Raw genomic sequence first — 55,825 nt, 5'->3', positions numbered from 1 at the left:
CCTGCGCGCCCAGTCAAAACGGAAGTCGGCGGAGTCGACCGCCAGCCCCCGCCCTACTCCACGGTCACGCTCTTGGCTAGGTTGCGCGGCTGGTCGACATCCGTGCCTTTCCGCACCGCGGCGTGATAGGCGATCATCTGCACGGGCACCGCATAGGTCACGGGAGCGATCAGGGGATCAATCCCGGGCATGACAAGCGTCTGTTCGGCGAGATCGCCGGCCTCGCGCGCACCCTGTTCGTCGGTGATCAGGATGATGCGACCTTCACGAGCGGCAGCTTCCTGGGTGTTCGACATGGTCTTCTCGAAAAGATCGTCAGTCGGTGCCACAACGATCACCGGTACCCGCTCGTCAATCAGCGCGATCGGCCCGTGCTTCATTTCACCTGACGCATAACCTTCTGCGTGTATGTAACTGATTTCCTTGAGCTTCAGAGCACCTTCCATCGCAACGACGTAAGAGGTGCCGCGGCCGAGATAAAGCACATCACGCGCCTCGGCGACATCGTGTGCGATGGCCTCGGCCTGCTCTTCCACACGCAGGGCGCGGGACATCTGGGTCGGCAGTGAGGCCAACGCAGCCGACGCGCTGGCGAGCGCCTCATCGCGCAGCGTGCCGCGTGCCAGGGCCGCCGAGATGGCAAAGCTCAGCAGGACAGACAGCTGGCAGGTGAAGGTCTTGGTTGCCACCACGCCGATCTCGGGCCCGGCGTGGGTCGGGAGCACCACATCGGACTCACGCGCCATTGTGCTGGTCTCGGTGTTGGTGATCGTCACGATCACCTGGCCCTGCTCGCGCGCATAGCGTAATGCGGCCAGTGTGTCGGCGGTTTCGCCGGACTGCGAGACGAACATCGCCACGCCGCCCTCGGGCATCGGTGCGTTGCGGTAACGGAATTCGGAGGCAACATCGACCTCGACCGGAAGCCGCGCGAGCTGTTCCAGCCAGTACTTGCCGATCAGCGCGGCGTAGAAGGCGGTTCCGCAGGCGATCAGCGTGACACGCGGCACTGTCGTCAGGTCGACATCGAGATCGGGCAGCGTCACATCGCCCGTGGCGGGATCGAGATAGCGACCCAGGGTCTCGCCGATCGCGGTCGGCTGCTCGTGAATCTCCTTCTCCATGAAATGACGATGGTTGCCCTTGCCGATCGTCGCGCCGGAGAGCTGCGTGATGACGGCCGGACGGCTCACCTTGCGCCCGCCGGCGTCGTAGATGTCGGCGCCGTCCTGGCGGACGATGACGAAGTCGTCCTCCTCCAGATAGGTCACCTTCCGGGTGTAGGGTGCCAGTGCGATGGCGTCCGAGGCGAGATACATCTCGCCGTCCCCCCAGCCGACGGCCAGCGGCGCACCGCGCCGGGCGCCGACGATGACGTCCTCGCCGCCGCCGATCAGGAAGCCCAGGGCAAACATGCCGTCCAGACGCTCCATCAGCGTGACCATAGCCTTCTCGACGCTGAGCCCCTGATCGAGCAGGCGGTCGAGAAGATGGGCGACAACCTCGGTGTCGGTCTCGCTGGCGAAGCGGGCACCCTGCGCGCCAAGTTCCTCGCGCAGAACCCGGAAGTTTTCGATGATGCCGTTGTGGACCACGGCGACACGTCCGGCGATATGCGGATGCGCATTGCCTTCGGTCGGCGCGCCGTGGGTGGCCCAGCGGGTGTGGCCGATGCCGATGTGGCCCGGAAGCGGTGCGTCATGCAGCCTAGCATCGAGATTGTGGAGCTTGCCTTCGGCCCGGCGGCTATCGATGGCACCGCTGACAAGCGCCGCAACACCGGCAGAGTCATAGCCACGGTACTCCAGCCGTCTGAGGCCGTCGACCAGGAGGCGTGCTGCGTCGGGATTGCCGACAACGCCGATGATGCCGCACATGGACTAACCTTTCTGTTGTTCTTGTTTGCGACGCGCCTTTTCGGCCGCCTTGCGTTCGTGAACCCGGGGCGCAGCGTCCTCCCGTGTGATCTGGTCCGAACGTTCCACGGACAGCGCATCGGCCGGAATGTCGCGCGTGACGGTGCTGCCGGCCCCCACGATCGCGCCGTCACCGACCTTGACCGGCGCGATGAGCGCCGTGTTGGAACCGATGAACGCACCCGCGCCGATATCGGTGTGGTGCTTCAGGTAGCCGTCGTAGTTGCAGGTGATCGTGCCCGCCCCGACGTTGGCGCCTGCGCCGATACGGGCATCGCCGATGTAGCTCAGATGATTGGCTTTCGCGCCGGGCTCGATGGCTGCGTTCTTGACCTCGACGAAGTTGCCGATGTGCGCACCGTCACCGACGTCCGCGCCGGGCCGCAACCGCGCATAGGGCCCGACACGCGTGTTCTTGCCGACAACGCAGTTCTCGAGATGGCTGAACGCTTTCACGATCGTCCCGTCGCCGATGCAGACGCCCGGCCCGATCACGACATGGGGTTCGATGGTCACGTCGCGGCCAATCCGTGTGTCCCAGGAGAGATAGACCGTGTCGGGTGCCATCATGCCGCAGCCTTCGGCCATGGCGCGCTCGCGCAGGCGGCGCTGCATCACGGCCTCGAAGCGGGCCAGGTCGGCGCGGTCGTCAGCCCCGATCGTGTCATCGGGATCGTCGATCTCCAGAACCGCGACGTGACCGCCTTTCCGGCACGCCAGTTCGACGATGTCCGTCAGATAGAACTCACCCTTGGCATTGTCATTGCCGATCGCGTCCACAAGATCGAACAGAACCGACACGTCAATGCTCATCATTCCTGAATTACAAAGGCTTATTGACTTTTCCTTATCTGATGCATCACAAAACTCAACAATCTTCCTGAGGCCACCCGTCGCGTCGACGACCAGGCGTCCGTACCGGTTCGCGGTCCGGACATTGATGCCGAGAACGACGACCGCGGCACCGCTCGACCGACGGGCCACAACGAGGTCATGGAGCGTCCGTGCTTCGATGGTTGCAGCATCGCCAGACACCACGATCACGTCACCGGCGTTGAAACCCTGCAGCGCATCGCGCGCTGCCTTTACCGCATCGGCCGTACCGCGGGGCGTCTTCTGGACCGCTGTGATCGCCGGCGCGACCGCCCGCGCCAGGTCGTCCATGCCGGGACCGATCACCACCACGGTTCGCTCGGGCGCAATCCCCGCAGCAGCATCAAGCACATGGTTGACCATCGGACGACCGCAGATCCGGTGCATGACCTTTGGCAGGTCCGATTTCATGCGGGAGCCGAGCCCTGCCCCCAACACCACCACGGCAACACCCGGAAGGGCGAGATCATCGGTCATGGAGACCTCATCTGGAGAAAGGAACATGTGTGCCCGGAAGGGGGCCGAAACGTGCCACAACGATCCGGAACCGGCCAAGACAAACAGTCTTTCAAAGGCTTACAGCACCCGTGTTGATGGGGAAGAAGTGCCAACGTAGGGTGTGCCCGCCCGCCGCAGGAGCCAGCCGTGCCGCGTCGTCACCGTTTCCAAGCCGTCGTGTTCGATCTCGACGGCACGTTGATCGACAGCGCGCCCGACATTGCCGATGCGCTCAACATGGTCATGGCGGAACTCGGACGGGTCGGCTTCACCGACCGGATGATCCGGGAGATGGTGGGCACCGGCTGGACCGGCCTGATCGACCGCGCCCTCGACCAGACCGGTGGCATGCCCGAGCAGGGTGTCGACTGGTTCAACGAGCGTTTCCGCCATCACTACGTTCCGCGCAGCACCCGGCTCTCCAGCGTCTACCCTACGGTCCGCGAGACCATCGAAACGCTGCATGGCGACGGTGTCGCCCTCGGCATCTGCACCAACAAGCGCCAGGTTGCGACCGACATCGTGGTCCGCGAATTCGGCCTGCTGCCGTTCATGGGCGCCGTCGTGGGCGGTGACACCGGTGTGATGAAGCCCGACCCCCGACACATCGGCGTGGTACTGGAACGCCTTGGCGTGGAGCCCGCCGACGCCATCATGATCGGTGACAGCCGCGCCGACCTCGATGCTGCGAAGGGTCTCGACATGCCCTGCGTGCTGGTTCGCTACGGTTACACGACCATCCCCGTGGAAGAACTCGGCGGCGACCGCCTGATCGACCGCATGGACGAACTGCACACCGTGCTGCCCGAACTCTAACGGCTCCTCTCCCCCTTGCCCTCATGCTCCGGCTCTCGTGCGCCAATACGACATCAATACGACATCGCGTCATCCGGGGACGGGAATCCCTCGTGCGCTGCCTGCCGGAGCACGTGTTCCGCCCGTTCCCCGTCTTTCTGACCTATCGGCCGAGCGCGCGGCGCACCCCAGGTCGTCGAAGGCCAGGAATCAGCGCTCCAGGTTCGGCCATCAGCTGGCATGAATGTTGGCGGCCTCGAACTGGAAGACGGGAATCACGGCGTTGCAGATGTGGGCGATCCGAAGTAAGCTCTCAGCATGACCGTGGGCGCGTTGGTGTTGCCCGTGACCAGAATCGGCTGACCAGGATCGGCATCAGCAGAATGTCACCTCGCCCCCTTCCCCGATCGTCGCGCGCATGCCCGTCGCGAACGCCGTGCGCTGCTCTTCGTCGGCCAGGAACATGGGACAGAACGTGCCGTAAAGTCTGTTCGCGACGACGATGCCGGTCATGACGTTGACGTCGGGATAGCCGATCACGATGCCCGCAGCCCCGCCGCAGGGTGTCGGCGAGGTTGCCGGGCGTGCCGCCGGAGCCACGGATGTTGGGCACGACCATGCATGCGCCGCCAACGAGAACGCCGAGCTGCGGGTGGCTCTTGTCGGTGATGCGGCCGGTTTCATGGTCGACGCCACCCCAGAAGCTGATCGGCGCATTGAGCACGAGCACGGGCGCGTCGACACTGCCCCCGATCAGCGGCTTGAGCGGCGTCATGCTGCGAGCTCCAGGTCGGGGTTGCGCCAGACTTCGCCGCGCACAGCCGACTCAACGCATTCATCAAGGCTGGCGATCGCCGTCTCGACCGGCAGTTCGCCGGGCGCGTAGTAGGCATATTTGCCGGAATTCGTCATGACGCGGCCGACCAGGCCATGGGCCACCGGCCGCCAGTAGAGGCAGGTATCGACCACCGGCGTCACGCCCGCGGCGACGATGGTGTCGATCCAGCCCTGCTCGCGGGCGCATTCGAGGACGAAGCGGTTCATCTGGATGTAGAACGGCATGTCGTTCTTCACCCGGCGGCCGTCGATCAGCCCGGCGAGACGTTCCACTTCGTTGAGGGGTACATGCGGCGTGCCGATCACCACGGCGTCGATGGGGCCTTTCGTGAATCCGGTCATCTCGTTCCTGGACGCAATGACGTCATCGACGGTGATCGCGCCCTGCTCCACCTCGCGCCCGCCGGTCGCAGCATCCAGTGTGGGCGCCTCTGGCGTCAGGCCCACCGCGTGATACATCGCCACCCCGCCCGCCGAGGCTCCGGTCGCACTGATGCCGCGAAGGTTCTCCGGCGTGGCAGCCGGGTTCACGCCCGTGAGCACAGGGATCTTCATGCCGACCTTGCGCCCCATGGCATGACCGATCAGGTGATAGGAGAGATCGTCGGCGGCCAGCGCCTCGGGCAACGTCGCAACCTCGAGATGCAGCGTCGCCAGGCGGCCCTCGTCGGTGTGAAGCCCGCACAGCGGCACGCGGCCGGTCAGCCCGGCGCAAAGGTCGATGTAGTCTCCGTACTTCAGCGTGCGCGCACCGACGACGCTGTTGAAGTAGCTCACCGCATTCGATTCCGAGACCGCGATCTGCGCCCCGAACCCCGGCGCGCCCGGAAGCTGATAAGGCGCACAGGTCATGGCAAGCTTGCAGCCGACTTTCGCGTGCAAGTCCCTGAGCGCGCGGCTGCGCGTCGAATCGCGCAACCCCTCCTCGTCGCGCCGGAGCAGCGGGTTGTCGGGGTCGTGGACCCCGACGTTCGTGCAGGTCGGCACCGCAACCTCGGTCCCCTCGTCCGCGACCCATTTCAGGAAATCGTGGTGCGGCTGGATCGCCGCGAAGGTCGTGTTCACATAGGCTGCCGCAATCGGTTGGAACCGTTCCGCGCCGTGCAGCGCCCCGGCCTTGGCCAGCAGACCGATGGCGAACTCGAGCACTGGGCCGCGGCGGCCATCCGCCATGGCTTGTTCGTCGGGCGTGAGCTTCATACCACCCTCGTGATACGGCTGGTCACCCAGCACCGTGATGCGGTGCATCCTGCTGTGGCTGGTGAAGTTGGGCGTGGCGATATGCATGATGCAGCGGTTGTCCCACGTGCCGAGGTCGTTGGGCTGCCAGATGGTGGCGCATCCGGTCGTTCGGATGTTCGGCGAACGCGCACAGCATGCGCAGCAGATGGTCGCGCTGAGTAACAGTGCCAGCTCGCTGAGCATGACGGCGGTCGTCTCCGACATCAACCTGCTCCACATCCCCAGGAAGACGGACATGGGCGAAAGCGACGTTCTTCCCGGGGCGCGGCGAATCGAATGCCGTCATGTCTCTGTCCCCGTGTTCGGCGCACCTTGTGGCACAACACCGTGATGCTGACACGCCGCATGGCCTGTGCCAGAGAAGCGGCATGTCGGATCGTGTCGCCACCGCCGCCCACTGGGGCATTTACGAAGGTCAGATCCGGACGGATGGCGGCCTGCCGGAGATGCGCCCGGCCGGCGATGATCCAGACCCTGCCCGCATCTCCGCCAATCTGGCCGATGTCGCCGATCCCCGCGCACGCATCCCCTGCCCGCTCGTGCGCGAAGGCTATCTGGCCAATGGTCCCGACAGCCGCGAAGGGCGAGGGCGGGAGCGTTACGTGCCGGTCGCCTGGGACAGCGCGCTCGACCTTGCCGCCGAAGCCCTGCAATCGACACGCGACCGGCTGGGGTCGGATGGCGTGTTCGGCGGGTCCTACGGCTGGGCCTCGGCTGGGCGCTTTCATCACGCCCAGAGCCAGCTCAAGCGTTTCCTGAACCTCACCGGCGGTTACGTCGCCGCGCTCAACACCTATTCCTCCGCCGCGGCCGAGGTGGTCGTGACGCGTTTCCTGGGTTCGTTCGGCATGATCAACGCTGGGCACGACTGGCCGACGATCCGAGAAAACACGGAGCTTCTGGTCTGTTTCGGCGGCCTGCCCTTCAAGAACGCGCAGATCGATGCCGGCAGCACCGGCCCCCATGTCGACAACGAGAGCCTCGATTCCTGCCTGAAGGCGGGCGTGGAGGTCGTCTCGGTCTCACCGATCCGGCACGAACACGACAACCTGGCGGATGTGCAATGGTTGGCACCGCGCCCCAATTCCGACGTTGCGCTGATGCTCGCCTGCGCCCACTGGCTGATCGAACACGGCAATGTCGACCACGCCTTCCTGGAACGCTGCTGCGTTGGCGGCGACCAGGTCATCGCCTATGTGATGGGCGAGTCCGACAGCACGCCCAAGACGCCCGCCTGGGCGGCGGCGCTGACGGAACTCGACGAAGCGACCATCGTCGATCTCGCGCGGCGCATGGCGGAGAAGAGAACGCTGATCGCCGTCGCCTGGGCGCTGCAGCGGGCCGATAACGGCGAGCAGCCGTTCTGGATGGCCTGCGCGCTGGCGGCCCTTCTGGGCGGCATCGGGCGGCCCGGCGAGGGGATGGCCTATGGGCTCGGCACCTTCAACAACTACGGCGTGGGCCGCCTGCCCTTCCGCAAGGCGGCGTTCCCGCAGATCAAACCCGGAGAGCAACGCTACATCCCGGTCAGCCGCGTGGCCGACATGCTGCTCCAGCCCGGCAGCACCATGCCCTACAACGGCGAAGACGTGACGATGCCCGAGATCGGGCTGGTCTGGTGGGCGGGTGGCAACCCGTTCCACCACCATCAGGACCTGCATCGGCTGGTCCAGGCCTTCCGCCGTCCCGACACCGTCATCGTGCACGACAGCTTCTTCCAGCCGACTTGCCGTGTGGCCGATATCGTGCTGCCGGCCACCACCTTCCTGGAGCGCAACGACTGGGCGGCGAGCGCCCACGGCGGTTTCTTTACACCCATGCACAAGCTGGCCGACCCCTTCGGCGAGGCGCGCAACGACCACGATATCTGCGCCGATCTCGCCGACCGTTTCGGCAAGCGCGATGACTTCACCGAAGGCCGCGACGAGATGGGCTGGATCCGCCATATGTGGGGCATCACCCGCAACAACGCCCACCGCGCCGGCTGCGACCTGCCTGACTTCGAGACCTTCTGGTCGGGCGGCATGCTCTCGATCCCGACCGGGAACGACACCACCGCGAAACTCGCGAAGCTACGCGAGGACCCGGACGCCCATCCGCTCCCCACGCCATCGGGCAAAATCGAACTCTTCAGCGAAACCATCGCCGGGTTCGGTTACAACGACTGCCCCGGCCATGCGGTCTGGCGCGAACCCCGGGAGTGGCTCGGCAGCGCCGACGCCGCGCATCATCCGCTGCACCTGATGTCGGATCAGCCGGCCGGGCGACTCCACAGCCAGCTCGATCCCGGCAGCGCCAGCCAGGCGACAAAGATACGCGGCCGCGAGCCCTGCCTGATCCACCCCGACGATGCGGCCGCGCGCGGCATCGTCGATGGCGACATCCTGCGCATCTTCAACGGACGCGGCGCCTGCCTCGCCGGTGCCGTCGTGACCGAACGCATCCGCCCGGGTGTCATCAATGTTGCCACGGGCTCCTGGTTCGACAGCGACGAGCCCGGCGAGCCGTCAGCCCTGGAACGCCACGGCAATCCGAACGTGCTGACCCGCGACCAGGGCTGTTCCAGCCTGAGTCAGGGTCCTTCGTGCAACTCCGCCCTTGTCCAATGCGAGCGATTCGGCGGCAATCTGCCTCCGGTCGAGGCTTACGACCTGCCCATCGCCGATTGACGCCTGCGTTGCGGTGCAACAAGCCGTACGGCGTCAGACGCCGGGGCACAGGCCCCGCAGAAGGTCTGCCACGTTCCCGACGCATCGGTCGCCTCCCATGGTGCCACCAACGACGGGATGGTTGCAGTCGAACAGGTCGGGAGCAAGTCCTTCGAGCTCGACAAGCCTCACATGCGTGGGTGTCGGCGGCGCCGACAAGCGCTTTGACGTTCATGACTGTCCACTTTGTTGTTGCAACCAGAAGTCATGTTTCCAAACAATCTACAATCGGCCAAGAAATGCCAGGAGGGCGAACAACAAAGGCTTTGCCTTTTTGCGCACGACACTGTTTCCTGAGAGAAGTCTGGCGGAGCCGGTCCGGGGACGGTGCAACTCCGCGCTGGAAAACACGGCTTCAAGCGGGGGTAGGCGTTACCGCCATGTGGATTGGAATCTTCGTACTCATCACCTTTGGTGGTGCCGCGCTCGCCTGTCTCTACATCTCGATCATGGCCGCCCGCGAAGGCAAGTGGCACGTGTTCGGCGCGTTGCTTCTGCCCGCGTTCGGTATCGGCGGGACCATCATCATGCTGATCTGGAAGCCAGTTCTGTTGGAGCTCTTCGGCGATCCCAATCTCGAGGATGTGCCGGCATCGGCGCAGCTGCTGACCGGCGATGCGCTCGCTGCGGCGCACAGCGACGTCGCGCGTTTCGGCCTGCGCTACAACGAGGATACCGGGACCTTCCACTGGTACGACGAAAACCACACGGCGGACGGCGGCTTCAAGGGCATGGACGACACGGGCTTCACCTGGTCCGGCGGCTGGGACATCGTGGACGATCAGCTCTGCCTGACGCTCGGCCAGGACATCAACTGCACCAACATCTATACGGACGGCGACAACTACTATCAGGTCAACCACCGCGACGAGATCGTCAATCGTGCGATCGAGATGCGTGCGGGTGTGGTTGAGATTAATGACGGGGCCGTTGCGCTCTCGGATGCGACCCTGCTCGCCATCATCCCCGGCCATACGCTGTCAGGCGAGAGCTTCATGCACTACGGCGACCCGTTTTACGGCGCGAGCTTCGCTGCGGACGGCGATGCCGTGACTGTGCGGCGCGGAACCTCAGCCGACAACCTCAGCGAGACCGAGAGCGGCACCTACCGGATCGAGGACGGTGAGCTCTGCCTGGCAGGCGTTCTGAACATCGCCGAGGAGTGCTTCGAAGTTGTGCCATCCGTTCGCGGCTTCGACATCGCGCGCGGCAACGGACGCGTGAAGGCGGCGGTCACGACCCTGGAGTAGATTCCAAGCGCTGAAGGCGGGATTGGGAGACAGGGCTCTGCATGGATTTCGCTTTCATCCTCGTCGGTCTGGCGCTTGTCGTCACGGCGGTCATGCGCGGCGGCTGCGAGATCGGGATGACCGCCGGCGCTTGACAGCCCGCGGGCCCACCTTTTAAGAACGTTACACTTCCCGACCGCGGTGGGCGCATAGCTCAGCGGGAGAGCACTGTCTTCACACGGCAGGGGTCGCTGGTTCAATCCCAGCTGCGCCCACCACCTGAATCAGGCACTTGGCCCTCTACCGGACAGTGCTCTTCGGTGTCATTGCACCGAAAACCGTTCAAACGCATCATAGGGCGTCAGCCTGGTCATCGGGCGAGACTCTTGCATAAACCCGCTCCGTAATTTGCGAATCGCTGTGCCCGAGGTACTGCGAAATCCTGAACGTCAAGGCTCCGGGCACAGGGTGCCCGATCATCTCACCCTCCTCGGGTTGGGGACCAGCCGGAGTCGGCTCCCTTGCCCCATCAGTCGGTCTTGAGGGGGTGAGTTCACCTACGACGCTTGATATACGCCTGCGTGGCCGTGATCTCGACATCGCTCTCCTTCTCGTTCACCTTGCGATGTCACGAACTTTCAATCCTTCTTTCTCGCCTAGAGCAGGGTGCTTTCCTCGATTGCTCTTAGGTGCACCTTCACCTTCGGGCACATGTGCTCCTTGAGCATGGTGATCTTGACCATCTCCCCCTTGATCTCGAAGTGGACTCTGGCCTTATCGAACTCGCGTTTGACTTGGCCACCCAAGCCATCAAGAAGCAGTGCTATCACGTAACAAGGAGTCTTCTTATAGAACTTGGCTTTGAACTGGATTAGTTTATCATTCGAGGCTCCGGGGACTGGGTGCCGATATGCAACATCTGTCTTGAGAGTGTTGATCGTCATTCCTGTTCTCCTTTCAGTCGTTGTTGCGTTCTTGGCTGCGGCCTTCTTGAGGGGCCTCCTGCTGTGCAATTGATGTCACGAGGTCAAGGTCCGGACCGTCGAGGGGCTCACTAAACATCTTTACGTGGTGATGATCCAGAGATTTTCAAGGGCTTGGGGCTGTCCATGGCATCGTTTGCAAGGCCCAAAGTTATGTTTTCTGATCCCCCAATCCCCTTCGCGACCACATGGCTTGGGTACCGGTCAGGTAGCTGTTCCAACGGCTTCGAGCCACGCATGACAGCCCTTGATCGGGGCCAGGTACGGGTTTCGTGGGTCTTGGCGTTGACCACCTCCACCGTGCTGGATGCTTGTCCGCCGTCAGATCATCGGGCCGCGCCGGCTGGGTCAACATGGTTCGCCCCCGGGACGCGTCACCGATCGCCCTCTCCCCCTCTCCCCCTCCCTGCCGGACGCTGCCAGCCAGCGGCAAGCCTCCGCCGGAACGGGCCGCGGGCCCATTGCCATTCGTTGAACGACCAGCCCTGGCCACTTTCCGAGCCGTGGGACTGAGGGATGGCCGGGGAAATCGACGAATCATAAATTAACACTTGTTTTCGACAGTTGCACTGCTATATACTATTCCATGATGCCGAACGATACCGAACGCTTTTCGCTCGACGAGCTTTGCAGCCTGGCGGATCTGCCGAGACGCACGGTCCGTTTTTACATCCAGGAGGGACTGGTCGATCGCCCGGAGGGAGCCAAGCGAGGTGCCTACTACACAAGAGGACATCTCGAGCAGCTGCTGACAATTCGCAAATGGCAGCGCGCGGGCCTCAATCTCGAACGGATACGGGAACTCGTGTCCGCACCGGAGGAAGGCGGGGTGGTCCCGCCGGAGCGCCCCCGACGACCCGGTGACGTATCTGTCCGGAGCCACATCATGCTCCGTCCGGGCGTGGAGCTCGTCATCGAGCCGCGGGAGGCGGGACTGGCGCCTGAAGAGGTGCGCTCGCTGGCACGGCAGGCAGCGGTACTTTTGAACAAGCTGAAGAAGGAGACATCGTAATGAGCGTGAGTGCAGCAGCGATCTTGAAGGGTGTGCGCGGTGAGGCCATCGTCCTCGAAGAGGTGAGCGCCGAAGCGTCGATCAACGACCTCATGGCGGAGGTCACAGTCACGCAACGCTATCGCAATCCCGAAGCGACGAACATCGAGGCGGTCTACACCTTCCCCCTTCCCCTGGATGGCGTGCTTCTCGGCTTCGAGGTCGAGATCGGCGACCGCAAGCTTGCCGGTGTGGTGGTCGAGAAAGCGGAGGGAGAGCGCCGCTATGAGGAGGCGATCACTGACGGTGATGCCGCTGTGTTGCTGGAGCAGGCCGAACCCGGACTGTACACAGCGAGCGTAGGCAATCTCTTGCCGGGCGAAGCGGCCACGATCCGCTTCCGCTACGGCCTTCTGCTGCGCTGGAACGGCGACCGCATCCGCTTCGCGATGCCCACGACGATTGCACCCCGTTACGGCAATCCCGCCTCGGCAGGCCTCTTACCGCACCAGGCACCTGAGTACGCCTTCGACGCGGAACGAGCGTTCAGTCTCAGGATGGCTGTGCGCGGGCTGCTCAAGGACGCGCGCTTCAATTCCCCTTCGCACAGCGTCAGCGTCGCGCCGGAAGCGGAGGCGACGATCATCGCGCTCACCGGCGCACCGGCCATGGATCGCGACTTCGTCCTTGAGGCCTGCCTCTCTCGATCGGAAGCCGCCAGCGCACTGGTCGCGCGGGACCTCGATGGCTGGGTGGCCTTGGCGAGCTTCCGGCCAGAGGTGCCTGTGGCCAGCCACGATGAGCGCCGCAGCGTCAAGATCGTGGTCGACTGCTCGGGCTCGATGGGTGGCGATTCCATTGCCCAGGCGCGGGATGCGCTGGAGCGGATTCTGGACGGGCTGCGGGCGAGCGATCTCTTTGAGATCATCTCCTTTGGCAGCAGCCACCGGGCGCTGTTCGGCCGCGAGACGCCAGTCTCGGAGACGACACTCGCCCAGGCGCGACGCTTCGTTCGTGCCCTCGACGCCGACATGGGCGGGACCGAAATCGGGGCCGCGCTCGATGCCGCATACGGAGCTCGCGACGAGGCGGACCTGCCATGTGACCTTCTGCTCATCACAGATGGCGCGGCCTGGAACAGCGACGAAGTCATCGCTCGTGCGAAGAGGTCCGGCCATCGCATCTTCACGGTCGGGGTGGGCAGCGCGGTCGCCGAGCACCTCGTGCGCGGGCTTGCCGAGGCGACGGGCGGTGCCTGCGAGTTTGTCGCTCCGCGTGAGGATATGGCCATTCGCGTCCACCGCCATTTCCAGCGCATGTACGCGCCACGTGCCAAGAGCGCCGGTATCCGCTGGCCTGCAGCGCCGCTGCGAAGCATGCCCAATCCGCTGCAGACCGTTTATGGCGGCGACACCTTGCACGTTTTTTCCTGGTTCGCCGAGAAGCCGGCAGGCACGGTCACCCTGGATGTGACGCTGGCCGACGGACGCACTGTCAGCCATGAGACGGAGGTCCTCTCGTTCGACGAAGGCCCGACGGTGCCTGGATCCGAAGGAGCGTCGCCATCCACCCTAGCTCGCCTTGCCGCCGCTCAGCGTGTTTTCGGCATGAATGACCCCAACGAAGCGACCGAGCTTGCCGTCAGCTATCAGCTCATGAGCCAATGGACGAACTATGTCGTGGTCCATGTCCGGGCCGAGGGCGAAAAGGCAGATCATCTCCCGGAAATCCATAAGGTGCCCCAGGTCGTTGCCGCGGGATGGCACGGGATGGGAACGGTGCACGCGGCACGACGTTCTGTTCACGCAGAGGCTCTCTGTTACGATCTTGACCCTTCCTCCTTGCCGGCCGCCGAAGAATGTTATTCGTTGCGGTCTGAAGCTCCCACGTTTCGGGGACGCTCGGCAGCGGGGATTATCGACCCAACCGGGCTCGTCGCGTTGCTGAACGCATGGGCCATGCGGCCATTTCCGACACTCGACGATTTCGAGGCCTGGGGCCTTCCGGATGCGATCGTCGTGGCCTTGGAAGATCTCGTGGCCTGCGGCGAAGACGAGCGGTTGGTGGTACTCGGGTTCCTCCATGTGCTGGCGCAGTCCGAGGCAGGCAAAGCCTTGGAGCGTCACGTTCGCAGGAAAATTCTCAAGGCTTACAAGACGGACAAACCGCGTCAGACCGTTGTGGATGCCGTGACTTGCGTCTTCGATGGCTGGCAGAATCGGAATGCCATGGAGGGTGGTGGGCCTTGAGTGTGCAGACAAGAGCTTGCGTTCATGCCCTGTTGACCGACGAATACGTTGCGGTCGCGAACCGGGAACGGCGTCACGCCAATCATGGCCGAAGCCGACGGTGCGTCGTTCCTGCAAGAGACCCGCGAACTCGGCGTGAACGCCTCACGCGGCATCTGCGCCGGCCTGGCCGGCCTCGGTCACTGCGTCGGGCGCGGTTCCGGCGGGTTCATTGTCAACCGCCACAGGCACCGGGCGTTCGAGGATGCCTGGCTCGGCTACGGCGATGTTCCGGGCGGCGACAGCCGGGTCTTCGGCTACGAGGTCGACGGTCTTGACCACATCGTCGGGGACAGCCTGCCCTTCCCGACCGGCGAGGACGGTGCGCCCGAGGGCATCGAAATCCTGGCCATGGGACCGGCGACCAACGCCGAGGCCGATTTCAGCCTGTGAGGCGAAGACCTCTGCATCGGCACACTCGACCACAGCGTCATGGCCGAGCGGCGTCATGGCGAGACGCCCCCCGAAACGCTCGAACGCGTCGAGCGCGGCAACGGCATGATCGTCAACTTCAGGCGCGGTCGCGGTGAGGTCTTCACCGCTGCCTGCTGCGAATGGGTCAACAGCCTGCGCCTCCGGGATAACCAGGCCGAGCAGGTCACGCGCAACGTGCTGCGCCGCTTTGCCGGGTGACACGATTCACAGCCGGCTTATCATAGAAATTGACAAAATCCGCGTATGGGCGAAGATGACTGTCGGTCCTTTCAATTGATGGATCGAATGCCCGCCGGCGCAAGGCCGGACAGACGGGCGACATGTCGGGAAAGGGGGTTAACCATGCTACCGCCTGACCACGCATTGCCCCGCCTCGGACGTACCGCGGCGGGGCTTTGCTATTTAGGCGGCATGGTCGACCAGGAGCCTATCGGCTCGTTCGATCGGGACCTCCAGCATGGCCGATGTGTTGCCGAAGTTATGGCAGAGCGACGGTTGCAGCAGGCTGGCACGTCGCGCGATATCCCGCGTGGTCGTCCCGGCAAAGCCGGTCTCGGCGAAGCTCCGGCCGGCGGCCGGAACGCCCATCCTGACGGGATCGCGAAGGTGATCGTCTTCGCCAGCTGGAGCGGTCTCTCGCGAGCCGGCCTAGCGCCGCTCCTCGGCGGCCTCCTTCTCGTCCTGCGAGAACATTTCTTCGAGTTCCCGGGTCCAGGCCTTGCTGTCTTCGGCCGAAGCCGCCGCGTCCTGTCCCATCCGGTGCTGGTGTTCCAGACGAGCGACATCGTGGTCTCTGAACGTGTTGACCGTGCGCCGGCTCTCGTAGTCGCCGAACCCGAGCGCCATCAGGATGTCGTGCGACATCTCGAGGCTCGAGTGGAAGGTGTCGCGGGTGATATGCGTGATGCCGAGTTCCATCAGCTGCAGCGCATGTTGTCGGTTCCGCGCCCGGGCATAAACCGTGAGATTGGGGAAGTGCTTGCACACCGTGCGGGCCGTCGCCATGGAGCGAGCGACATCCTCGATCGCCAGAACGAAGAGCACGGCGTCGTCGGCACTGGCCGCGCGCAGCAACTCAACCCTGCTGGCATCGCCATAGTAGATCTTGTTGCCGAAGCGACGCACGAAGTCGACCTGCTCGGCGCTGGTCTCCAGGGCCGTGAAGCCGATCTTGCGGGCTCGCAGGATGCGACCGACGATCTGACCGACACGACCGAAGCCGGCGATGATCACCTGGTTTTCTTCCTCGATGTGCCGTTCGTATTCCGGCTCCTCCTCGCGGGTGCGACGGTCGATGGCGTCGTTGATGATGAAGAGCAGCGGCGTCGCCGCCATCGAGAAGGTCACGATGACCACGATGAGCTCGGCGGTCTCGGGTGCCAGCAGAAGCGACATCGTTCCCTCGTTCACGATGACGAAGGCGAACTCACCGCCCTGACACAGCGTCACCGCGATGTTGCGGGAAGCCTTCCATGTCGTGCCGACAGCGCGTGACAGACCGATCAACAGGATCACCTTGACTGCGATCAGCCCGATCGCGAGTCCGACGATGGTGAGCGGCATTTCGATGACCAGGCCGACATTCAGCGTCATGCCGACGGCCATGAAGAACAGGCCCAGCAGCAGCCCCTTGAACGGCTCGATGTCGGCCTCGAGTTCGTGCCGGTATTCGTTCTCGGCCAGCAGAACGCCCGCGATGAAGGCGCCCAGTGCCATCGACAGGCCGACAAGTTCCATCAGCACGGCGACACCGATGACGGTGAAGAGCGTCATCGCCGTGAAGACCTCGTGCGTGCCGAAGCGAGCCACGGCACGAAGCACGTAACGCAGCAGAAAGTGGCCGCCGACCACGACGAGCGTGATCATCGCGATCGCCTTGCCCGCACCCACGAGGAAGCTGTCGTCGGAGTGGGTGACGTCGGGCACAGCGAGCAGCGGGATCAGCGCCAGCATCGGGATCACGGCGAGATCCTGGAACAGCAGAATCGAGAACGACGAACGGCCGGCCCGGGTCGCAAGCTCGTTGCGTTCGGCGAGAATCTGCAAGGCAAATGCCGTCGACGAAAGCGACAGCGCGAGGCCAATGACAATCGCGGACCCGGTGTTGAGCCCCATCGCCAGGGCGACCAGGAACAACACGAGGGCCGTCACCGTGACCTGCGCACCGCCGAACCCGAAGACCGACCTGCGCATCGCCCAGAGCCGCCTGGGCTGCAGTTCGAGACCGATGACGAAGAGCAGCAGAACGACGCCGAACTCCGCGAAATGCAGGATGTCCTTCTCGCCATGGACCAGATTCAGCACCCACGGGCCGACCGCCACGCCTGCGAGCAGGTAGCCCAGGACCGAGCCCAGGCCCGCACGCTTGGCCAGCGGCACCGCGACCACGGCCGCGGCCAGGAAAATCAGGGCCTGTTCAAGAAATGCCATCCGGCGTAACCTTCTCTTGTTCCTGTTCTAACACGGACGCTGGGCCATGACCGAATGCCCCCGCACCTCGCCGCTCCAGAAGCGCGTCACCCTCTGGGGCGAAATCATCGCCCACGAGGGCCGCGGCATGTTTCCGGGTAGGCATGTTTCTGGGTAACCGTGGCTCTGCCCGGGGCTGCCTGACCGACGAGCCCTTCCGGCTGGCGCCACGATGCCGGCGCATGCGGCAGGACGATCGCGTCCTTGCCAACCATCCGGTCGATTCCGACGGCCTCCACACGCTCAAGCCGATGGCCTGAATGCTTGCTCCCAGGGAGTGCACTGCGTTAAAGGCCGCGCAGTTCACGCGTTCCGATAACCTGCCCACCCTCAACCGCCGGGCATCACGCCATGGACCTGCGCAATATTGCGATCATCGCTCACGTCGACCATGGCAAGACCACGCTGGTCGACGGCCTGCTGAAACAGTCGGGCGCCTTCCGGGAGAACCAGAAGGTGGCCGAACGCGCCATGGATTCGAACGACCTCGAGCGCGAGCGCGGCATCACCATTCTCGCCAAGGCGACCTCGGTGGAGTGGCAAGGCATACGCATCAATATCGTCGACACGCCCGGCCATGCCGACTTCGGCGGCGAGGTCGAGCGTATTCTCTCGATGGTCGACGGCGTCTGCGTCCTGGTCGACGCCTCGGAAGGTCCCCTGCCCCAGACCAAGTTCGTCGTCGGCAAGGCACTCCGTCTTGGCCTGCGCCCCATTGTCGTCATCAACAAGATCGACCGGCCCGACCAGCGCGCCGACGAAGTGCATGACGAGATCTTCGATCTCTTCGCCGCGCTCGACGCAACCGACGAGCAGCTCGACTTCCCGACGCTCTTCGCCTCGGCCAGGCAGGGCTGGGCCAGCGAGGACGCCAACCAGCCGGCCGATACCCTGGCCCCGCTGTTTGACCTGATCGTGCGCCACGTGCCCGCGCCGACGGTCGAGGCCGAGGGCGCGTTCCGCATGCTCGCGACGACGCTTGAGGCCGATCCCTTCGTGGGACGAATCCTGACGGGTCGGATCGAGTCCGGTTCGGTCAAGGTCAACCAGCAGCTCAAGGCGCTCAGCCGCGACGGCAGCGTGCTGCAGCAGGCGCGCGTGACGAAGGTGCTGGCCTTCCGTGGCCTCGAGCGTACGGCCATCGATGAAGCGCATGCCGGCGATATCGTCGCTATCGCCGGGTTCTCCGAACCCACCGTTGCCGACACGCTGGTCGATCTCTCGGTCAACACGCCGATCGAAAGCCAGCCGATCGACCCGCCGACGCTCGCCATGACCTTCGGCATCAACGATTCCCCGCTCGCCGGCCAGGAAGGCGACAAGGTCACGAGCCGCATGATCTGGGACCGCCTGCAGCGCGAGGCCGAAGGCAATGTTGCGCTTCAGGTCAGCCAGACCGACGACAAGACCGTCTTCCAGGTCGCCGGTCGCGGCGAACTCCAGCTCGGCGTCCTGATCGAGACAATGCGGCGCGAGGGGTTCGAACTCTCCGTCGGCCGTCCGCAGGTGGTCTTGCGCGACAATCACGAGAACGGCGTCAGCGAGGAGCCGATCGAGGAGATCGTCATCGATGTGGACGACGACTTTACCGGTCCTGTGGTCGAACAGCTCGCCACCCGCAAGGGCGACCTCCAGGAGATGGGTCCGTCAGGCGGCGGCAAGACCCGCATGGTCTTCCACGTGCCATCGCGCGGCATGATCGGCTATCACAACGAGTTCATGACCGACACGCGTGGCACCGGCGTGATGCACCGCCTGTTCCACGGCTATGCGCCCTGGCGTGGTGCCATTCCGGGCCGTCGCACGGGCACGATGATCTCGAGCGAACAGGGCACGGCCGTAGCTTACGCGCTGTGGAACCTGGAGGAGCGCGGGGCGCTCTTCGCCGATCCCGGTGACAAGGTCTACAAGGGCATGATCATCGGCGAGCACAACAAGGGCGGCGACCTCGACGTCAACCCGCTCAAGGCGAAGCAACTCACGAACTTCCGGGCGGCCGGGAAGGACGATTCGATGCTGCTCACCCCGCCGGTGCGCATGACGCTCGAAAAGGCCATGACCTATATCGCCGACGACGAGCTGGTCGAAGTGACGCCCGAGTCGATCCGCCTGCGCAAGCGCTGGCTCGACCCGCACGAGCGCAAACGACGCGCCAAGCAGGCCAGGGCGGCCTAGCTCCGCGGCGGATAAGGTCCGGCCATGTCGACCCACAAGTTCTTTCGGCTCGATCGTGCCTGAGCCATGGACCACGACGCCCCCACAAGCCCTGGTGGCGCGACTTGCCGAGACAACACCCGGCACGGCCGCCACCATCGCGCTTGATGGTCGCTGACCTGTCGAGAGTTGGTCGACCGCGCTCCTGTCGTCGTGATACCGGAAGCCCGGGTGCGACCATGCATGGACGGCAACGATATGAGGCGATTGCCACGCGCGGACGCCTTGTCGCTGTTGTTCCCGACCATACATCTCACCCGGCCAGTCCGTGACGGATCGTCCGTCGGGGCACCGCACATGGGCCGTGAGAGCCCTGCTGCCCCTCTGGAGCACAATTCCGGCGCACATTGTGACGCAGCAATTGTCCGATGCGTCTCTCGTGCGCTACATTGCGCCCGCATAGAACATTTATCGGAATCGGGCTCTGACGTTCGGGCTATGGAGATGCGCCCGGGCGTCAACCCGCCGAGCCCTCTGGATCGGCATGGTTGAGGAGACGAGAGAATGACGGACACCGAGACACGGGATGTGCGTGGCAGGACCCGCCACGGGATCGCGGGCGCAATGCTGGCAACGCTGCTGCTGGCCGGCCAAGCCGAAGCGGAAGGCCTGATCTGGGAATGTGAGCCTAGTTATCTGACACATGGAAACCTTACGCTGACAGAAACATCCGTGACGTGGAACGGCACAACAATAAACACCCCTATGTGGACTTCTGGTTTTGAGCGTAGGTGGGACATCGATGAGTTTGACAACGTTCAGCTTATTCTAATTGCGGGAGGTGAAGCCGGTCTTTATAGGTTTGGAGATAAAGACAGAGTGAAACCTAGCGAAAATTGGTTCTGTGAACAGAAATGAGATCAACACAAGAATGGATGACGAGCGCAATCCCGCGCTGGTAACGAAGGGGAATGACATGTCAAATCTTTTGACATCGCTGCGCTGCGCCGCTCGGAAAGGCGACACGCTCACCATCCAGCTACTTCTTGCCGAGAGCGACGCATACGGTATGGCACTGTTGCACGATGCGGCGGCTAAGGGCACTCCGGCGACGGTTCAGGCCCTGATCAAGGCCGGTGCTGACGTCAACGAGTGTAACATTGGCCACGATACCCCGCTGCACGATGCGGTGCGTTGGGGCAAAGCGAAGACCGTGGCGGCCTTGGTCAAGGCTGGTGCCGACATCGAGGCTCGGGGGAGTGCCGACCGCACACCGCTGCACATGGCGGTGGAGCACGGCATGGTGGAGAATGTGCGCGCCCTGATCAAGGCCGGTGCCGACATTGAGGCGCGAGACCTAAACGACAACAGGCCGCTGGACCTAGCGGCAGGTGGCGGCACAGCGGAGACTGTGAAGGCGTTGATCAAGGCTGGGGCCGACATTGGTGCGCGGGAGAAAGGCGGCTTGACACCGCTGCACCGGGCGGCGCGGTTGGGCACAGCGGAGACCGTGCAGGCCCTGATCGACGCCGGGGCCGACATCGGCGCGCGGGCCGGAGACGGCAAGCTCGCCGCCGATCTTGCCAAACATAACAAAGCGGTGCGCAACCATCCCGTGTTCCGGACGCTGAACAAAGCGCGGTCTGACTGACCGGCGGGGCCGGGATCGGGGACGCGAAACGAAGACGGCAGGCGTCACTCGTCCTGGCATGACCCCGCCGCGATCTTCCATCCGGCACCGGGCAGCGACGAAGGCAAGGCCGAAAGGGCACGCGACAGCATCGGCACCGCCACAACAACACCCTGATCCCGACCCCCGCGCCGTGTTGAAACAATCGGCATCCAGTTGAATCCAGCCTGTTTCGCATCGCTCTGCAAACGTCGCTGGCGGGGAATGCGTGTCATCCTGCTCATCGGTGTCCCCCTTGGGTTGAGCGTCAGTACCATTGGTCCGGCATGGCGGCCTTGCGCCGTGTCATGAAATCCCTGAGTTCTTCGTCGACAGCCGGGTCGATTGCAGGCGCTTCGTAGTCGGCCAGCATCTGCTTCCAGCGGCCATTGGCGCGCTGCGCCGCGTCGGGCGCACCGTTTTCCATCCAGGTCTCGTAAGGCCCTGCGTCGAGCAACTCGGAGACATAGTTGGCGGTCTCGAAGTTCGCCAGCGTGTGCTGTGTGCCGAAGAAGGCCTGGCCGGGCCCCGCCTCCTCATAGGCGTCCTTCGCAAATGCCGCTTCGTTGACCTCGAGCCCCGCGATCATGCGCAGCATCATGCCGCAGTGGTCGAGGTCCATGACGAACTTCTCGTAACTCATGGTCAGCCCGCCCTCGAGCCAGCCTGCTGCGTGATAGACGAAGTTCGAGCCCGCCAGGATTGCGGCCAGCATGAACGAGGTCGACTCCTGCATGGCGAGCCCGTCAGCCGCATTGGATGCCGTGAGCTGACCGCCGCAACGCACCGGTACGCCCAGCCTGCGCCCCAGTTGAGCGAAGGCCATGTTCGAAAGATTGGCCTCGGGCGTCCCGAAGGTCAGCGCGCCGGTCTTCAGATTCATCGTGGTGTTGAAGTTGCCGTAGACCACCGGCGTGCCCGGCCGCACGAGCTGGCTCAGCGCGATCCCGGCGATGATTTCCGCATGGGTCTGGGCCAGAACCGCCGGCTGGGTCACCGGCCCCATCGCGCCACCGAAGATGGCCGGCGAGATCGCCGTGCTCTGGCCCGCCTCGGCGTAGATGCGCAGGGCCGACGACATGACACCGTCGTAGACCAGCGGCGAGTTGACGTTGATGTTGGCCTGGATGACGCATTTCTCGTCTACATGGTCTGCGCCGAACGCGATCCGCGCCATCTCGATCGAGTCCCGGGCGCGATCGGGCGCCGTCACACCGCCCATGAACGGCTTGGTCGACCAGCGCAGATGGGCATAGACCATGTCGAGGTGACGCTTGTTGACCGGGATGTCGACCGGCTCGCACACGGTTCCGCTGCCGTGGTGCAGCCATGGCGTCATGAAACTCAGCTTCACGAAGGCCTCGAAGTCCTCCAGCGTCGCGTAACGCCGTCCCCGGTCGAGATCGGTGACAAAGGGCGAGCCGTAGCCCGGCATGAAGACGACATGGTCACCGCCCAGCACGATTGATCGGCCCGGGTCCCTGCTCTCCATGCGGAATTCGCCGGGCGCAGTGGCCGCCAGCGCCGTGGCATGACCGGGATCGAAGCGCACCCGGCAACCGTCGATGCTGCAACCGGCCTCGCGGAACAGCGCCAGGGCCTCGTCGTCGCCCCGGAACTCGATCCCGATCTCCTTCAGAATCCAGTCGGCCTGGGCCTCGATCGCCGCCAGCGCATCGTCGTCGAGCAGGTCGTAGACGGGAATCGTGCGCCGAACGATGGCAGGTGCCCGGCCGGGATCGCTGCGTCGGCGCGCTTGGCGTGCCGCACGACCGCCAGCACGTCGCGAACCGTTCGATGTCGACCCGCTCGAACCGGATTCCATCGGGCTCTCCACTTCCTGCGCCACGCGATCCTCCTCATGGGGGCAGAGAGCATCGCGCGGATATGACAGGACATCGAAGGAAATCTGTTGTGGCCGAGATACAGGAAAACTTTTGTCCAGACGAGGAGGAGGTCGCGATGCACCCGTTGCCGCCCGCCAACTGGCTACGCGCCCTCGAGGTCTTCGCCCGCCGCGAGAGCCTCGCCGGTACATCCGGGGGACCCGGACGAACGCCGAAGGCGATCAGCACCCGGGTTCGCAACCTTGAGGAGCGCCGGGGTTTCCCCTGTTCGAACGTCTCGGCCACGCCTGTCTGCCAACGGTGCGCAAGGCGTTCGAGGATCCAACCTCGGCAACCACAGGCATTTTCGACACGGCCGATGCCGAGACCATCACGGTGCGCGCGACCACCTCGTTCGCCGTGCTCTGGCTCACGCCGCGGCTCGTGGGATTTCGCCATCGCCACCCCGGCATCGATATTCACCTCATCATGTCGATCCGGACCGAAGGGCTCCCGCCTGACCAGGGATCGTGCGATTCCGGTGTGCAGCAAGGTGACCTGCGAAACCCTTGCTCCCTGCACCGAGCCCGGCGCCCTGCTGCTCAAGGATTGGCTTTGTGAAGTCGTCGCGGAAGGAAGGACCTAACCCTTCTCCCGTCCCATCAGGCGGACCACTAGCCAGACCGGCACGATGATGGTCGCGCCGAGCAGGATGATCTCGGCGATCCAGAAGATGATGTCGACGAAGTTGGTGAAGAGCTGCTCGAAGTCCTCAGTCAGCGCGCGCAGGATGTCGATGTACGTCCAGCCGAACCAGTGCATCACGAAGCCCACGATCAGCGACGCCATCACCAGCTTGATGACGGTGCCACGGATTTCACCGAAGTCACGGTGTTCCTCCAGGGGCTTGTGCTCCATGGTTTCCTGCTGATCGCTCATATCCGACCTTAATCCGATCTTTGCGGTCTGCCCTGAGGTCAGATTGGAACCGATTGTGGCGAATACAAGGTGCGCGTTCAGCCATGAGCGTGATCGGGTCCTCTGCAGGAAATGACGACCTGCGTAAAACTCTGACGTCGCCGGTTGCAAAATCGTGATCAATCCGGTCTGCCGACGGCCACGTCGGGCCGTCAGCCTTAACCCCGGATCGAATCAAATGGGGAGATCGGCACCATGAAGGCTCTTTGTCGTACTCTATCCAGGGACGCCCGCGAGTACCTGACAATCGGCGCCGTCGGCAGGGCCCGGGAGCAGCCTGAGGCGCTTGACGGTATCTGTCGGCTCGGCTGCACCGAATACTCCGACCTCAAGACCGCGATTTCGGAGTGCGAGGCCGGCAGCTAAAACTTTGCACCACGCCGCTCGGCGGGACTAGATTGGAGCGTTCTGGAAGGAGCACCCCATGTCTTTTCTGACCGACCAACAGAAAGAGCAGTTCGAGCGCGACGGTTACGTCGTTTGCCGCGGCGTGCTGACCGGCCCGCATCTCGACGCCCTTCGCGCCCAGCTCGACGACTGGATCGAAGAGAGCCGAGGCCACGTCACCAACTGGGGTACCTGCCTCGACGGCAAGGCCCGCTTCGACCTCGAAGGCGGGCACACGGCCGAGCATCCGCGCCTGCGCCGGGTCTCCAACCCGATCGAAATCTCCGAGGCCGTGCGCGCCGCGCTGTTCGACAGCACCGTGCCCGACCACGTCGCTGACTGCATCGGGCCCGACGTGAAGTTTCATCACTGCAAGATCAACGTAAAGCTGCCGGGCACCGACACCCATGTCGGCTGGCACCAGGACCACGCCTACGACCCCCATACCAACGACAGCATGGTGACCACCCTGCTCTTCCTGTCGGACACCGACGAGGAGATGGGGCCGTTGACCGTGGTTCCCGGCTCCCACAAGACGCCGTTCAGCCATCACGACGAGAATGGCGCGTTCACCGGCAGCATCGACGCCGAGACGAGCAAGGAGCTTGAGGCCAGGGCCGTCCCGATGACCGGCAAGGCCGGCAACCTCGTCATCATGCACACCTGGATGGCCCATGGCGGCGGTCCGAACCTGACCGACCGACCGCGCGCGCTGCTGATCTGCGACTACACGGCAGCCGACGCCTTTGCGCTCAAGGAACCGGCCATGCCGAACAGCTACCATGGCAAGATCGTACGCGGGAAATCGACCCGCTTCGCCCGCCTGAAGGACATGACCATCGAGGTACCCCTGCCTTACGACGACGACAGCTTCTTCGGCCTTCAGGGTCAGAAGACGGCCGCCGAGTAATGGCGCAGGACCGCTGGCCGACCCCGCCCGGCCCCATCGTCATGCCCTGCAAGGATGTCTGGCCGCGGATCGACGACAGCGCGCTCATCCTGCCCGGCGCGGCGGTGATTGGCGATGTCGAGATGGGGCCGGACTCGAGTGTCTGGTTCAACGCTGTCGTGCGCGGCGACGACGGTCCGATCCGCATCGGACACGGCTCGAACGTTCAGGACGGCTGCGTCGTTCACGTCAGCACCAGGTTCCCGACGATCATCGGCGATTGGGTCACGCTGGGTCACAACGTCCATCTGCACGCCTGCCACCTGCACGACGAGACCCTGACCGGGTCCAGCGCCACGGTGCTCGACGGCGCCGTGGTCGAGAAACACGCCCAGGTCGCGGCCGGCGCTCTGGTCGCCCCGAACAAGGTGGTCAAGTCGGGCGAACTCTGGGGCGGTGTGCCGGCCATGAAGCTGCGCGACCTCACCGACGAGGAGATCGCGTGGATCAGGGGCAACGCCGAATGGTACGTCCACGAGCTGGACGATTACCGCTGACAACGGAAGAGCGGACATGAGCTTCTCGGGCAAACGCGTTCCGATTACCGGTTCGACCCGCGGTATCGGCAAGGCCGCTGCCAAGGCATTCCTGGAGCACGGCGCACGGGTCGCGATCAATGGCCGAAAGGGCGACGACGTGGCGGCGACCATCGCAGAACTCGGCGGTGAGAACATGGTCTCAGCCCCCGGCGATATCGGAAGGGCAGCGGCATGCCGGGCGCTGGTCGCCGGCGCGATCGACGGGATGAGCGGCCTCGACATCCTGGTCAACAACGCCGGCTGCTTCCTCCCCGATCCCAATCAGAAGTTCCTGACCGGTGCCCTGCTCGAAGTCGACGGCGGCTCATACGCCTGCCGTTAACGCGCGGCGACGCACTGGATCTCGACGAGGAATTCCGTTGCCGCGAGCGACGCGCCAACGCAGGCGCGGCAGGGCTTGTTGTCTGGATCGATCCACGGCGTGTAGACCTCATTCATCTCGGCCCAGGTGCCCATGTCGGTGAGCCAGATCATCACGGTCAGCAGCTTCGACTTGTCGGTGCCGCAGGCCGCCAGTGTGGCATCGATCTGGTCGAGAATGTCCTGGGTCTGGGCCTTCACGTCAAGCGAGCTGTCAGACGCGACCTTGCCGGAGAGATAGACGGTGTCGCCGTGGATGACGGCGCCGCTGAAGAGTGCGGCAGGCTCAAGGCGTTGAATATCGGACATGGGATCTCCCTTTGGGCTTTGGTTGTAACGGCGGGGATCGTAGCATCACCTGACGACATGTCTTCCCTTCCGGAGATGCGCCCATGGACCTGCCCGCAGACGGCCTCGCACTTGTCCTCAAGGAGGATTGTCCGACCTGTCAGCTCATCGCGCCGGTGGCGGCCGAACTGAAGCGGCTGGGCGATCTCAAGGCGATCTACTCCCAGGACAATCCGGAGTTTCCGCGCGGGCTTGCCGTGATCGACGATCGTGATCTCCAGGCCTCGTTCGCGCTTGAAACCGACATCGTGCCGACGCTGATACGACGTGAGGGCGGCCGCGAGACGGGTAGGGTCATCGGCTGGCATCGCGGCGAATGGCAGAACCTGACCGGCGTCAACGATCTCGGCATCGACTTACCCGAGGAACGGCCCGGCTGCGGATCGCTGTCGGTCGCCTCCGGCATGGCCGAGGAACTACAGGCCCGGTTCGGCGACACCGGACTCAGCGCGTGCAAGGTCATCGTCGACTTCCCCGACGATCCGATGGAGTACGCCTTTGACCAGGGCTGGACCGACGGCCTTCCGGTCGTGACACCGACACCGGCCCGCGTTTTGCGCATGCTCGACGGCACAGGCCACAAGCCCGATGAGGTTCTGGGTATCATTCCGCCCTCGGGTGCGACCTGCACAGTCGAGAAAGCTGCCATCAATGCCGTGATGGCCGGATGCCGACCCGAGCACCTCCCCGTGGTGTTGGCCGCGCTCGATGCCGCGATGGATCCGGATTTTGCCTGGCAAGGCCTGATGTCGACCACGATGGGCGCCGGTGTCTGCGTGGTCGTGAACGGCCCTGTGGCCAAGCGCATCGGCATGAACACCGGCCACAATGCCCTGGGCCACGGCAACCGTGCGAACGCCACGATCGCGCGAGCCCTCCAGCTTCTCGTGATCAATCTCGGCGGCGCCATGCCTGGCGGCACGGACCGCTCCACCTTCGGCCACCCAGGCAAGTTCGGCCTGTGTTTCGCTGAGGATGAATCGGATGACGCCTGGCAGTCCCTGGCACAGTCACGCGGCATCGAGCCGGGCAAGTCCGCCGTGACCGTGTTCGGATTCTGCGGCACCAGCATCCACAACATGGAAAACGCCCGCGAACCGGACGCGCTGACCGACAACATCGCCATGACACTCAATGCCTTCGGCCATCCGCAGGATGCCGGTGGTGGCCAGGGTGCCATGCTGGTGCTGTCGGGCGAGTACTGGTCGGTCTACCGCGCGGCCGGGTGGGATCGCGCCCGCATCTTCTACGCTCTGATGGATCGCACAGGGCGCAACGAAGCCGATGTCGAAGCCGGTGCCACGGTGCGTTCGACGGACGGCACGCTGATTCCGAAATTCGGCCCCGGCGACCTCCAGTTGGTTCGAACCGGTAGCAACGCCGGGCTATTCTCCACTATCATCCATGGCTGGGCCAGCGGTCCGCGCGGGTCGCAACCCATAACGAGGGAGATTGTGCCATGACGCACAGCACGACCCTGCTCGATCCGACCTCGGAACGGTCGGGCGGGATACGCGAGCGCAAGGCGCCACCGGCGTCGCTCGACGGTCTGACCGTCGGATTGCTCGACATCACCAAGCGGCAGGGCGATCTGCTGCTTGACCGGCTTGAGGCGCGCTTTGGTGAACTCGGCATCAAGGTCGAGCGGTTCGCCAAGGAGACCTTCGCCAAGAAGGCCTCCGACGCCGTTACGGCTGAGATCACCGAACGCTGCGACGTCGTCGTCGAGGCGCTGGCCGATTGAGGCTCTTGTACGTCGTGCAGTCTGCAGGACATGCTGGAGATTGATCGGAAGGGCCTTCCCGCCGTCGCCCTGTTCTCGGAGGAGTTCGAGTCCGGGGTCAAGGCATGGCGTGAAATCCATGGTTTCAACGCGGGCGCCATCTATGTGAAGCATCCGATCCAGCCCCTGACGGAGGCCGAGATGCATGAGCGCGCTGATGCCGTGTTCGATGAGGTGGTCGCGGCGCTAACCGCCTGATTCGGTTCACACAGCCATGGCACGTGATGTTATGACGATTTCGTGAAATCGTTCACTCTGCACTAGGTTTTCTTCGAATTGTCTGATAGACTGCCAAGTTGATATCGTGAATGCTCAGCTGGCTGTATCGGTCGGGTCCTGGGATTATGCGGACAGAGGAGACGATCATGACTACCGCAGCAGAGGTGATCGCGCGCCTTGAGCGCGACAACATTGATTTCGTCGATTTCCGTTTCACCGATCCGAAGGGCAAGTGGCAGCATCTGTCCCATCACAAGGATACCATCACCGAGGACTTCCTTACCGAAGGCCTGCTGTTCGATGGCTCGTCGATCACCGGCTGGAAGGACATCAACGAGTCCGACATGCAGCTCAAGCCGCAGCTCGAAACTTGCGTGGAGGATCCCTTCTCCAAGAATTTGCTGGTCATCGTCTGTGACGTGCACGAGCCCACGACAGGGGAGCGTTACGATCGCGATCCCCGCGGTGTCGCACGGCGCGCCGAGAAACACCTGCAATCGACCGGCATCGGCGACACAGCAAACTTCGGCCCGGAGCCGGAGTTCTTCGTCTTCGAGAGCGTGCGATTCGATGTCATGCCGAACTCGACATACTTCTTCACTGACTCTCGGGAAGATCCTTTCAAATCCGGCGAGGACTTTCCCGAAGGAAACCGGGGTCATCGCCCAAGTCCCAAGGGTGGCTACTTCCCGGTGCCGCCAGTCGATCAGCATCAGGACATGCGCAGCGATATGGTGCTTAGCCTGATTCGCATGGGCGTCAGCGTAGAGAAGCATCATCACGAGGTTGCGCCCAGCCAGCATGAGCTCGGCATACAATTCGACACGCTTGTGAACTGCGCCGACAACGTTCAAAAGTACAAGTATGTCGTGCATAACGTGGCCGACGCTTGGAACAAGACGGCGACCTTCATGCCCAAGCCGGTCATGCACGACAACGGCTCGGGCATGCATTGCCATCAGTCGATCTGGAAGGACGGCAAGCCCGTTTTCGCCGGCGACAAATACCAGGGACTGTCGCAGGAGGCGCTCTACTACATCGGTGGCATCATCAAGCACGGCCGTGCGCTGAACGCCTTCACCAACCCGACGACCAACAGCTACAAGCGCCTGGTTCCGGGCTACGAGGCGCCGGTCTTCCTCGCCTATGCTTCCCGCAATCGCTCGGCTTCGTGCCGCATTCCGCACGCTGAGAGCCCGAATGCAAAGCGTGTCGAGGTCCGCTTCCCGGACGCATCGGCCAACCCCTACCTGGCATTCTCAGCCATGCTGATGGCCGGTCTCGACGGTATCGAGAACAAGATCAATCCTGGCGAGGCGCTCGAGCGCAACCTTTACGATATGCCCAAGGACGAGATCGTCGATCTGCCGACGGTCTGCCGCAGCCTGCGTGAGGCCGTGCGCGCCGTGGCGAAGGACCACGAATTCCTGCTCAAGGGCGGCGTCTTCACCGAGGACATGATCGAAGCCTATCTGCACATCAAGCGGCAGGATCTTCATCTCGCCGAGACGACGACGAGCGCGCTCGAGTACCAGATGTACTACAGCGTCTGATCGTTTCGGGACGATCATCCCGGTAGGGCCCCGTCGCACTCTGCCTTGTGAGCAGATGCGGGAGCGTTCGGGTTTTCTTGAATGCCGGCGGGAACCTGGATCATCGGGAGGCAAAGTCGACGCCATGCGCTTTCTCACCACCGACCGGACGGGCCGTCGAAGACGCCGTGGCAAGGGGGGTGCGGAAGGTAGCTGCAGCGGCCGTCGTCGGTCAGGCCCCACATGGTGGGTTCGTGCCCGTCGCGACCGATCAGGAGCGCGCCGCAGGTGTGGCAGATGGCGTCTTCACATCGCCCGCCACGTCTGCGACACGCCTTGTCATGACTTGATCTTAATCTATCTGATATGAATTGGTCTTTCCCGCATCGGGGATTTCGTTTTGGCAGATCAGCGTTCAGCGGTGACTTTCTGGGGTGTCAGGGGCGGCCTTCCCTCGCCGGGTGGCGAGACAACCGAGTTCGGCGGCAATTCCCCCTGTGTCGAGATCGACTGCGGCGACCGGATTATCGTATTCGACGCCGGAACCGGTCTGCGTGTGCTGGGTCAGGCCCTCATGGACCGCTCCCCGGTTCAGGGCGATCTGCTCTTCAGCCACACCAACTTCAACCGGATCTGCGGCCTGCCCTTCTTTGCTGCGGCCTTCCATCCGAAAAACAGCTTCTCGTTCTGGTGCGGCCACAAACCCGAGGAAGGCAGCATCAAGGCGGTTCTGACCCGTCTGATGACCGACCCCGTGTTTCCCGTCCCGATCGATATCTTCAATGCTGAGCTCGCGTTCAACGACTTCGAGGCCGGGCAGTCCTTCGACCTCGTTCCCGGTATTGAGGTTGTCTCCATTCCGGTGACCTGCGGGCTGCCGGGCACGGCCTACAGGCTGCAATGCGGCCATCGCTCGCTCGGCTACGCATGCGCCCTTCGACCACCCGGGGATCTGTCGCACCTCATCGACTTCCTGCTCGGGTGCGATCTCTTGATCCTGAGCCTTCTGTGCGATGACATGAAGGAGGCCGACCGGATTGCGATCGAACTGGCGCAGCGCGCCGAGATCGGTCACGTCGTCATCACAGACCATCCGCCGGAGGCCTCCGACAGCGAACTCTTCCGCAGGGAAGAAGCGATGCAGCGGCAGCTGTCCGCAAGCTCGCTGGCGCGGGAAGGCCACGTCATCGACATGCCGGCGCTGAACTGACGCGACGTCAGATCTTCAGAATCGTCTCCACATCCATCGCCTCGAACGGCAACCCTTCGACATGCCGGCGGTGCCAGAGGGCGTAGAAGAGCAGCGTCCAGGCCGCGAACCCGGTCGCGCGATCCGCAGCCTTCGAAAACACGTCCTCCACGCCGCGCGGATTGGCCCAGTTCTCGAGGCCGGGCGTGCGGGCGACGAGACGGCCGAGTTTCGATCCGCGTTCGGCAATCCATGCGCCGACCGGAACCGTGAAGCCTCGCTTCGCCGAAAACGCATCGGCTTCCGGCAGTTCGCGGTCGAGCCAGTGCCTGAGCAGGTACTTGCCCCGACGCTTGCGAATCTTGAGGTCGTCGGTGAGGCGAAACCCGACATCGGCGACATGGGGATCAAGCAAGGGAACGCGCCCCTCGACGCCATGGGCCATCAGGCAACGGTCGAGCTTGGCGAGCAGATCGTTCGGCAACCATTCCGCGACCTCGCTCGCCTGCGCGACCTGCAGCTTCGACCGTCCCGGTCGCGCGGCATCGTTCTCGGCCTCATCGAACCCTCTGCGCCAGTCCGACGGCAACCGGGCAACGGTGCCGAAGCGGTCGAACGTCCCGCGCCGCCGCAACCTGCCGCCTCCCAAGAGCGGATGACGCAAGTACCGGCGATAACGTCCGTAGCCCGCGAAGAGTTCATCACCCCCCTCGCCCGACAACACGACCTTCAGGGATTCGCGCACGACCTCCGCAAGCCGCAGGGTTGGCAGGGTGGCGTAGTCGGCCGCCGGGTCGTCCATGGCTTCGGCAACGCGCGGCAGCAGACGCCAGAAGTCGTCCCGCCCGAAGCTCACCTCGACATGCTCTGCGCGGGCAGCGCGTGCGACCGCGGCGGCGTGCATGCGTTCATCCCGCATCCCGGACACGTCGAAACCGATCGTGTAGGCGCGCACCGGGTGCTCGTCGATGCGCGTCATCGCCGCGATGATCGCCGAGCTGTCGACGCCGCCCGAGAGGAACAGCCCATAGGGAACGTCGGATCTTTCGTGCACCCGTACGCTGTCGATCAGCGCGGCGTCCAAGCGTTCAAGGGCATCGTCTTCGTCCCACGATGCAGTGTCGAGTTCGGGCAAGGCATCGCGCCGCTGACGTTCGACAATTTGCCCGTGACGAACCGCAACCGTCTCGCCGGGCAACAATCGTTCGATCCCCTGGTAGATCGTCCGGCGTCCCGTGGTGAACTGGCACTGCAGGAGCTCGGCACGTTTTGCCTCGTCAACCTCGGGCGTCACAAGCCGCGCAGCGATCAGGGCCTGAGGTTCTGACGCAAAGGCAAACCCGAGGGGCGTCTCGGCCACATAGAGCGGCTTGATGCCGAACGGATCGCGCGCCAGATAGAGCGTTTCGGGACCGGGCTCGTAGAGCGCGATCGCATACATACCCCGCAATCCCCTGGCGAAGGCCATGCCCTCGCGTTCATGGAGGTGGAGCGGGACCTCGCAATCGGACGCCGTCTGAAACGGCACCTCTTTCAGAACGCGACGCCACTCAATGTGATTGTAGATCTCGCCGTTGGCGACCAGGACCTGGCCGGAGGGTCCGAAGAGCGGCTGATCCCCCGTCACAAGATCAATAATCGCCAGCCTGGTCTGCACCATGGCAAGAGGCCCGTTGCGGTAGCGCCCCTCGCCGTCGGGACCACGGTGCGCGATGGCGCTGGCAAGGTCCTGCAGCACGGATTCCGGGATCTCCGCGCCGGGCCGCGCCATCACGCCGGCAAGACCGCACATCAGCGCAACACCTGCTCAAAGAGGTCGCGGAACTGGGCCACGATTGCGGTCTGGCTGAACCGCGCCTCGTAGGCCGCCAGGCCACGCTCGGCCATCGCGGCCATGCCCTCGCGATCGGCAAGCGCGTCGCGAATTCGCCTGGCGAGACCATAGGCATCGTCGACATCGGCAAGCAGGCCGGTGTCCCCGTCGATGATCAGCTCGGAAGGCCCCTGACTTGCCGCCGCGACAACCGGTACACGCCGTGCCCAGGCTTCAAGAATCACGTTGCCCAGAGGTTCATGGCGCGAAGGACAGACAAGCAGGTCGGCTGCTTCGAGAAGTGCTGCGGTGTCGTCGCGCCAGCCCAGGAACCGGATGCGATTCTCGACGCCCCGGTCGGCGGCGTGGTGTTTGAGATGAAGATCGAGCGGCCCGTTGCCGGCAAGCCAGAGCCAGGCCTCGGGGACATCGACCATGGCCTCAATCAGGACATCGAACGCCTTGTTGGGATGCAGCCTGCCCAGCGCCACCATCAGCGGCACGTCATCGGGCGTATCGAGCTCGGCGCGGGCCATCGGCACGGCAAAGCTCGTGTCGACGAAGTTCGAGATCATGTGAGCACGTTTGGCGGGCCAGCCCTGCGCCGTGATGTGGTCGACGATGCCCCGGGTGTTGCCCACGAGGTGGCCACAGCGGCGATAGTACTTCAGATCGTAGAACCCGCCGAGGCGGCCGATCTGCACGAACCGTCCCGACGGGCAGAGGCCCGATGCGCGCTTCATCCAGGTCATCACGATGTCGGGGTCAGCCTCCCGCAATGCGCGCCGATAATCGAGCCGGCTGCGGATATCCAGCCTGCCGCCGAACCGCAGCTGACGGGTGGCAATCCCTACCCTGGCGAGCGCCTCGGCGCGGTCGGGATGGCTACGGATGATGGCGGCCTGCTCCACGTCCGTTTCGGCAAGGGCCGTGACCAAGCGGACGAAAAACGCTTCCGCGCCGCCGACCTCCCCACCCGCCATGGCCTGAACGACGCGCATCAGCCGTCCTCCAACCGGGCACGCAGGTGCGACAGGAGCGGATAGAGACCGGCAAACAGTGCGATCAGGAATCCCCAACCACCCTCGCGCCATCCGGAGCGACCGATGTAACACTTCCAGAAACGACCGAAGACACGAAGCACATTGCGCCAGAGAGAACCGATATCGCCGGAATCCCGGAGATCACGGGCGTGTAAGGCCGTATAGCGATCGAGCCGCGCGATCATGTCGGAGATATCGCGATCGACCAGGTGGTCGATGCGTTCGGTCAGCCGGCGGCGCTCGCCCTTGATCTCCAGGCTGGGATGGACCCATTCGCTGCCCCAACGCTTTGCGCCCGGAGTGAAGAGGCGGATTGCCGCCGATACGCCCCAGTACGCCCCCCAGCCATACCGAACCCGACGGGTTCCGACATAGTTGTCGAACGGAATCAGGTAGTGGGCCGGCCCTGTCGCATCGGCGATTGTTTCCCGGATCTCGTCCGCGAGCGCGGGGGTCACGCGCTCGTCCGCATCCAGCTCGATGATCCAGTCGCCGGTCGCCGCATCAAGGCCCGTGTTGCGTCGCAGCCCTTCGATCTCCCAGGCACCTTCGATGATCCGCTCGGTATGGCGACGGGCGATCTCGGCAGAGCGATCGGTACAGCGGTCGAGCACCACGACGATCTCATCGCAGAAGGCAAGCGTGGCGAGGCAGGCGTCGAGGTTCTCCTCCTCGTTGTGCGCCACCACCACCGCACTCAGCCGCACCGCGCTCACGTGCGCTCCAGCAGGGATCGCGCGACGCTGAGGACGGCGTCGACCGACAGCGTCGTCATCAGCGAACCTGTGGTGTGCCGGTCGTAGTCCGGTGCAAACAGATCATCGTAGGCCACCTCAGTCGTCACGGACGCAGAGTGCGAACCCCAAGGCGCATAATGCTCGACCCGGCTCGGCCCGAACAGACCGAGTGTCGGCGCACCGGACGCCGCGGCGAGGTGCATCAAGCCGCTGTCGTTGGAGACCACGAGGCGGCAGAGTCGGAGACATTCGGCGACCGTGAGGAGATGGCGGCCGCCCACAAGATTGATGGCACGATCGTCACCGAGCCCATCCAGGACCGGTCTGACCAGAGCATCCTCGCCGGGACCGCCGAACACGGCGATACGGGCACCGGCCAGGGGACCGTCACCAGTGGTCAGGCCTTCGGCAAGCGCGACGAAGCGTTCGGCCGGCCAGATCTTGCCCTGCCAGTTGGCTGTCGGCGCCAGGCCCAGGATCGGCTCCTCGCCGGGCAAGAGATCGGCCGCGTCATCCACATGCTCCGCGGACGACCAGATGCGCGGTGCCGGTGGCGGTTGAACGCCATACCACGCCGCCAGGCTCTCCACCCGATGTCCCGCTCCGGCCTTGAACATGATGCGACGACCGCGCGCACGGATCACATAGGACATCGGCGAGGCACGGAGGTCGACGACCAGATCCCAGCGTGTGCCGACAACCTGACGCCAAAGGTCGCGCCAGTGTCCCCCGTGGCGCCGTTTCGCGATGGGAATCACGCGGTCAATGCCCGGAAGGAGCTCGAACAGTCGCGATGCGACCGGCCCGCAGGCGACGGTCGTCGATACATCAATGCTCTCGCTCAGATGTCCCAGCAGACCGGTCGACAGAACGGCGTCGCCCAGCCTGTTCGATGTGATGAACAACAGCTTCATGGCCGGGCGATCTCAGCGCGCGAGCGCCTCGAACTCTTCGGCGGCATCGTCCCAGCTTCGGTCGCGCTTCATCTCCCAGGCATCCTTCGAGCGGCCCCGATACACGATGTCCTCCTTCAGGCAGAGGATCGAGCAGTTGGCGAAGGCCTCGTCGTCCGGCGCGAGAAACCCGGTTTGGCTGTCGCGGATTCGCTCCTGGGCCGCTCCCTCACGGAACGTCACGCCCGGGCAGCCCGAGGCCTGTGACTCCGCCAGGGTGGCCGCATAAATCTCACGCGGCGATGCCGGGTAGATGTGGACACGCGCGTGGCGATACTCCTCGGTCATATCCGCATCAGGCACCGGGCGGCGGATCATCACACCCTGGTCCGCAGCCGCCTCAGCCTTGCGGTAGATCGCGGTGACATCGGCGTCGATCTTCTTGCTCGATGCGGCGCGCGCGAAAAGGCCCGAGAAGATGTGAAGCTGCGCCCCGGAGATCATCGGCTCGATCCTGCGGCACCAGAGATCGAGAAGCCGCTCCATGCCAACCCTGGGATGGGTCGTGACGACGGCGCGCGGCGGCCAGTAGCCGGCCGGTCCCTCAGACACCATGTAGGGCGGGGCGACACCGGGCTGAATGATCGAAGCCCTGGCATCGTCCTCCGGCCATGTTGCCCTGTGATAATCGCCCATGAAGACCAGCTTGCAATCGCTGTGACGGCCCATGGATTCGGCCATCGCCCCCTGCGTCAGAAGCGCACCGGGCGTGGCCAGCCAAAGAACACGAACGCCCGATGCCGGGGCCCGATCGAGCAGTCGCGGATCGCGCAAGGCAACCACGAGATCAGCACCGTCTTCCTCGCCGTCGTCGATCGGGCGCCACGCCACGCCGCGAAGACCCCGCGGCGCCTCACAGCGATTGCGCACGACAACGTCCTGCCCGCGGCGCGCCAGGGCCTCCGCAAGGTAGACCAACCCCTTCTCCGGTCCACCCATGGGGTCGTGGCGCGGAGTGTAGCTGTCGTATAGGAACGAATCGTCGAAAAAGAGGATTTTCATGGCGCATCTTATAGGTGCCTCCGAAGGGAACGCCAAGCGTAACCCTTGCCTCGGCGGTGTGGTCGCACCATTGTCAAAACATCGACCGGAGAGCCTTCATGACCGACCTGAAGCGTATCGCCCTCACCGATCGCGCCGTTCTCAGGGTATCCGGCCCCGAGGCCAGGGGCTTTCTGCAGGGTATCGTGACCAACAACGTCGAGCGTGTCGATCCGACCCGCGCGATCTATTCGGCGCTGCTGACGCCTCAGGGGAAGTTTCTGTTCGATTTCATCATGGCGGATGACGGCACGGGCGGACTTCTGATCGACACCGCGCACAACCGCGCTGCAGAGCTTTCCAAGCGCCTGGGCTTCTACAAGTTGCGCGCCAGGGCCGAGATCACCGACGTATCTGACGACGTTGTGGTGACCGCCCTGATCGGAGACGGCGCAAGCGAAGCCGTGAAGCTTCACAGTCGCATCGGCAACGCCTGGCGCAACGATGCCGTCGTTTACATGGTTGATCCCCGGCTCGCCACCCTCGGCGTGCGTTGCCTCCACCCTGCCGACACGCAGCCTCTGGCTGACCACGTGGAAGGCACGTTGGACGACTACCACACCCATCGCATGGCGCTTGCCGTGCCCGAGGCCGGTGCCGACGTGCTCGTCGACAAGTCGTTCATCCTGGAGAGCAACTTCGAGGAGCTGAACGCCGTCGACTTCGAGAAGGGCTGTTACGTAGGCCAGGAACTGACGGCGCGCACCAAGTACCGCGGTACGGTACGCCGCCGTCTCTTCGCGGTGAAGGCCGATGACGATCTGCCCGATGCCGGAACGCCGATCACCGTCGGAACTGCCGAAATCGGCGAGCTGCGCAGCGCCATCAACGGTCGCGGCATCGCTCTGATCCGAACCGACCGCCTCGAGGAAGTCGGCGGCGACGCAGCGGAGGTCATGGCTGGCGACGTGCGCGTCACACCGGTCAAACCGGACTGGGTCTCGTTCTGAGGCTCCGTCGTCTTGCCCGGTCACGCCGCAAGGTGCTTTACCGCATCCTGGCCGCGCGCCAGCCCTAACGTCAGAAATCAGACCGGATCAATCTCCGTCAGCAGATTGATGAAGCCTGCCATGCTGGTCACCGTCCACGTCGGCACGGCATCGGACGGCAGGCCGACGCCGCGACCCGGCTTGTCATGGCGGCGGTCGACCAAGCAGTTGGACCAGCCGAGCGCATTGGCCGTCGCGATGTCGTGAAACCGGCTGCGGGCGGTGTGAAGCAGCGCCTCCTCGGCGATGCCGCGATCCGTGATCGCTGCACGCAGGGCGTTGAAATGGGGCGGCTCCGGCTTGTAGCCCTGCACATCCTCGGCCGTGATGGCGATATCGAAGGGTTCGCCCAGCAATTCGCGGGTTTCGGTGAAAAGGTCGTTGTCGACATTGCTGATAACGGCGAGCACACGGCCCTGCCGCTTGAGCTCCCTCAGCGCGGCGACCGTATCCTCGAACGGCGGCCAGGTCCCGGCGGTGGCAGCGAACTCGTCAGCCTCGCCATCCGTCGTTTCGACACCGGTCTGCGCCCCGAGGTTGCGAAATGCGTTGCCCAGAACCATGCGGTAGGACTGGAATGGCTGCCTGGTCTGCTCGGCCCGCTGATGACGCGCGAAATCCTCAAGCAGCTCATGCGTCTGGACGGCAATGCCCTTCAACGATGCCCAGTTCTCCAACCACAATCCGATACCGGTGTCCCAGTCGATCAGCGTGCCGTAGCAATCGAAGCTGATGGCCTGAAACCGCACCGGATCATCCTTTCTGGCGAATCGCTGCCTGGGCCGCCGCGAGACGCGCAATCGGCACGCGGTATGGCGAGCACGAGACGTAGTCGAGGCCGGTCTGCTGGCAGAACGTGATCGAGGCAGGATCGCCGCCGTGCTCGCCACAGATACCGAGCTTGATATCGGCACGCGTGGTTCGGCCCCGTTCGGACGCCATGGCGACCAGCTCGCCCACGCCTTCGGTGTCGAGACTGACGAAGGGATCGACCTCGAACACGCCTTCGGCCTGATAACGCTCCAGGAAGCGGCCGGAATCGTCCCGGCTGATGCCAAAGGTTGTCTGGGTCAGATCGTTGGTGCCGAAGCTGAAGAATTCCGCGCTTTCGGCGATCTCCGCGGCGCGCAGGGCGGCGCGCGGCAGCTCGATCATCGTGCCGATCTGGTATTGCGGGTCGCCACCGGTCTCCTCGCGCACCTGCTGCGCAATGGCTTCGATACGACTGCGGATGATGTCGAGCTCCCGCTTCGTTGCGACCAGCGGCACCATGATTTCCAGCAGGACCGGCGCACCCTCGGATGTCTCCGCCTCGACCGCCGCCTCCAGAATCGCCCGCGCCTGCATGGCATAGATCTCAGGGTGTGAGATGCCCAGGCGGCAGCCGCGATGACCGAGCATCGGGTTCAGTTCCTTCAGCGATCCTGCACGGATGCGGACATGCTCGACATCGGCTCCCATATGGCTTGCCAGCTCTTCCAGCTCGTGGTTGCTGACGGGCACGAACTCGTGCAACGGCGGATCGAGCAGACGGATCGTGATCGGCAAGCCCGCCATGATGCGGAACAGGGCGACGAAGTCGTCGCGCTGCATCGGCAGGATGCGGTCGAGCGGTGCCTTACGGCCGGACTCGTCCTCAGCCATGATCATCTCGCGCATGGCGATGATGCGCTCGTCCTCGAAGAACATGTGCTCGGTACGGCAGAGTCCGATGCCCTCGGCACCGAATTCGCGCGCCTTGGCAGCGTCCTCCGGCGTCTCGGCGTTGGCTCGCACCTTGAGTTCACGCACGGTATCGGCCCATTTCATGATCGTCGCGAACTCGCCGGAGAGCTCCGGCTCAATGGTCGGAATCTCGCCCAGGATCACCTCGCCGGTGGAGCCGTCGATGGTGATGACATCGCCGCGCTTCACGCTGATGTCGCCGATGCCGAAGGTTCCGGCTTCCGTGTCGACGCGGATCGAACCCGCACCCGTCACACATGGGCGACCCATGCCGCGCGCGACGAGCGCGGCATGGCTGGTCTGGCCGCCATGCTTGGTCAGAATGCCGCGAGCGGCATGCATGCCGTGGATATCCTCGGGGCTGGTCTCGGGCCGCACCAGGATCACGGCCCTGCCCTCGGCACTCATCGCCTGGGCATCATCGGCATGGAACACCGCCATGCCCGAAGCGGCACCCGGCGAACCCGGCAAGCCGCGCGCGATGACCTTGCGCGGTGCCTTGGGGTCGGGCACCGGATGCAGCAGGCGGTCGAGGTCCTTGGGATCGATCCGGCAGACCGCTTCCTCGCGCGTGATCAGGCCCTCGTCGGCCATGTCCACGGCGATCTTCAGCGCCGCCTGGATGCCACGCTTGCCCGAACGCGTCTGCAGCATGAAGAGCCGATCCTTCTCGATCGTGAACTCGACGTCCTGCATGTCGCGATAGTGGCTTTCGAGCTTGGCGTTGATCGCCATCAGCTCGGCAAACGCCTTGGGCATGACCTCTTCCATCGACGAGCCGTCGCCGGTCGAAGCGATGCGATGCGGCGTCCTGATACCGGCCACCACGTCCTCGCCCTGGGCGTTCACCAGAAACTCTCCGAAGCTCTCGTTGGCACCGTTATCGGGATTTCGCGTGAAGGCAACGCCTGTGGCGCAGTCGGTGCCCATATTGCCGAAGACCATCGCCTGAACGTTGACGGCTGTTCCGAGATCATCGGGGATGTCGTGGATCGTGCGGTAGTCGATGGCGCGCTGGTTGTGCCAGGAGGCAAACACCGCCCGGATCGCGCCCCAGAGCTGCTTATTGGGGTCCTGCGGGAACGGGTGGCCGAGCCGGTCGGCAACGTACGCGCGGTAGCGCGAAACCACGGTCTTGAGCGCCTCGGGGGTCAGCCTGGCATCCTCGAACACACCCTCCTCGTCCTTCACGTCGTCAAGGATGTCCTCGAAGTCACCATGGTCGAGGCCCAACACCACGTCGGAATACATCTGGATGAAACGGCGGTAGCTGTCCCAGGCGAACCGCGCATCACCGCTGGAGGTCGCGAGGCCGGCGACGGTTTCGTCGTTGAGGCCCAGATTGAGCACGGTGTCCATCATGCCCGGCATCGAGACCGGCGCGCCGGAGCGCACCGAGACAAGAAGCGGGTCCGCCGCATCGCCAAATCGTCGGCCGACGGTCTCCTCGACGGCCTTCAGCGCGTCCGCGGCCTGCGTTTCCACGCCATCGGGGAAGGCCTTGCCGGACTCGTAGAACGCCATGCATGCTTCGGTCGTGATCGTGTAGCCTGGGGGAACCGGCAGGCCCAGGCTCGCCATCTCGGCAAGATTGGCACCCTTGCCGCCCAGCAAGGCTTTCATCGAGGCATCGCCCTCCGACGCCCCACCCCCGAAGGCGTAAACCCATTGCGTCATGCTTAACCCTCGATCTTCGAGAAGTCGGCGACGCGGTCCATGGTTGCACGGATCGCCGACAGCAGGTTCAAACGGTTCTCACGCAGAGCAACATCCTCCGCGTTGACCGTGACATGATCGAAGAAGGCGTCGACCGGCCGACGCAGCGCGGCAAGCGCGGTCATGGCATCCTCGAACCGTTCCTCTGACAACGCAGGTCCAGAAGCCGCGTCAGCCGTCGCAAGGGCCACCACGACGGCGCGCTCCTCGTCCTGCGCAAGCTTACCGTCGTGGACCGCACCATCGAAGGCCCGATTGTCCTTCCTTTCTTCAATGCTCACGATGTTGGCTGCACGCTTGTAGGCACTGAGCAGGTTCGCACCGTCCTCGGTCGCCAGAAACGCCTGCAACGCGTGAACCCGCGCCATCAGACGAACCAGATCGTCATCGGCACCCTGGGCGAACACCGCATCGATCAGATCATGCCCGACGCCCTCGTCACGCAGATGCACCTTCAGGCGGTCGGCGAAGAAGGCGAGGAGATCGTCGCCGACGGTCTCGGCGGCGCCGTCCCATTCGCCATAGGCTTCGCGTGCGGTGGCAAAAGCGCCCAGAAGCGGCATCCGCAGGCGGTTTTCGAGGATCAGCCGGATCACACCCAATGCTGCACGGCGTAAGGCAAAGGGATCGCGCGAACCCGTCGGTTTTTCATCGATCGCAAAGAAACCGACAAGCGTGTCGAGCTTCTCGGCCAGCGCCACAACGATGCTGACCGGTGCTGTGGGGCAAGCATCGGACGGGCCCTGGGGGCTGTAGTGCTCGGAAACAGCTGCGGCAACGGCCTCGTCCTCGCCGTCGTAGCGGGCATAGCAGGCGCCCATGACGCCCTGCAACTCCGGGAATTCTCCCACCATCTCGCTCGGCAGATCAGCCTTGGCGAGATGGGCGGCGCGGCGGGCCAGGGCGGCATCGCAACCGGGAACCGAATCGGCCAGGGCCTCGGACAGCATTTCCATGCGCACAACCCGCTCGGCGACGGTTCCCAGCTTCGTGTGGAACACGATGTTGGCGAGGTCCGGCACGCGGCTCTCGAGCGTCCGCTTGCGGTCCTGATCCCAGAAGTGGCGGCCGTCCGACAGCCGGGCGGCGAGCACCCGCTCGTTGCCGGCCGTGACGATCCGGCCGCCATCGCCGCCTTCCATGTTGGCGGTAAAGACGAAGCGGGGCGCCAGTGCGCCTGCAGCATCGCGCAGCGGGAAACAACGCTGGTGCCGGGTCATCTCGGTGACCAGCACCTCCTGCGGCATTTCCATGAAGGCGGGATCGAAACCGCCGACAACAGGCACCGGCCATTCGACAAGCCCTGCGACCTCGTCCAGCAGGCCGGGGCTGTCTTCCACCGTGAGCCCCTCGGCTTCGGCGAGTTTGGCAGCGCCCTCTGCAACAATCGCCCGGCGCTCAGCGTGGTCGATGATGACATGAGCGGCGCGCAGGCGATCGCGATAGTCCGCAAAGCCGGTGACCTCGAATGGATCGGGTGCCAGGAATCTGTGGCCCCGTGTCGTCTGGCCTGAGCTGACGGGACCGAAGGCGAACGGCACGGCCGCACCGTCGAGCAGCGCCACGATCGAGGAGATCGGCCGTACCCAGCGGGCGCTATGGTCACCCCAGCGCATGGACTTCGGCCAGGTCAGGTCGGCCATGGCCTGCGGCACGGCTTCGGCCAGAAGCTCGGCGATGGCACGTCCGGGACGGTGGATCCGCGCAAACCAGATGGCCCTCTTGTCGGTCTCGCGCTCCTCGAGATCCGACACGGCGACGCCGGCCGAACGGGCGAAACCTTCGACCGCCTTGTCCGGCGCACCGACCCTGGGGCCCTTGCGTTCATCATGGAGATCGGGCTGACGTTCCGGCAGCCCCTGCAGCACCACGACCAGCCGCCGCGGTGTTACATGAACTTCTGTTTCTTCAGCACGAACACGCTCCTTGTCAAGAATTCTCTGAAGGTTCTCATGCAGAGCTTTAACACCGTTGCACTGCATTCTTGCAGGGATTTCTTCAGACATTACTTCAAGCAGGAACTCGGCCATCGCTCAGCCCTCTCCGGCTGGGAGATAGCCGCGACTGGCAAGCCAGGCGGTGGCGCAGGCACGCGCCAGGTTGCGCACGCGGCCGATATAGGCGGCGCGTTCGGTCACGCTGATCACGCCGCGCGCGTCGAGCAGATTGAAGGTGTGGCTCGCCTTGATGCACTGATCGTAAGCTGGCAGCGGAAGCTCGGCCTCGACCAGCGTGGCGCAGGCCTTCTCAGCGTCCTCGAAATGGCGGAACAGGGTCTCAGCGTCGGTGTGGTCGAAGTTGTGTTCGGTGTATTCGCGCTCAGCCTGGAGGTAGATATCGCCGTATGTGACGCCGGGGCCGTTCCAGGCGATATCGCGGAAGTGATCGACGCCCTGGATGTACATGGCGAGACGCTCAAGCCCGTAGGTCAGCTCGCCCGGCACCGGACGACAGTCGTAGCCGCCGACCTGCTGGAAGTAGGTGAACTGGGTGACCTCCATGCCGTCACACCACACCTCCCAGCCCAGCCCCCAGGCGCCAAGGGTGGGACTTTCCCAGTCGTCTTCGACGAACCGGATGTCATGTTCCATGGGATTAATCCCAATCGCCTCGAGGCTGCCGAGGTAAAGCTCCTGGAAGTTCTCCGGGCTCGGCTTCATCAGAACCTGGAACTGATAGTAGTGCTGCAGCCGATTGGGGTTCTCACCGTAACGCCCGTCGGTCGGCCTCCGGGACGGCTGCACGTAGGCGACGTTCCACGGTTCGGGCCCGAGGCTGCGAAGCGTCGTGGCCCAATGGAAGGTGCCCGCACCGACCTCCATGTCATAAGGTTGTAACACAACGCAGCCCTGCCGGGCCCAATAGGCTTGGAGCTCAAGGATCAGGTTCTGGAACGGCAGGCCCCGACCTGTGGCCGTGCTCATCGACATGCGACTCCTGAAACGGAAGGCCGGCGAGCCGGCGGGCGGAACCTATGAGGCGCTCTCGCGCGGGTCAAGACGACCGGGGGTACGGACAGTCAGTGCGTCCACAAGCCTTCGCCCCGGCGGCTGCAACATAGTCGCCGCAAACGCGACAGGCGATCATGTCGACATCGCCGACCGGCTCGCGCGCGCCCGCGCGCGCCTTCTCGACACCGGGCTTGCGACCGCCTCGGCTGAAGCGCTCTCGCCAGCTCGGTCGCGTCAGCCGTTCCTCAGCCTTGCGCTTTTTCTCGAGATTGCCGACGAACCGGAAGCCGAGCCAGAGCACCGCGAGGATGATCGCAAAAATCGCAAGTTTCTGAAATGAGAACATGGCTGTGGTTTTGCCTGCGCCGGTGTCACACCGCAAGCACCATGAAGAGGTAGCCGCCGCAATCGCCATGCTCGCGATAGATCGCGCTCGCCCTCCTTGCAGTGCCAGGCGAGCATCTCTTCAGCCTCCACATCCCCGGTGCAGTTTGGGCGCGATTACCTCGATACGAGCGACGATCAGCAGGTAGCACTCGTCCCACAAGGCCTCGCGCGGCAGAACAAAGTCGCCCAACAGGGTGCAGCCGCACGCTCGCCCATGTCGCCCTCCTGGACCGTCACGCGATCGCCCGTGCCCATCTCGGCAGTGCCCTCTTCGACAAACGGAGCCTGGAGGTCGATGGCGGTCCGGGACCGCAGCCGGGATTGAGCACACGCGGCGCATCGGGCAGCGGCCCGGCAAGCTCAAGCGCCCGCGCGGTCGAGGCGGCATTGCCCGGCCCTTCCTGCGGCAGCATGTTATGAACGTCGAAGAAGACTTTTTCAGAACCGCGGGTTCTCGAAATCCATGGTGTCCATCGTTCCCACCTGTGGCAGATCATGACGATCACCGTCGAGGAACGCCACACAGACAAGGCCGCGCTGGCCGACATGGTCCTGCGCGCCCTGTCTGACTGGTTCGGCATTGAAGAGGCGACACAGGACGATATCGACGCGGCCGATCGTCTGCCGATGCTGGCGGCCCGCCGTGACGACAAGTCCATCGGCTTCACCAGCCTGGAGATCGTCACGCCCGGCACCATCAATATCCACGCGATCGGCGTGCTGCCCGATCACCACGGAAGCGGTGCTGGCCGTGCGCTGATCGCGGCGACCATTGATCGCTGTCGACAACAGAACGTCAGGCTGCTGACCGTGAAAACCCTGAGCGATGCATCCGACGATCCGTTCCATGCGGGAACGCGCCAGTTCTACACGGCTATGGGCTTTGCACCGGCAGCCGAGATTCCCGACCTCTACGACCCCCGGAATCCCTGCCTGGTGATGGCACGCATGGTCGACCGGATCTGAGCAGGCTGGACAAGGGTGCGGCCAGCAACGATGGTCCCGCCGACAATGGGAACGCCGCCATGAGCAACACCTCGAACTATGCCAGCGCGCACGCCACCGTGCGCATCAGCGCGAAACGTTTCAACATGTCGCCCTGGATGCCGGCATACCTCACGGACAAGGCCCTTCTGGGCCGCCGCTTCTACGCGCTGGGGCTCGGTGACGACCCGATCAGCGACTACTGGCACCTGCGCCGACAGACTGCGCTCTATGACGTGCCCGAGCATCCGATCGAGATCTCCGGGCCGGACGCCTGTGCCCTGCTTGACAAGGTGTTCTGTCGCGACATCTCGAAGCTGCACGAGGGGCGTGCGATTTATGCCATCAGCTGCAACCAGCACGGCGGCATTCTGATGGACGGCGTGCTGATGAAGCGGGCGAGAACCGCTTCTGGTATGTCCTGGCCGACGGTGAGTTCCTGCCCTGGCTTGAGGCCCACGCGCTCGGCATGGACGTCCGGATCAGCGATCCCGATTCCTGGGTGCTGCAGATCCAGGGGCCGCGCTCACTCGATATGCTGCCGGACCTGCTCGATGGCGGCGCGCCAGATCCGTTCAGGTACTTCTCGGTCCACGAGGTCGCAATCGACGGCCATCCGTTCCTGGCCTCGCGCACCGGCTGGACCGGCGAGATGGGTTTCGAGCTCTATCCGCTTGCGCCCGAAGCCATGGACGGCCGCGCCATGTTCCGGCACATCCTGGCCAAGGGCGAAACGCATGGCCTGATCCACGCCAGCCTTGAATCCATGGGCATCCGCCGCATCGAAGCGGCGATCATGGACAACGGCACCGACATGGATGCGGCGATGACGCCGTTCGATGCCGGCCTCGGGCATTTCGTCACGCTCGACAAGGAGACGGATTTCATCGGCAAGGCTGCCCTGGTGCAAGCCGACAAGGGATGCCGTTTCTTCGGCGTGACCTGCCCGACCGCAGCACCCCTGGCCGACACAAGGATCGGTTGGCAAGGTGAAGCCGTCGGACGCACGACATCCGGTGCCTGGTCACCCTATCTGGACTGCGGCATTGCCTTTGTCTGCTTCGAGAAAGCCGACGACTGGATCGGCCGGCAGGTCACGGTAACCTTGGCCGACGGCAGCGAACACGAGGGCAAAATCGTCGCCCTGCCCTTCTACGACAGCGAAAAGAAGATCCCGCGCGGGCTTACCGTCGCCAACGTCTAGCGCTGCTCGCTCGCTTCCCGCTCCGGGCGAAAGCACAGCGCAATCGGTGCGGCCACCACCAGGCAGAACGAAAGACTGGCGAAACACGTCCTCCTGCGTAAAGCCATGGCACTCGTAAACGCGCTTCGCACGGGGGTTCTCGACGAGTACGTCGAGCCAGAGCCGATGGACCGGCGTGTTGTCGAAGGCCCGGTCAACCGCAGCGTCGAGCGGAGCTCCGCAGGGCATCAAATCGTGCGATTTCCGGCGACCCGTTACCCTGGCTCGCGCCAGCATCAGGAAAGACTGTCGTATCGCACGACGAAGGCAGCCGGATTGCGCGGCACGACAAGCCCGTGTTCTCGTCCGGCATCCGGGGCGCGAACCGAATCCGCCATGCCATCTCCTCGCCGCGAAACGGCCATCGTCTGCCCGGGAGGCGGCTTCACAATCGCTACAGCAATGTTGACCACGAATGGTCGGCATGGAACAAGAAGAGCCATGCGGTGGCGTGAGGCCGCCGTAAAGGCTTCAAAAAGGGAGAACACGACCAATGAAGCGTCTTGATGCAAGCAAGCTGGATGTCAATCAGATCACTGACGGCATCCGCGGCGGCAAGTATTCCCGCCGTGAAATCCATTCGATCCTGGGGGCTTTCGGTTTCGGAATGGCCGTCGTGCCGCTGACCACCGGTGCGCACGCGCAGGAAGAGATTCCGGCAGAGAGCTGCGGCGACGATTCTGCTCCCCTGACCTTCACCTGGGCGGGCTACGACGATGTCAATCTCCACAAGCAGTACGTGGAGAAGTACGGCTGCGCCTCGAACTTCGCCTTCTGGGGCGACGAGGAAGAAGCCTTCGCCAAGATGCGCGCCGGCTTCGAGCCCGACGTCATGACGCCGTGCACCTATGAGCTGCGCCGCTGGTTCGATGCCGGCCTGCTGGCTCCGATCGACACCGACCTGCTCAGCAACTGGGACCAGATCATACCGACTCTGAAGGAAGTCGACAATTCGATCCAAGGCGGCAACCGCGTCTTCGTGCCGATGGAATGGGGGCAGACCTCGGTCACCTTCCGCACCGATCTCGCGCCCGAGTACGTCGACGTCGAGAACCACACCTGGGGCATCCTGTGGGATGAGAAGTATTCGGGCCGTCTGTCGATGATCGACAGCCTGATCGACGGTGTTGCAGTGGCTTCGATCTACGGCGGCGTCGAGAACCCGTACGACCTCAGCGACTCCGCCGACATGGAGCTGACCGCCAACCTGCTGCGCGAGCAGCTGCCGCTGCTGCGCTACTACTCGAACACGATGTCGGACATCGAGCAGTCGCTCGCTTCCGGTGAGCTGGTTGCCGCTGCGACGTGGAACAGTTCGATCACGGCGCTACGCAACCAGGGCCTGCCGGTCATGTTCATGCAGCCCAGGGAAGGCGCGATGACCTGGATATGCGGCTTGGTCCGTCATCCTGCCAACGACGCCAATGACGAAGAGATGGTGATCAAGGCGCACAACGTCATCGACTCCTATATCTCGGCCGAGGCCGGCGTCTGGGGGATCATCACCCTCGGTTATGGTCACGCCAACCAGCGCGCCTACGAGATGGTGTCCGAAGAAGAGCTTTCGGCCCGCGGTCTCTCGAAGAACCCGGAGGACCTGCTCTCGACCGGCATCTTCCAGATCGAGATGACTCCGAAGGAAGACATCCAGCGCATGTTCGAGGAAGTCAAGGCCGGCATGTAAGCCGCAGGCTTCGATTTCCAAAGACGGGCATCTTTGGAAACGGGATTGGGTCGGGGCGGCAACGCTCCGGCCCTTCTCTTTGGACGACGGCAATTGACCGGGGCTCCCCACCCTTCACCCCGACCATGGCGCAACACGAGACGGGAGGGCACAGGCGATGACCACCGGCACGATCCCTGCGGGCCACAACAACGCCTTCCGCGCCACGGCAGGGCAGCGCTTCCGTCTGACGACACCGAAGCGCCAGCAGTCCGCCGACTTCCTCGCCGATCACTCCAAACCCGCCCAGGATCTCTGGCGGCGGGCGGCTGCCTAACCCAGCACGTCTGCCATCGTGCTGCCGAGTTCCGCCGGGCTCGGGGCCACGGTGACACCGGCCTCCTTCAGGATCTCCACCTTCTCAGCCGCACTTTCGCCGAAGGCCGAGATGATGGCGCCAGCGTGGCCCATCCTGCGGCCCTTCGGTGCCGTGAGACCGGCGACATAGGCGACGACAGGCTTGATCATGTTGTTCCGGGCGTACTCGGCGGCTTCGGCTTCCTGGGGGCCCCCGATCTCGCCGATCATCATGACAGCGTGGGTGTCGGGATCGGCCTCGAAGAGCTCCAGGATGTCCTTGAAGCTGGAGCCGTTGATCGGGTCGCCGCCGATGCCAACGCTGGTCGAGATGCCGATGCCGAGCGCCTGCATCTGGCTTGCGGCCTCGTAGCCCAGCGTTCCCGAACGCCCGACAATGCCGACGTTGCCCTGCTTGTAGATATGACCTGGCATGATGCCCATCATGGCGCGGCCAGGGCTGATCACGCCCGCGCAGTTGGGGCCGACGAGCCGCATGCGGTCCTCGAATCGGTAGCGGCGCATGTAGCGCTTCACGTGCATCATGTCCTGGGCGGGGATGCCGTCGGTGATGGCGACGCAGAAGCGGATGCCGGCGGACGCCGCCTCCATGATGCCGTCGGCAGCGAACGGCGGCGGCACGAGCACGAGGCTGGCTTCCGCACCCGCGGTCTTCACGGCTTCGCGTACGGTGTTGAAGACCGGACGGCCGAGATGCTCGGTGCCGCCCTTGCCTGGGGTGACGCCACCAACGACGTTGGTGCCGTAGTCGATCGCCTCCTGGGCGTGAAAGGTGCCGGTCTTGCCGGTGAAACCCTGGACGATGACCCTGGTGTTCTCGTCGAGCAGAATGGCCATGGCTCAGCCCTCCTTCACACTCTTCCAGGCGGCGACGGCCTTTTCGGCGGCGTCGGCCAGGGTGTCGGCGGTGATGATGTCGAGGCCGCTGTCCGAGAGGATCTTGCGTCCCTCTTCCACATTGGTACCTGCGAGGCGAACGACCAGCGGAACCTGGAGATCGAGCTTCTGTACGGCCTGGACGACACCCTCGGCGACCCAGTCGCAGCGGTTGATGCCGGCGAAGATGTTCACGAGGATCGTCTCCACGCCGTCGTCCGAAAGCACGAGGTTGAACGCCTTGGTGACACGCTCGGGGCTGGCCCCGCCGCCGATATCGAGGAAGTTCGCGGGCTCGCCGCCGGCATGCTTGATCATGTCCATCGTGGCCATGGCGAGACCGGCGCCGTTGATAATGCAGCCGATGTTGCCGTCGAGCCCTACATAGGCGAGGCCACGGTCGGCGGCATCGCGCTCGCGCACGTCCTCCTGGGATTTATCGCGGAACTCCGAGACATTGGGGCGGCGGAAGAGCGCGTTGTCGTCGAAGCTCATCTTGGCATCGAGCGCGACCAGGTGGCTGTCGATCGTGACCGCCAGCGGGTTGATCTCCACCATCGTGGCGTCGAGTTCGGTGAAGGCGCGATAGCAGCCGAGCAGTATCTCATTCATCTGGCCGACCTGGGCGACCGTGAGGCCGAGACCGAAGGCGATCTCGCGGGCCTGGAAGCTCTCGAGACCGACTGCCGGGTCGATCAGGACGCGCAGGATGCTGTCGGGCTCCTTGTCCGCAATCTCCTCAATCTCCATGCCGCCGGCGTCCGAGGCCACGAGCATGATGCGCTCGGACTTCCGGTCGAGCACGAGGCCGAGATAGATCTCGCGGTCGAACCGGGTCGCCTCCTCGACATAGAGGCGGCCGATCAGCTTGCCTTTCTCGCCGGTCTGGTTGGTGACCAGGCGCTTGCCGAGCAGCTCGTCGGCAGCGTCCCAGACCTCGTGCTGGTCGTTGCAGATCCTGATGCCGCCGGCCCTGCCGCGCGCACCGGAATGGACTTGTGCCTTGACGGCCCAGAGCTCGCCACCCAGCTCCTGGGCGCGATAGGCTGCCTGTTCAGGGCTGTATGCCAGCCCGCCACGCGGAACCGGAACGCCAAACCCGGCCAGGAGCTCCTTGGCCTGATACTCATGGATATCCATCGGTTCCTCCCCCGTGAGTGACCGTGGTGGCGTCCGATCGGGAGACGCACCGAATCGGGTCGTCGGCCGTGACCGGCCTCCCGCCTCTACTCGATCGGAGCCTGGGTTGAGCCGGCTACACGGCGGCGTCGGCAAGCGCCAGCGACGACGTTTCGGCGTACCACGCCTGCGCGGCTGCCACACCGGAGCCGAACGCAATGCTGACACCGGCATCATTCATGGCCATTTCGGCGCCCGCGATGGCCGAAACGAGCATCAGGTCCGTCACTTGGCCGAGATGGCCGATGCGGAAGACCTTGCCCGCGACCTGGGTCAGGCCGACGCCGAGCGAGAGACCATAGGTCTCATAGGCCACCTTCACGACAGCACCGGAGTCGACGCCCCCGGGCACACAAATCGCGCTCACGGTGTCGGAGTACCAGCGCGGCTCGGCAGCGCAGAGCGAGAGGCCCCATGCGTCGACGGCACGCCGAACACCTTCGGCCATGCGGTGATGGCGGGCGAAGACGTTCTCAAGACCTTCCTCGGTCAGCATGTCGATCGATTCGCGCAGGCCGCGCAGCAGCGTCGTGGCCGGCGTGTAGGGGAAGTAGCCCTGACGGTTGACGTCGAGCATCCAGTCGAAGGCGAAGTAGCAGCGCGGCAGCTTGGCCGATTTGCCGGCTTCGAGCGCCTTCTCGCTGACCGCGACCATGGCGAGGCCGGCGGGCAGCATGAAACCCTTCTGGGAGCCGGCGACGGCGATGTCAACGCCCCACTCGGCCATGCGGAAGTCGATCGAGGCGATCGAGCTGATGCCGTCGACCAAGAGTAGCGCGGGATGGCCGCAGGCGTCCATGGCTTCACGCACCGCGGCGACATCGCTGGTGACGCCCGTGGCAGTCTCGTTGTGGCAGACTAGGACGGCCTTGATCTCGTGCCTGGTATCAGCGGCCAGGATCTCGGCGTAACGCTTGACCGGCACACCCTCACCCCAGGTCACATCGCAGTTGACGACCTCGAGGCCGAGGCGCTCGCACATCATCGACCAGAGCAGCGAAAACTGGCCCAGCCGCGTGTTCAGCACCTTGTCACCGGGGCTGAGTGTGTTGGTCAGCGCGGCTTCCCAGCCACCGGTGCCCGACGACGGGAAGACGAAGACCTCGCCGTCGGCCATGCGGAAGATGGTCTTGAGGTCGGCGAGCAGCGGATGCACGAACTCCGGAAAATCCGGTGCGCGCATGTCTTCCATGGGAAGATTGATCGCCTTGCGAATGCGATCGGGGATATTGGTCGGGCCGGGAATGAAGATCGGGTTCTGGCCAAGCATCGCGCGGGACTCCCAGGAGAGGTGAAAAAACTCGCCAAAGAACGCGGGATTTACCCGATTCTCATGCGCGGGAATGTTCTCGAATTCACCGAAGTTCTGGTCAATTTGGTCAAAAGTGAACCAAATCGTGTTCACTTGGACCAATCAGAACCAATCGATCGGTTCGCCATCCCGCAACACGGCCTCCGCATGCACCGTGTACCGCCCGCCCGATTCGTGGAGAACCATGGGCGATGCATCGATCACGCCGTCCTGTGCAGCAGTGACGGTGGCACGAACGAGAATGCGTTCGGGCTCCCGGGCCCCTGCCCGTGGCAAGAGCGGGATGACAGCCGCCCCGCAGCCCAACCCGACAAGCGTGTCCTCAATCTCGCGCCGTCGTTCGGGCCGGTGGACTAGATAGAGGACCCCGCCCGTCCGCACACGGCGGATGCAGGCGGCGACCCAGTCGCCGAGCGGCATGGTCTCGACCATCGCCGCCGCCCGCAGGTGATCGGAGGGTACACGGACCGCCCGTTCTTCGAGATATGGCGGATTGGTCACGACGGCATCGAAGGGACCCGGGCAGAGGTCGCCATCAGCCAGATCCCCGCACACGATCGACAACAAGCCTTCGACTCCGTTCAGCGCCACATTGCGCGCGGCAAGAGCTGCCAGTTCGGGTTCACGCTCCATCCCGGCGACCCGAAGGTCAGGCAGTCGCGCCAGCAGGCAGAGGGCCACCGCCCCCGCGCCGCAACCGGCATCAAACACGGACGCCCCCGGACCGACATCGGCGGCTGCGGCAAGCATCACGGCATCGGTCGTGGGTTTCAGGCCGCACCCCATCGCGGCCATGCGGACCCTGCCACCCAGAAGTGTGAAGCTGTCGTCAGACGTCGCGGACATCAAGGCCGGCATCACTGAGGATGCGGCGCGCCTCAACAGCATCTTCGTCGAGCACGACGAGGCGACGCTGGATCGCGATCACGCCACCCTCGAGGCTGCTCATGTTCTGATCGAAGACGTCGTGCGCGATGTCAGCATCCTTCAGCAGGGCCTGGGCGAAGGAAATCGACACGAGGTCGTTGGTGCGCATGATTTCCTTCATGACTGTCCGCATGCGTTCGTTGGTGAGCAACGCTTTCGTGGGGGGCCGTCCGTTGCTACAGTCCGCGCCCGAGGCGATGCTGACCCTTTCCCCACGGCCGGTCAAGCCAGCGCTTCTCCCGTTTCGGTCAGGAGCCATCGTTGACTGCCGCAGCCCCCCTCGAAAACCAGGCGAGCAGCGCCACGCGCCAGTCGTTCGAGCGCCTGCGCGAACTCGTGGCCGACGACTTCAATCGCGTCAATCAGGTCATCGTCGACTACCTGCAAAGCCCGGTCACCCTGATCCCGCAGTTGGCCGGCCACCTCGTCGCATCGGGCGGGAAGCGGCTGCGTCCGATCCTGACGCTGACCACGGCCCGCATGTGCGGCTACGAGGGCAGCCGGCACGTGAATCTGGCTGCCTGCGTGGAGTTCATTCACACAGCCACCCTGCTCCACGACGACGTGGTCGACAACAGCGGTCTGCGTCGCGGCAAGGCGACAGCGAATGCCGTCTGGGGCAACAAACCGTCGGTTCTGGTCGGCGACTTCCTGTTCAGCCGCTCATTCCAGCTGATGGTCGCGGACGGTTCGCTTGAGGTCCTGCGCATCCTGTCGGAAGCCTCTGCCGTGATCGCCGAGGGCGAGGTCGACCAGCTGATGATCTCGAACGACGTTTCGACCGGCGTCGACGCCTGCATGAGCGTGATTCAGGCCAAGACGGCGACGCTATTCGCCGCCGCGAGCGAGATCGGCGCTGTCGTCGCCGATCGCGATGCCACAGAGCAGCAGGCCTTGCGCACCTATGGCATAAGCCTCGGCATCGCCTTCCAGCTGGTCGACGACGTGCTGGACTATTCCGCACGCCAGGCCGATCTCGGCAAGGCCGTGGGGGACGACTTCCGCGATGGCAAGGTCACCCTGCCGGTTGTACTGGCAATCCAGCGGGGAGACGCCGAGGAGCGCGCCTTCTGGCAGCGCACGCTGGAGGAAGAGGACCAGCACGACGGCGACCTCGAACATGCCATGACGCTGCTGGCGCGCCACAACACGCTGCAGGACTCGATGGCCGAGGCCCGCCGTCATGGCGACGAGGCCCGTCGCATGCTCGCGAACTTCCCCGACAACGCCTATCGCGACGCACTGCTCGAACTGATCAACTTCTGCGTCAACCGCGAGTTCTGAGCCCCCGCGTCCGATGACCGACGGTTCCAGCCCCGGCCGCATGCGCCCTGGCGCATCGGTGTCGATGTGGGCGGGACCTTTACCGATCTCGTGCTGCACGATACGAACGGTCTGCTGTTCGTCGCCAAGGTCCGTCGCCCCCGACGATCCGGCGCACGGCATTCTCGCAACCGTCAATGCCCTGGCTGACAGTCACGGCCTGAAGAGCGGCGAAGTATTCGGCAACTGCCAGATCTTCGTGCACGGATCGACCATTGCGACCCTTCCCCAGCTCCAGGTGAAGGGCGAGTTTGTGGGCGGCTGCGACATCATGAAGGAGATGTACATGTCCGGTGAGCTCTCCGAGTACCTCGAAGACCGGGGCGTCGCCCGCGACCCCGCAGCCTGCGCAAGGTGAATGACATGGCGCTCTTCGATCTCGCGGGTCATCGGCGATGCGTCGGGGGCTGTGGGGGCGCGTGCGGGGCAGGCGAGTCGTACTTGAGGCCGCCATACGGGCGTTGACCGAAAGGGGCGTTGGCTATACGGCGAAGACCGGTCCTTCAGGCGCGGAGGTTCAGGGAGTTCGGTGGAGTTCGGTTCTTCCGCAACATCCTGCCCTGACCGGTCTTCGGGAGGCGATCAGGAAGAACGAGGAAACGTGCAGGCGGCGGCAATGTCGCCTGCACGTCCCGGATCACTGTACATCGTTCTGGACGGCGTAGAACTCTCCGCCTTCAATGGCATTTGAATCAACGGTTCCTGTAAGTGCTCCATGCACCAACAATGTCCCATCGTCATCGTACACCTTGCCTGCCAGATCGGCATCGTAATAAAAGTAAGAATCACCAGGTCCATAAAGAACACCATCCAGGGTGCTGCTGATTGTCGTTCGATCGATCGTTCCACGACCTTCAAGAGTCCCGTTAAGACCCCAGCCATCAAAATCCCGTACAAATTGGCTTGCCATTGTCGTGACCGTCCCTGCACCGAAATCGGCGTCGATTGTGAGACTGCCAACGCCCTTACGAGGTATGCTGCTACTGTAAACATTGTCGAGCTTGACATACCCTGTCAAGGTGCCTTTCCCATCCGGGAGAGCATCGGGAGCGGCAAGATGACCGGCATCCATGGCGGCACCAATCAAGGCAAAGTTACCGCTTTCCCTTGCAAAAAGGCTGAAGCCCGAAGGAATGGGACCAAACATGAAACGTGCAATTGTAGGAGGTGGCGGAGTGCCAAACCTGACGACCCGAACGGGCTTTCCGTTTCCAGTCTGGATAGCGAAGAACTCACCATCTTCTATACTACCGGGAAGGTACCACCCAACATCATGGGTTCCGGTAACGCCTCCCCGTACCAGCAATCTCCCACGGTGATCGTACACCTTGCCTGCCATATCGGCATCAATGACGGCCTCATGGATGCCGGTAGCACCATTACGATCA

The 55,825-nt window shown here is 64.1% G+C and carries 56 protein-coding genes and 1 tRNA gene; 32 read left to right on the top strand and 25 right to left on the bottom strand.

The features are described 5' to 3' along the window. Positions 1 to 53: 53 nt before the first annotated feature. The gene (gene glmS, locus GDA49_02860; GenBank protein MBC6439354.1) at positions 54 to 1,877 is read right to left on the bottom strand and encodes a glutamine--fructose-6-phosphate transaminase (isomerizing); all 1,824 of its coding nucleotides are present in this window, start codon (positions 1,875 to 1,877) and stop codon (positions 54 to 56) included. Positions 1,878 to 1,880: 3 nt separating this feature from the next. Continuing rightward, positions 1,881 to 3,266: a bifunctional UDP-N-acetylglucosamine diphosphorylase/glucosamine-1-phosphate N-acetyltransferase GlmU gene (gene glmU / locus GDA49_02855; GenBank protein ID MBC6439353.1), complete on the bottom strand. Its 1,386-nt coding sequence runs from the start codon at positions 3,264 to 3,266 to the stop codon at positions 1,881 to 1,883. A 168-nt stretch (positions 3,267 to 3,434) separates the two neighbouring features. Here glmU and GDA49_02850 point away from each other — a divergent pair, with 168 nt between their 5' ends. Further along, a complete protein-coding gene (locus tag GDA49_02850) occupies positions 3,435 to 4,103 on the top strand; it encodes an HAD-IA family hydrolase (protein ID MBC6439352.1) in 669 nt (222 codons plus the stop codon). Between the two features lie 292 nt (positions 4,104 to 4,395). Here the strand turns inward: GDA49_02850 and GDA49_02845 are convergent, their stop codons facing one another. Beyond that, complete coding sequence (locus GDA49_02845; protein MBC6439351.1) at positions 4,396 to 4,857, bottom strand: DUF126 domain-containing protein; 462 nt, start codon at positions 4,855 to 4,857, stop codon at positions 4,396 to 4,398. Next, on the bottom strand, positions 4,854 to 6,365 hold the full coding sequence (locus tag GDA49_02840; protein MBC6439350.1) for a DUF521 domain-containing protein: 1,512 nt from the start codon (positions 6,363 to 6,365) through the stop codon (positions 4,854 to 4,856). Before GDA49_02840 ends, GDA49_02845 begins: the two co-directional genes overlap by 4 nt. 164 nt (positions 6,366 to 6,529) lie before the next feature. On the opposite strand from GDA49_02840, the gene GDA49_02835 reads away from it, so the two are divergent. The 3 genes from GDA49_02835 to GDA49_02825 all read left to right on the top strand — a co-directional run bounded on the left by GDA49_02835 (position 6,530) and on the right by GDA49_02825 (position 10,376). Beyond that, positions 6,530 to 8,830, top strand: a complete 2,301-nt coding sequence (locus GDA49_02835; GenBank protein MBC6439349.1) for a molybdopterin-dependent oxidoreductase — start codon at positions 6,530 to 6,532, stop codon at positions 8,828 to 8,830. Between the two features lie 419 nt (positions 8,831 to 9,249). Further along, positions 9,250 to 10,119: a hypothetical protein gene (locus GDA49_02830; GenBank protein MBC6439348.1), complete on the top strand. Its 870-nt coding sequence runs from the start codon at positions 9,250 to 9,252 to the stop codon at positions 10,117 to 10,119. Positions 10,120 to 10,301: 182 nt separating this feature from the next. Then, positions 10,302 to 10,376 (top strand) — tRNA-Val (locus tag GDA49_02825). 378 nt (positions 10,377 to 10,754) lie between these two features. Here the strand turns inward: GDA49_02825 and GDA49_02820 are convergent. After that, complete coding sequence (locus tag GDA49_02820) at positions 10,755 to 11,042, bottom strand: hypothetical protein (protein MBC6439347.1); 288 nt, start codon at positions 11,040 to 11,042, stop codon at positions 10,755 to 10,757. A gap of 625 nt (positions 11,043 to 11,667) precedes the next feature. Between GDA49_02820 and GDA49_02815 the strand changes: the two genes are divergently transcribed. The 4 genes from GDA49_02815 to GDA49_02800 all read left to right on the top strand — a co-directional run bounded on the left by GDA49_02815 (position 11,668) and on the right by GDA49_02800 (position 14,993). Next, a complete protein-coding gene (locus GDA49_02815; GenBank protein MBC6439346.1) occupies positions 11,668 to 12,093 on the top strand; it encodes a MerR family transcriptional regulator in 426 nt (141 codons plus the stop codon). Next, on the top strand, positions 12,093 to 14,321 hold the full coding sequence (locus GDA49_02810) for a VWA domain-containing protein (protein MBC6439345.1): 2,229 nt from the start codon (positions 12,093 to 12,095) through the stop codon (positions 14,319 to 14,321). The genes GDA49_02815 and GDA49_02810 overlap by 1 nt, the downstream gene beginning before the upstream one ends. An 84-nt stretch (positions 14,322 to 14,405) precedes the next feature. Continuing rightward, positions 14,406 to 14,753 (top strand): hypothetical protein, encoded by a 348-nt coding sequence (locus GDA49_02805; protein ID MBC6439344.1) that lies wholly within the window; start codon positions 14,406 to 14,408, stop codon positions 14,751 to 14,753. Positions 14,754 to 14,792: 39 nt separating this feature from the next. Beyond that, positions 14,793 to 14,993 carry a hypothetical protein gene (locus GDA49_02800; protein MBC6439343.1) on the top strand — a complete coding sequence of 67 codons (201 nt, stop codon included), beginning with the start codon at positions 14,793 to 14,795 and terminating at the stop codon, positions 14,991 to 14,993. Positions 14,994 to 15,197: 204 nt separating this feature from the next. Here the strand turns inward: GDA49_02800 and GDA49_02795 are convergent, their stop codons facing one another. Both GDA49_02795 and GDA49_02790 read right to left on the bottom strand, forming a co-directional pair. Continuing rightward, positions 15,198 to 15,383: a helix-turn-helix transcriptional regulator gene (locus GDA49_02795; GenBank protein ID MBC6439342.1), complete on the bottom strand. Its 186-nt coding sequence runs from the start codon at positions 15,381 to 15,383 to the stop codon at positions 15,198 to 15,200. Positions 15,384 to 15,443: 60 nt separating this feature from the next. Continuing rightward, entirely contained in the window at positions 15,444 to 17,225 is a 1,782-nt protein-coding gene (locus GDA49_02790; protein ID MBC6439341.1) for a cation:proton antiporter, read from the bottom strand. Between the two features lie 143 nt (positions 17,226 to 17,368). Here GDA49_02790 and GDA49_02785 point away from each other — a divergent pair, with 143 nt between their 5' ends. From GDA49_02785 to GDA49_02770, 4 genes are all read left to right on the top strand, one after another. Next, positions 17,369 to 17,524, top strand: a complete 156-nt coding sequence (locus GDA49_02785; protein ID MBC6439340.1) for a hypothetical protein — start codon at positions 17,369 to 17,371, stop codon at positions 17,522 to 17,524. A gap of 91 nt (positions 17,525 to 17,615) precedes the next feature. Next, a complete protein-coding gene (typA, locus tag GDA49_02780) occupies positions 17,616 to 19,439 on the top strand; it encodes a translational GTPase TypA (protein ID MBC6439339.1) in 1,824 nt (607 codons plus the stop codon). Between the two features lie 543 nt (positions 19,440 to 19,982). Continuing rightward, on the top strand, positions 19,983 to 20,336 hold the full coding sequence (locus tag GDA49_02775) for a hypothetical protein (protein ID MBC6439338.1): 354 nt from the start codon (positions 19,983 to 19,985) through the stop codon (positions 20,334 to 20,336). A gap of 13 nt (positions 20,337 to 20,349) precedes the next feature. Continuing rightward, entirely contained in the window at positions 20,350 to 21,069 is a 720-nt protein-coding gene (locus tag GDA49_02770; protein ID MBC6439337.1) for an ankyrin repeat domain-containing protein, read from the top strand. Positions 21,070 to 21,355: 286 nt separating this feature from the next. Here GDA49_02770 and GDA49_02765 read toward each other — a convergent pair whose 3' ends face one another. Then, a complete protein-coding gene (locus GDA49_02765) occupies positions 21,356 to 22,912 on the bottom strand; it encodes a trimethylamine methyltransferase family protein (protein ID MBC6439336.1) in 1,557 nt (518 codons plus the stop codon). Between the two features lie 322 nt (positions 22,913 to 23,234). Between GDA49_02765 and GDA49_02760 the strand changes: the two genes are divergently transcribed. Continuing rightward, positions 23,235 to 23,534, top strand: a complete 300-nt coding sequence (locus tag GDA49_02760) for a hypothetical protein (GenBank protein MBC6439335.1) — start codon at positions 23,235 to 23,237, stop codon at positions 23,532 to 23,534. A gap of 21 nt (positions 23,535 to 23,555) precedes the next feature. Here GDA49_02760 and GDA49_02755 read toward each other — a convergent pair whose 3' ends face one another. Further along, complete coding sequence (locus GDA49_02755) at positions 23,556 to 23,852, bottom strand: hypothetical protein (protein MBC6439334.1); 297 nt, start codon at positions 23,850 to 23,852, stop codon at positions 23,556 to 23,558. Between the two features lie 234 nt (positions 23,853 to 24,086). On the opposite strand from GDA49_02755, the gene GDA49_02750 reads away from it, so the two are divergent. Genes GDA49_02750 through GDA49_02735 form a run of 4 tightly spaced genes read left to right on the top strand, consistent with a single transcriptional unit; the run spans position 24,087 to position 26,088 of the window. After that, positions 24,087 to 24,257: a hypothetical protein gene (locus GDA49_02750; GenBank protein ID MBC6439333.1), complete on the top strand. Its 171-nt coding sequence runs from the start codon at positions 24,087 to 24,089 to the stop codon at positions 24,255 to 24,257. Between the two features lie 58 nt (positions 24,258 to 24,315). Continuing rightward, positions 24,316 to 25,188: a phytanoyl-CoA dioxygenase family protein gene (locus tag GDA49_02745; GenBank protein ID MBC6439332.1), complete on the top strand. Its 873-nt coding sequence runs from the start codon at positions 24,316 to 24,318 to the stop codon at positions 25,186 to 25,188. Beyond that, positions 25,188 to 25,724 (top strand): gamma carbonic anhydrase family protein, encoded by a 537-nt coding sequence (locus tag GDA49_02740; protein MBC6439331.1) that lies wholly within the window; start codon positions 25,188 to 25,190, stop codon positions 25,722 to 25,724. The genes GDA49_02745 and GDA49_02740 overlap by 1 nt, the downstream gene beginning before the upstream one ends. Positions 25,725 to 25,740: 16 nt before the next feature. Then, entirely contained in the window at positions 25,741 to 26,088 is a 348-nt protein-coding gene (locus tag GDA49_02735; protein MBC6439330.1) for an SDR family NAD(P)-dependent oxidoreductase, read from the top strand. Here GDA49_02735 and GDA49_02730 read toward each other — a convergent pair. After that, positions 26,085 to 26,435, bottom strand: a complete 351-nt coding sequence (locus tag GDA49_02730; GenBank protein ID MBC6439329.1) for a RidA family protein — start codon at positions 26,433 to 26,435, stop codon at positions 26,085 to 26,087. The genes GDA49_02735 and GDA49_02730 overlap by 4 nt on opposite strands. Positions 26,436 to 26,518: 83 nt before the next feature. Between GDA49_02730 and GDA49_02725 the strand changes: the two genes are divergently transcribed. The 5 genes from GDA49_02725 (at position 26,519) to GDA49_02705 (ending at position 31,218) form a co-directional block, all read left to right on the top strand. Continuing rightward, on the top strand, positions 26,519 to 27,937 hold the full coding sequence (locus tag GDA49_02725; GenBank protein MBC6439328.1) for a thioredoxin: 1,419 nt from the start codon (positions 26,519 to 26,521) through the stop codon (positions 27,935 to 27,937). Beyond that, complete coding sequence (locus GDA49_02720) at positions 27,934 to 28,218, top strand: hypothetical protein (GenBank protein MBC6439327.1); 285 nt, start codon at positions 27,934 to 27,936, stop codon at positions 28,216 to 28,218. The genes GDA49_02725 and GDA49_02720 overlap by 4 nt, the downstream gene beginning before the upstream one ends. A gap of 30 nt (positions 28,219 to 28,248) precedes the next feature. After that, positions 28,249 to 28,455, top strand: coding sequence for a hypothetical protein (locus GDA49_02715; protein ID MBC6439326.1), 207 nt, complete (start codon positions 28,249 to 28,251; stop codon positions 28,453 to 28,455). Between the two features lie 167 nt (positions 28,456 to 28,622). Then, a complete protein-coding gene (glnA, locus tag GDA49_02710; GenBank protein ID MBC6439325.1) occupies positions 28,623 to 30,029 on the top strand; it encodes a type I glutamate--ammonia ligase in 1,407 nt (468 codons plus the stop codon). A 400-nt stretch (positions 30,030 to 30,429) separates the two neighbouring features. Next, complete coding sequence (locus tag GDA49_02705) at positions 30,430 to 31,218, top strand: MBL fold metallo-hydrolase (protein MBC6439324.1); 789 nt, start codon at positions 30,430 to 30,432, stop codon at positions 31,216 to 31,218. Positions 31,219 to 31,225: 7 nt separating this feature from the next. Here the strand turns inward: GDA49_02705 and asnB are convergent, their stop codons facing one another. Genes asnB through GDA49_02680 form a run of 5 tightly spaced genes read right to left on the bottom strand, consistent with a single transcriptional unit; the run spans position 31,226 to position 36,745 of the window. Continuing rightward, complete coding sequence (gene asnB / locus GDA49_02700; protein MBC6439323.1) at positions 31,226 to 32,989, bottom strand: asparagine synthase (glutamine-hydrolyzing); 1,764 nt, start codon at positions 32,987 to 32,989, stop codon at positions 31,226 to 31,228. Further along, entirely contained in the window at positions 32,989 to 34,014 is a 1,026-nt protein-coding gene (locus tag GDA49_02695; protein MBC6439322.1) for a glycosyltransferase, read from the bottom strand. The genes asnB and GDA49_02695 overlap by 1 nt, the downstream gene beginning before the upstream one ends. Then, entirely contained in the window at positions 34,011 to 34,769 is a 759-nt protein-coding gene (locus GDA49_02690) for a glycosyltransferase family 2 protein (protein ID MBC6439321.1), read from the bottom strand. The genes GDA49_02695 and GDA49_02690 overlap by 4 nt, the downstream gene beginning before the upstream one ends. Continuing rightward, positions 34,766 to 35,704, bottom strand: a complete 939-nt coding sequence (locus GDA49_02685) for a glycosyltransferase family 9 protein (protein MBC6439320.1) — start codon at positions 35,702 to 35,704, stop codon at positions 34,766 to 34,768. The genes GDA49_02690 and GDA49_02685 overlap by 4 nt, the downstream gene beginning before the upstream one ends. Positions 35,705 to 35,716: 12 nt before the next feature. Continuing rightward, positions 35,717 to 36,745 (bottom strand): glycosyltransferase family 4 protein, encoded by a 1,029-nt coding sequence (locus GDA49_02680; protein ID MBC6439319.1) that lies wholly within the window; start codon positions 36,743 to 36,745, stop codon positions 35,717 to 35,719. 98 nt (positions 36,746 to 36,843) lie between these two features. Here GDA49_02680 and GDA49_02675 point away from each other — a divergent pair, with 98 nt between their 5' ends. Next, positions 36,844 to 37,734: a folate-binding protein YgfZ gene (locus GDA49_02675; GenBank protein MBC6439318.1), complete on the top strand. Its 891-nt coding sequence runs from the start codon at positions 36,844 to 36,846 to the stop codon at positions 37,732 to 37,734. A 77-nt stretch (positions 37,735 to 37,811) separates the two neighbouring features. Here the strand turns inward: GDA49_02675 and GDA49_02670 are convergent, their stop codons facing one another. The 4 genes from GDA49_02670 to GDA49_02655 are packed head-to-tail and all read right to left on the bottom strand — an operon-like array spanning position 37,812 to position 44,138. After that, positions 37,812 to 38,522, bottom strand: a complete 711-nt coding sequence (locus tag GDA49_02670) for an HAD hydrolase-like protein (GenBank protein ID MBC6439317.1) — start codon at positions 38,520 to 38,522, stop codon at positions 37,812 to 37,814. Between the two features lie 4 nt (positions 38,523 to 38,526). Further along, the gene (locus tag GDA49_02665) at positions 38,527 to 41,175 is read right to left on the bottom strand and encodes a pyruvate, phosphate dikinase (GenBank protein MBC6439316.1); all 2,649 of its coding nucleotides are present in this window, start codon (positions 41,173 to 41,175) and stop codon (positions 38,527 to 38,529) included. 2 nt (positions 41,176 to 41,177) lie between these two features. Beyond that, positions 41,178 to 43,244, bottom strand: a complete 2,067-nt coding sequence (locus GDA49_02660) for a glycine--tRNA ligase subunit beta (GenBank protein MBC6439315.1) — start codon at positions 43,242 to 43,244, stop codon at positions 41,178 to 41,180. A gap of 3 nt (positions 43,245 to 43,247) precedes the next feature. Beyond that, entirely contained in the window at positions 43,248 to 44,138 is an 891-nt protein-coding gene (locus GDA49_02655; protein ID MBC6439314.1) for a glycine--tRNA ligase subunit alpha, read from the bottom strand. Here GDA49_02655 and GDA49_02650 point away from each other — a divergent pair. From GDA49_02650 to GDA49_02625, 6 genes are all read left to right on the top strand, one after another. Next, positions 44,131 to 44,505, top strand: coding sequence for a hypothetical protein (locus GDA49_02650; GenBank protein ID MBC6439313.1), 375 nt, complete (start codon positions 44,131 to 44,133; stop codon positions 44,503 to 44,505). The genes GDA49_02655 and GDA49_02650 overlap by 8 nt on opposite strands. A 542-nt stretch (positions 44,506 to 45,047) precedes the next feature. Then, positions 45,048 to 45,518, top strand: a complete 471-nt coding sequence (locus GDA49_02645) for a GNAT family N-acetyltransferase (GenBank protein MBC6439312.1) — start codon at positions 45,048 to 45,050, stop codon at positions 45,516 to 45,518. 59 nt (positions 45,519 to 45,577) lie between these two features. Continuing rightward, on the top strand, positions 45,578 to 46,282 hold the full coding sequence (locus GDA49_02640; protein MBC6439311.1) for an aminomethyl transferase family protein: 705 nt from the start codon (positions 45,578 to 45,580) through the stop codon (positions 46,280 to 46,282). Continuing rightward, a complete protein-coding gene (locus GDA49_02635) occupies positions 46,240 to 46,740 on the top strand; it encodes an aminomethyl transferase family protein (protein ID MBC6439310.1) in 501 nt (166 codons plus the stop codon). The genes GDA49_02640 and GDA49_02635 overlap by 43 nt, the downstream gene beginning before the upstream one ends. A 532-nt stretch (positions 46,741 to 47,272) precedes the next feature. Then, positions 47,273 to 48,463, top strand: coding sequence for an extracellular solute-binding protein (locus GDA49_02630; protein MBC6439309.1), 1,191 nt, complete (start codon positions 47,273 to 47,275; stop codon positions 48,461 to 48,463). Positions 48,464 to 48,620: 157 nt separating this feature from the next. Beyond that, the gene (locus GDA49_02625) at positions 48,621 to 48,779 is read left to right on the top strand and encodes a DUF1989 domain-containing protein (GenBank protein MBC6439308.1); all 159 of its coding nucleotides are present in this window, start codon (positions 48,621 to 48,623) and stop codon (positions 48,777 to 48,779) included. Here GDA49_02625 and sucD read toward each other — a convergent pair. The 5 genes from sucD to GDA49_02600 all read right to left on the bottom strand — a co-directional run bounded on the left by sucD (position 48,776) and on the right by GDA49_02600 (position 53,235). Beyond that, on the bottom strand, positions 48,776 to 49,657 hold the full coding sequence (gene sucD, locus GDA49_02620) for a succinate--CoA ligase subunit alpha (GenBank protein ID MBC6439307.1): 882 nt from the start codon (positions 49,655 to 49,657) through the stop codon (positions 48,776 to 48,778). The genes GDA49_02625 and sucD overlap by 4 nt on opposite strands. 3 nt (positions 49,658 to 49,660) lie before the next feature. Next, complete coding sequence (locus tag GDA49_02615; GenBank protein ID MBC6439306.1) at positions 49,661 to 50,836, bottom strand: malate--CoA ligase subunit beta; 1,176 nt, start codon at positions 50,834 to 50,836, stop codon at positions 49,661 to 49,663. A gap of 115 nt (positions 50,837 to 50,951) precedes the next feature. Further along, positions 50,952 to 52,145 (bottom strand): aminotransferase class V-fold PLP-dependent enzyme, encoded by a 1,194-nt coding sequence (locus tag GDA49_02610; protein MBC6439305.1) that lies wholly within the window; start codon positions 52,143 to 52,145, stop codon positions 50,952 to 50,954. 144 nt (positions 52,146 to 52,289) lie between these two features. Continuing rightward, the gene (locus tag GDA49_02605) at positions 52,290 to 53,033 is read right to left on the bottom strand and encodes a methyltransferase (protein ID MBC6439304.1); all 744 of its coding nucleotides are present in this window, start codon (positions 53,031 to 53,033) and stop codon (positions 52,290 to 52,292) included. Next, a complete protein-coding gene (locus tag GDA49_02600) occupies positions 53,017 to 53,235 on the bottom strand; it encodes a DUF2007 domain-containing protein (protein ID MBC6439303.1) in 219 nt (72 codons plus the stop codon). Before GDA49_02600 ends, GDA49_02605 begins: the two co-directional genes overlap by 17 nt. A gap of 140 nt (positions 53,236 to 53,375) precedes the next feature. On the opposite strand from GDA49_02600, the gene GDA49_02595 reads away from it, so the two are divergent. The 3 genes from GDA49_02595 (at position 53,376) to GDA49_02585 (ending at position 54,795) form a co-directional block, all read left to right on the top strand. Next, positions 53,376 to 54,398 (top strand): polyprenyl synthetase family protein, encoded by a 1,023-nt coding sequence (locus tag GDA49_02595; GenBank protein ID MBC6439302.1) that lies wholly within the window; start codon positions 53,376 to 53,378, stop codon positions 54,396 to 54,398. A gap of 66 nt (positions 54,399 to 54,464) precedes the next feature. After that, the gene (locus GDA49_02590; GenBank protein ID MBC6439301.1) at positions 54,465 to 54,587 is read left to right on the top strand and encodes a hypothetical protein; all 123 of its coding nucleotides are present in this window, start codon (positions 54,465 to 54,467) and stop codon (positions 54,585 to 54,587) included. 49 nt (positions 54,588 to 54,636) lie between these two features. Next, on the top strand, positions 54,637 to 54,795 hold the full coding sequence (locus GDA49_02585; GenBank protein ID MBC6439300.1) for a hypothetical protein: 159 nt from the start codon (positions 54,637 to 54,639) through the stop codon (positions 54,793 to 54,795). Between the two features lie 279 nt (positions 54,796 to 55,074). Here the strand turns inward: GDA49_02585 and GDA49_02580 are convergent. Further along, positions 55,075 to 55,825: hypothetical protein (locus GDA49_02580; protein MBC6439299.1), on the bottom strand; the 751-nt coding region annotated here is incomplete at its 5' end.

The sequence above is a fragment of the Rhodospirillales bacterium genome, from assembly GCA_014323865.1.
Lineage (GTDB): Bacteria > Pseudomonadota > Alphaproteobacteria > SP197 > SP197 > SP197.
The sequence above is the reverse complement of the archived record's forward strand: the minus strand, read 5'-3'. Positions and strand labels throughout refer to the sequence as shown.

What these genes read in the sequence shown, in the direction of transcription:
- GDA49_02715 (MBC6439326.1), top strand. Translation starts at nt 28,249, where the DNA reads ATGCTGGAGATTGATCGGAAGGGCCTTCCCGCCGTCGCCCTGTTCTCG.
- GDA49_02655 (MBC6439314.1), bottom strand. Translation starts at nt 44,138, where the DNA reads ATGAGCACGGCCACAGGTCGGGGCCTGCCGTTCCAGAACCTGATCCTT.
- GDA49_02685 (MBC6439320.1), bottom strand. Translation starts at nt 35,704, where the DNA reads ATGAAGCTGTTGTTCATCACATCGAACAGGCTGGGCGACGCCGTTCTG.
- GDA49_02600 (MBC6439303.1), bottom strand. Translation starts at nt 53,235, where the DNA reads ATGAAGGAAATCATGCGCACCAACGACCTCGTGTCGATTTCCTTCGCC.
- GDA49_02605 (MBC6439304.1), bottom strand. Translation starts at nt 53,033, where the DNA reads ATGTCCGCGACGTCTGACGACAGCTTCACACTTCTGGGTGGCAGGGTC.
- GDA49_02845 (MBC6439351.1), bottom strand. Translation starts at nt 4,857, where the DNA reads ATGACGCCGCTCAAGCCGCTGATCGGGGGCAGTGTCGACGCGCCCGTG.
- GDA49_02610 (MBC6439305.1), bottom strand. Translation starts at nt 52,145, where the DNA reads ATGCTTGGCCAGAACCCGATCTTCATTCCCGGCCCGACCAATATCCCC.
- GDA49_02805 (MBC6439344.1), top strand. Translation starts at nt 14,406, where the DNA reads ATGGCCGAAGCCGACGGTGCGTCGTTCCTGCAAGAGACCCGCGAACTC.
- GDA49_02615 (MBC6439306.1), bottom strand. Translation starts at nt 50,836, where the DNA reads ATGGATATCCATGAGTATCAGGCCAAGGAGCTCCTGGCCGGGTTTGGC.
- GDA49_02810 (MBC6439345.1), top strand. Translation starts at nt 12,093, where the DNA reads ATGAGCGTGAGTGCAGCAGCGATCTTGAAGGGTGTGCGCGGTGAGGCC.
- GDA49_02835 (MBC6439349.1), top strand. Translation starts at nt 6,530, where the DNA reads ATGTCGGATCGTGTCGCCACCGCCGCCCACTGGGGCATTTACGAAGGT.
- GDA49_02735 (MBC6439330.1), top strand. Translation starts at nt 25,741, where the DNA reads ATGAGCTTCTCGGGCAAACGCGTTCCGATTACCGGTTCGACCCGCGGT.
- sucD (MBC6439307.1), bottom strand. Translation starts at nt 49,657, where the DNA reads ATGGCCATTCTGCTCGACGAGAACACCAGGGTCATCGTCCAGGGTTTC.
- GDA49_02765 (MBC6439336.1), bottom strand. Translation starts at nt 22,912, where the DNA reads ATGGAATCCGGTTCGAGCGGGTCGACATCGAACGGTTCGCGACGTGCT.
- GDA49_02745 (MBC6439332.1), top strand. Translation starts at nt 24,316, where the DNA reads ATGTCTTTTCTGACCGACCAACAGAAAGAGCAGTTCGAGCGCGACGGT.
- GDA49_02720 (MBC6439327.1), top strand. Translation starts at nt 27,934, where the DNA reads ATGACGCACAGCACGACCCTGCTCGATCCGACCTCGGAACGGTCGGGC.
- GDA49_02640 (MBC6439311.1), top strand. Translation starts at nt 45,578, where the DNA reads ATGAGCAACACCTCGAACTATGCCAGCGCGCACGCCACCGTGCGCATC.
- glmU (MBC6439353.1), bottom strand. Translation starts at nt 3,266, where the DNA reads ATGACCGATGATCTCGCCCTTCCGGGTGTTGCCGTGGTGGTGTTGGGG.
- GDA49_02740 (MBC6439331.1), top strand. Translation starts at nt 25,188, where the DNA reads ATGGCGCAGGACCGCTGGCCGACCCCGCCCGGCCCCATCGTCATGCCC.
- GDA49_02750 (MBC6439333.1), top strand. Translation starts at nt 24,087, where the DNA reads ATGAAGGCTCTTTGTCGTACTCTATCCAGGGACGCCCGCGAGTACCTG.
- typA (MBC6439339.1), top strand. Translation starts at nt 17,616, where the DNA reads ATGGACCTGCGCAATATTGCGATCATCGCTCACGTCGACCATGGCAAG.
- GDA49_02660 (MBC6439315.1), bottom strand. Translation starts at nt 43,244, where the DNA reads ATGGCCGAGTTCCTGCTTGAAGTAATGTCTGAAGAAATCCCTGCAAGA.
- GDA49_02665 (MBC6439316.1), bottom strand. Translation starts at nt 41,175, where the DNA reads ATGACGCAATGGGTTTACGCCTTCGGGGGTGGGGCGTCGGAGGGCGAT.
- GDA49_02795 (MBC6439342.1), bottom strand. Translation starts at nt 15,383, where the DNA reads ATGGGCGTTCCGGCCGCCGGCCGGAGCTTCGCCGAGACCGGCTTTGCC.
- GDA49_02840 (MBC6439350.1), bottom strand. Translation starts at nt 6,365, where the DNA reads ATGTCGGAGACGACCGCCGTCATGCTCAGCGAGCTGGCACTGTTACTC.
- GDA49_02730 (MBC6439329.1), bottom strand. Translation starts at nt 26,435, where the DNA reads ATGTCCGATATTCAACGCCTTGAGCCTGCCGCACTCTTCAGCGGCGCC.
- GDA49_02820 (MBC6439347.1), bottom strand. Translation starts at nt 11,042, where the DNA reads ATGACGATCAACACTCTCAAGACAGATGTTGCATATCGGCACCCAGTC.
- GDA49_02830 (MBC6439348.1), top strand. Translation starts at nt 9,250, where the DNA reads ATGTGGATTGGAATCTTCGTACTCATCACCTTTGGTGGTGCCGCGCTC.
- GDA49_02775 (MBC6439338.1), top strand. Translation starts at nt 19,983, where the DNA reads ATGACGGACACCGAGACACGGGATGTGCGTGGCAGGACCCGCCACGGG.
- glnA (MBC6439325.1), top strand. Translation starts at nt 28,623, where the DNA reads ATGACTACCGCAGCAGAGGTGATCGCGCGCCTTGAGCGCGACAACATT.
- GDA49_02790 (MBC6439341.1), bottom strand. Translation starts at nt 17,225, where the DNA reads ATGGCATTTCTTGAACAGGCCCTGATTTTCCTGGCCGCGGCCGTGGTC.
- GDA49_02630 (MBC6439309.1), top strand. Translation starts at nt 47,273, where the DNA reads ATGAAGCGTCTTGATGCAAGCAAGCTGGATGTCAATCAGATCACTGAC.
- GDA49_02770 (MBC6439337.1), top strand. Translation starts at nt 20,350, where the DNA reads ATGGATGACGAGCGCAATCCCGCGCTGGTAACGAAGGGGAATGACATG.
- GDA49_02815 (MBC6439346.1), top strand. Translation starts at nt 11,668, where the DNA reads ATGATGCCGAACGATACCGAACGCTTTTCGCTCGACGAGCTTTGCAGC.
- glmS (MBC6439354.1), bottom strand. Translation starts at nt 1,877, where the DNA reads ATGTGCGGCATCATCGGCGTTGTCGGCAATCCCGACGCAGCACGCCTC.
- GDA49_02785 (MBC6439340.1), top strand. Translation starts at nt 17,369, where the DNA reads ATGTTTCTGGGTAACCGTGGCTCTGCCCGGGGCTGCCTGACCGACGAG.
- GDA49_02800 (MBC6439343.1), top strand. Translation starts at nt 14,793, where the DNA reads ATGGCCGAGCGGCGTCATGGCGAGACGCCCCCCGAAACGCTCGAACGC.
- GDA49_02635 (MBC6439310.1), top strand. Translation starts at nt 46,240, where the DNA reads ATGTTCCGGCACATCCTGGCCAAGGGCGAAACGCATGGCCTGATCCAC.
- GDA49_02680 (MBC6439319.1), bottom strand. Translation starts at nt 36,745, where the DNA reads ATGAAAATCCTCTTTTTCGACGATTCGTTCCTATACGACAGCTACACT.
- GDA49_02725 (MBC6439328.1), top strand. Translation starts at nt 26,519, where the DNA reads ATGGACCTGCCCGCAGACGGCCTCGCACTTGTCCTCAAGGAGGATTGT.
- GDA49_02675 (MBC6439318.1), top strand. Translation starts at nt 36,844, where the DNA reads ATGACCGACCTGAAGCGTATCGCCCTCACCGATCGCGCCGTTCTCAGG.
- asnB (MBC6439323.1), bottom strand. Translation starts at nt 32,989, where the DNA reads ATGTGCGGTCTTGCCGGCGTGATGGCGCGGCCCGGCGCGGAGATCCCG.
- GDA49_02645 (MBC6439312.1), top strand. Translation starts at nt 45,048, where the DNA reads ATGACGATCACCGTCGAGGAACGCCACACAGACAAGGCCGCGCTGGCC.
- GDA49_02755 (MBC6439334.1), bottom strand. Translation starts at nt 23,852, where the DNA reads ATGAGCGATCAGCAGGAAACCATGGAGCACAAGCCCCTGGAGGAACAC.
- GDA49_02625 (MBC6439308.1), top strand. Translation starts at nt 48,621, where the DNA reads ATGACCACCGGCACGATCCCTGCGGGCCACAACAACGCCTTCCGCGCC.